The 56,107-nt window shown below is 70.7% G+C and carries 50 protein-coding genes (1 of these 50 only partly in view); 22 read left to right on the top strand and 28 right to left on the bottom strand.

Annotated features, from left to right (window positions below):
* Window positions 1-163: 163 nt before the first annotated feature.
* The 3 genes from JIG36_RS14655 to JIG36_RS14645 form a co-directional block, all read right to left on the bottom strand.
* Entirely contained in the window at window positions 164-436 is a 273-nt protein-coding gene (locus JIG36_RS14655) for a hypothetical protein (protein ID WP_203376844.1), read from the bottom strand.
* Between the two features lie 3 nt (window positions 437-439).
* Entirely contained in the window at window positions 440-892 is a 453-nt protein-coding gene (locus JIG36_RS14650) for an excisionase family DNA-binding protein (protein ID WP_236047205.1), read from the bottom strand.
* Window positions 893-964: 72 nt separating this feature from the next.
* Window positions 965-1,843 (bottom strand): LLM class F420-dependent oxidoreductase, encoded by an 879-nt coding sequence (locus JIG36_RS14645; RefSeq protein WP_203376842.1) that lies wholly within the window; start codon window positions 1,841-1,843, stop codon window positions 965-967.
* Window positions 1,844-1,876: 33 nt separating this feature from the next.
* On the opposite strand from JIG36_RS14645, the gene JIG36_RS14640 reads away from it, so the two are divergent.
* Window positions 1,877-2,152: a YciI family protein gene (locus JIG36_RS14640; RefSeq protein ID WP_203377398.1), complete on the top strand. Its 276-nt coding sequence runs from the start codon at window positions 1,877-1,879 to the stop codon at window positions 2,150-2,152.
* Here JIG36_RS14640 and JIG36_RS14635 read toward each other — a convergent pair whose 3' ends face one another.
* Window positions 2,153-2,689, bottom strand: coding sequence for a phosphoribosyltransferase (locus JIG36_RS14635; RefSeq protein ID WP_203376841.1), 537 nt, complete (start codon window positions 2,687-2,689; stop codon window positions 2,153-2,155).
* 100 nt (window positions 2,690-2,789) lie between these two features.
* Between JIG36_RS14635 and JIG36_RS14630 the strand changes: the two genes are divergently transcribed.
* On the top strand, window positions 2,790-3,917 hold the full coding sequence (locus tag JIG36_RS14630; protein ID WP_203376840.1) for a PP2C family protein-serine/threonine phosphatase: 1,128 nt from the start codon (window positions 2,790-2,792) through the stop codon (window positions 3,915-3,917).
* On the opposite strand, the gene JIG36_RS14625 is transcribed toward JIG36_RS14630, so the two are convergent.
* Window positions 3,914-4,117 (bottom strand): hypothetical protein, encoded by a 204-nt coding sequence (locus tag JIG36_RS14625; protein ID WP_203376839.1) that lies wholly within the window; start codon window positions 4,115-4,117, stop codon window positions 3,914-3,916. The two genes, JIG36_RS14630 and JIG36_RS14625, sit on opposite strands and share 4 nt — an antisense overlap.
* A 297-nt stretch (window positions 4,118-4,414) precedes the next feature.
* On the opposite strand from JIG36_RS14625, the gene JIG36_RS14620 reads away from it, so the two are divergent.
* Window positions 4,415-6,271 (top strand): acyl-CoA dehydrogenase, encoded by a 1,857-nt coding sequence (locus JIG36_RS14620; RefSeq protein WP_203376838.1) that lies wholly within the window; start codon window positions 4,415-4,417, stop codon window positions 6,269-6,271.
* A 110-nt stretch (window positions 6,272-6,381) separates the two neighbouring features.
* On the opposite strand, the gene JIG36_RS14615 is transcribed toward JIG36_RS14620, so the two are convergent.
* A complete protein-coding gene (locus JIG36_RS14615) occupies window positions 6,382-6,900 on the bottom strand; it encodes a SixA phosphatase family protein (protein ID WP_203376837.1) in 519 nt (172 codons plus the stop codon).
* Between the two features lie 89 nt (window positions 6,901-6,989).
* Between JIG36_RS14615 and JIG36_RS14610 the strand changes: the two genes are divergently transcribed.
* On the top strand, window positions 6,990-7,289 hold the full coding sequence (locus tag JIG36_RS14610; RefSeq protein WP_203376836.1) for a DUF6458 family protein: 300 nt from the start codon (window positions 6,990-6,992) through the stop codon (window positions 7,287-7,289).
* Between the two features lie 69 nt (window positions 7,290-7,358).
* On the opposite strand, the gene JIG36_RS14605 is transcribed toward JIG36_RS14610, so the two are convergent.
* Window positions 7,359-8,198 (bottom strand): NAD(P)H-binding protein, encoded by an 840-nt coding sequence (locus tag JIG36_RS14605; protein ID WP_203376835.1) that lies wholly within the window; start codon window positions 8,196-8,198, stop codon window positions 7,359-7,361.
* Window positions 8,199-8,318: 120 nt separating this feature from the next.
* On the opposite strand from JIG36_RS14605, the gene JIG36_RS14600 reads away from it, so the two are divergent.
* Entirely contained in the window at window positions 8,319-8,690 is a 372-nt protein-coding gene (locus tag JIG36_RS14600; RefSeq protein ID WP_307872716.1) for a winged helix-turn-helix transcriptional regulator, read from the top strand.
* Here the strand turns inward: JIG36_RS14600 and trhA are convergent.
* Window positions 8,681-9,358, bottom strand: coding sequence for a PAQR family membrane homeostasis protein TrhA (gene trhA, locus JIG36_RS14595; protein ID WP_203376833.1), 678 nt, complete (start codon window positions 9,356-9,358; stop codon window positions 8,681-8,683). The two genes, JIG36_RS14600 and trhA, sit on opposite strands and share 10 nt — an antisense overlap.
* Window positions 9,359-9,436: 78 nt before the next feature.
* Here trhA and JIG36_RS14590 point away from each other — a divergent pair, with 78 nt between their 5' ends.
* Genes JIG36_RS14590 through JIG36_RS14580 form a run of 3 tightly spaced genes read left to right on the top strand, consistent with a single transcriptional unit; the run spans window position 9,437 to window position 11,653 of the window.
* Window positions 9,437-10,048 carry a 5-oxoprolinase subunit B family protein gene (locus JIG36_RS14590; RefSeq protein WP_203376832.1) on the top strand — a complete coding sequence of 204 codons (612 nt, stop codon included), beginning with the start codon at window positions 9,437-9,439 and terminating at the stop codon, window positions 10,046-10,048.
* Window positions 10,045-10,899, top strand: coding sequence for a 5-oxoprolinase subunit C family protein (locus JIG36_RS14585; RefSeq protein ID WP_203376831.1), 855 nt, complete (start codon window positions 10,045-10,047; stop codon window positions 10,897-10,899). The genes JIG36_RS14590 and JIG36_RS14585 overlap by 4 nt, the downstream gene beginning before the upstream one ends.
* Window positions 10,895-11,653, top strand: a complete 759-nt coding sequence (locus JIG36_RS14580; protein ID WP_203377397.1) for a LamB/YcsF family protein — start codon at window positions 10,895-10,897, stop codon at window positions 11,651-11,653. The genes JIG36_RS14585 and JIG36_RS14580 overlap by 5 nt, the downstream gene beginning before the upstream one ends.
* Window positions 11,654-11,964: 311 nt before the next feature.
* On the opposite strand, the gene JIG36_RS14575 is transcribed toward JIG36_RS14580, so the two are convergent.
* From JIG36_RS14575 to pdhA, 6 genes are all read right to left on the bottom strand, one after another.
* A complete protein-coding gene (locus tag JIG36_RS14575; protein ID WP_203376830.1) occupies window positions 11,965-13,755 on the bottom strand; it encodes an NHL domain-containing thioredoxin family protein in 1,791 nt (596 codons plus the stop codon).
* A 150-nt stretch (window positions 13,756-13,905) separates the two neighbouring features.
* Window positions 13,906-18,057, bottom strand: a complete 4,152-nt coding sequence (locus tag JIG36_RS14570) for an LppU/SCO3897 family protein (protein ID WP_203376829.1) — start codon at window positions 18,055-18,057, stop codon at window positions 13,906-13,908.
* A 297-nt stretch (window positions 18,058-18,354) separates the two neighbouring features.
* Complete coding sequence (locus JIG36_RS14565; protein WP_203376828.1) at window positions 18,355-18,492, bottom strand: hypothetical protein; 138 nt, start codon at window positions 18,490-18,492, stop codon at window positions 18,355-18,357.
* A gap of 176 nt (window positions 18,493-18,668) precedes the next feature.
* Window positions 18,669-20,147 (bottom strand): dihydrolipoamide acetyltransferase family protein, encoded by a 1,479-nt coding sequence (locus JIG36_RS14560; RefSeq protein ID WP_203376827.1) that lies wholly within the window; start codon window positions 20,145-20,147, stop codon window positions 18,669-18,671.
* A 5-nt stretch (window positions 20,148-20,152) separates the two neighbouring features.
* Complete coding sequence (locus JIG36_RS14555) at window positions 20,153-21,142, bottom strand: alpha-ketoacid dehydrogenase subunit beta (protein ID WP_203377396.1); 990 nt, start codon at window positions 21,140-21,142, stop codon at window positions 20,153-20,155.
* A complete protein-coding gene (pdhA, locus tag JIG36_RS14550) occupies window positions 21,139-22,278 on the bottom strand; it encodes a pyruvate dehydrogenase (acetyl-transferring) E1 component subunit alpha (protein ID WP_203376826.1) in 1,140 nt (379 codons plus the stop codon). The genes JIG36_RS14555 and pdhA overlap by 4 nt, the downstream gene beginning before the upstream one ends.
* A gap of 422 nt (window positions 22,279-22,700) precedes the next feature.
* Here pdhA and JIG36_RS14540 point away from each other — a divergent pair, with 422 nt between their 5' ends.
* Window positions 22,701-24,080 carry a hypothetical protein gene (locus JIG36_RS14540; protein WP_203376825.1) on the top strand — a complete coding sequence of 460 codons (1,380 nt, stop codon included), beginning with the start codon at window positions 22,701-22,703 and terminating at the stop codon, window positions 24,078-24,080.
* A gap of 22 nt (window positions 24,081-24,102) precedes the next feature.
* On the opposite strand, the gene JIG36_RS14535 is transcribed toward JIG36_RS14540, so the two are convergent.
* From JIG36_RS14535 to JIG36_RS14525, 3 genes are read right to left on the bottom strand one after another with little or no spacing between them, the layout of a single operon-like run.
* Window positions 24,103-25,314, bottom strand: a complete 1,212-nt coding sequence (locus tag JIG36_RS14535; RefSeq protein ID WP_203376824.1) for a hypothetical protein — start codon at window positions 25,312-25,314, stop codon at window positions 24,103-24,105.
* Window positions 25,315-25,351: 37 nt separating this feature from the next.
* Window positions 25,352-27,040: a GTPase gene (locus JIG36_RS14530; RefSeq protein ID WP_203376823.1), complete on the bottom strand. Its 1,689-nt coding sequence runs from the start codon at window positions 27,038-27,040 to the stop codon at window positions 25,352-25,354.
* Complete coding sequence (locus tag JIG36_RS14525; RefSeq protein WP_438870725.1) at window positions 27,037-28,923, bottom strand: GTPase domain-containing protein; 1,887 nt, start codon at window positions 28,921-28,923, stop codon at window positions 27,037-27,039. The genes JIG36_RS14530 and JIG36_RS14525 overlap by 4 nt, the downstream gene beginning before the upstream one ends.
* A gap of 376 nt (window positions 28,924-29,299) precedes the next feature.
* Here JIG36_RS14525 and dnaK point away from each other — a divergent pair, with 376 nt between their 5' ends.
* The 4 genes from dnaK (at window position 29,300) to JIG36_RS14505 (ending at window position 33,563) form a co-directional block, all read left to right on the top strand.
* Window positions 29,300-31,210 carry a molecular chaperone DnaK gene (gene dnaK / locus JIG36_RS14520; RefSeq protein WP_203376822.1) on the top strand — a complete coding sequence of 637 codons (1,911 nt, stop codon included), beginning with the start codon at window positions 29,300-29,302 and terminating at the stop codon, window positions 31,208-31,210.
* Window positions 31,207-31,842: a nucleotide exchange factor GrpE gene (grpE, locus tag JIG36_RS14515; RefSeq protein ID WP_203376821.1), complete on the top strand. Its 636-nt coding sequence runs from the start codon at window positions 31,207-31,209 to the stop codon at window positions 31,840-31,842. The genes dnaK and grpE overlap by 4 nt, the downstream gene beginning before the upstream one ends.
* A gap of 67 nt (window positions 31,843-31,909) precedes the next feature.
* Complete coding sequence (gene dnaJ / locus JIG36_RS14510) at window positions 31,910-33,109, top strand: molecular chaperone DnaJ (protein ID WP_203376820.1); 1,200 nt, start codon at window positions 31,910-31,912, stop codon at window positions 33,107-33,109.
* Window positions 33,110-33,131: 22 nt separating this feature from the next.
* Window positions 33,132-33,563, top strand: a complete 432-nt coding sequence (locus JIG36_RS14505; protein WP_203376819.1) for a heat shock protein transcriptional repressor HspR — start codon at window positions 33,132-33,134, stop codon at window positions 33,561-33,563.
* Between the two features lie 51 nt (window positions 33,564-33,614).
* On the opposite strand, the gene JIG36_RS14500 is transcribed toward JIG36_RS14505, so the two are convergent.
* The 4 genes from JIG36_RS14500 to JIG36_RS14485 form a co-directional block, all read right to left on the bottom strand.
* Entirely contained in the window at window positions 33,615-34,061 is a 447-nt protein-coding gene (locus JIG36_RS14500; protein ID WP_203376818.1) for a hypothetical protein, read from the bottom strand.
* Between the two features lie 128 nt (window positions 34,062-34,189).
* Complete coding sequence (locus JIG36_RS14495; protein ID WP_203376817.1) at window positions 34,190-35,398, bottom strand: cation:proton antiporter; 1,209 nt, start codon at window positions 35,396-35,398, stop codon at window positions 34,190-34,192.
* A 1-nt stretch (window position 35,399) separates the two neighbouring features.
* On the bottom strand, window positions 35,400-35,897 hold the full coding sequence (locus tag JIG36_RS14490) for a cation:proton antiporter regulatory subunit (RefSeq protein ID WP_203376816.1): 498 nt from the start codon (window positions 35,895-35,897) through the stop codon (window positions 35,400-35,402).
* An 85-nt stretch (window positions 35,898-35,982) separates the two neighbouring features.
* On the bottom strand, window positions 35,983-37,209 hold the full coding sequence (locus JIG36_RS14485) for a sugar efflux transporter (protein WP_203376815.1): 1,227 nt from the start codon (window positions 37,207-37,209) through the stop codon (window positions 35,983-35,985).
* Between the two features lie 145 nt (window positions 37,210-37,354).
* Between JIG36_RS14485 and clpB the strand changes: the two genes are divergently transcribed.
* A complete protein-coding gene (gene clpB, locus JIG36_RS14480; protein ID WP_203376814.1) occupies window positions 37,355-39,940 on the top strand; it encodes an ATP-dependent chaperone ClpB in 2,586 nt (861 codons plus the stop codon).
* A gap of 123 nt (window positions 39,941-40,063) precedes the next feature.
* Here the strand turns inward: clpB and JIG36_RS14475 are convergent, their stop codons facing one another.
* Window positions 40,064-40,240: a hypothetical protein gene (locus JIG36_RS14475; RefSeq protein ID WP_203376813.1), complete on the bottom strand. Its 177-nt coding sequence runs from the start codon at window positions 40,238-40,240 to the stop codon at window positions 40,064-40,066.
* 408 nt (window positions 40,241-40,648) lie between these two features.
* On the opposite strand from JIG36_RS14475, the gene JIG36_RS14470 reads away from it, so the two are divergent.
* From JIG36_RS14470 to JIG36_RS14450, 5 genes are all read left to right on the top strand, one after another.
* A complete protein-coding gene (locus JIG36_RS14470) occupies window positions 40,649-41,545 on the top strand; it encodes a hypothetical protein (RefSeq protein ID WP_203376812.1) in 897 nt (298 codons plus the stop codon).
* Window positions 41,546-41,617: 72 nt separating this feature from the next.
* On the top strand, window positions 41,618-43,108 hold the full coding sequence (locus tag JIG36_RS14465; RefSeq protein ID WP_203376811.1) for a hypothetical protein: 1,491 nt from the start codon (window positions 41,618-41,620) through the stop codon (window positions 43,106-43,108).
* Window positions 43,109-43,655: 547 nt separating this feature from the next.
* Window positions 43,656-44,051, top strand: coding sequence for a hypothetical protein (locus tag JIG36_RS14460; RefSeq protein WP_203376810.1), 396 nt, complete (start codon window positions 43,656-43,658; stop codon window positions 44,049-44,051).
* A 57-nt stretch (window positions 44,052-44,108) separates the two neighbouring features.
* Complete coding sequence (locus tag JIG36_RS14455) at window positions 44,109-44,486, top strand: ArsR/SmtB family transcription factor (protein ID WP_014440216.1); 378 nt, start codon at window positions 44,109-44,111, stop codon at window positions 44,484-44,486.
* 109 nt (window positions 44,487-44,595) lie between these two features.
* Entirely contained in the window at window positions 44,596-45,270 is a 675-nt protein-coding gene (locus JIG36_RS14450) for a class II aldolase/adducin family protein (RefSeq protein WP_203376809.1), read from the top strand.
* A gap of 375 nt (window positions 45,271-45,645) precedes the next feature.
* Here the strand turns inward: JIG36_RS14450 and JIG36_RS14445 are convergent, their stop codons facing one another.
* The 5 genes from JIG36_RS14445 to JIG36_RS14425 form a co-directional block, all read right to left on the bottom strand.
* Complete coding sequence (locus JIG36_RS14445) at window positions 45,646-46,461, bottom strand: DedA family protein (protein WP_307872715.1); 816 nt, start codon at window positions 46,459-46,461, stop codon at window positions 45,646-45,648.
* Between the two features lie 163 nt (window positions 46,462-46,624).
* Entirely contained in the window at window positions 46,625-49,114 is a 2,490-nt protein-coding gene (locus tag JIG36_RS14440) for a polynucleotide kinase-phosphatase (protein ID WP_203376808.1), read from the bottom strand.
* Complete coding sequence (locus tag JIG36_RS14435; RefSeq protein WP_203376807.1) at window positions 49,111-50,478, bottom strand: 3' terminal RNA ribose 2'-O-methyltransferase Hen1; 1,368 nt, start codon at window positions 50,476-50,478, stop codon at window positions 49,111-49,113. Before JIG36_RS14435 ends, JIG36_RS14440 begins: the two co-directional genes overlap by 4 nt.
* 113 nt (window positions 50,479-50,591) lie before the next feature.
* Complete coding sequence (locus JIG36_RS14430) at window positions 50,592-50,774, bottom strand: hypothetical protein (RefSeq protein WP_203376806.1); 183 nt, start codon at window positions 50,772-50,774, stop codon at window positions 50,592-50,594.
* A 54-nt stretch (window positions 50,775-50,828) separates the two neighbouring features.
* Window positions 50,829-52,337, bottom strand: a complete 1,509-nt coding sequence (locus JIG36_RS14425; protein ID WP_203376805.1) for an LPXTG cell wall anchor domain-containing protein — start codon at window positions 52,335-52,337, stop codon at window positions 50,829-50,831.
* A 161-nt stretch (window positions 52,338-52,498) separates the two neighbouring features.
* Between JIG36_RS14425 and fbaA the strand changes: the two genes are divergently transcribed.
* Together fbaA and JIG36_RS14415 are read left to right on the top strand one after the other, a co-directional pair.
* Entirely contained in the window at window positions 52,499-53,524 is a 1,026-nt protein-coding gene (gene fbaA / locus JIG36_RS14420; protein WP_203376804.1) for a class II fructose-bisphosphate aldolase, read from the top strand.
* 167 nt (window positions 53,525-53,691) lie between these two features.
* On the top strand, window positions 53,692-54,207 hold the full coding sequence (locus JIG36_RS14415; protein ID WP_203376803.1) for a hypothetical protein: 516 nt from the start codon (window positions 53,692-53,694) through the stop codon (window positions 54,205-54,207).
* Here JIG36_RS14415 and JIG36_RS14410 read toward each other — a convergent pair.
* Complete coding sequence (locus JIG36_RS14410) at window positions 54,169-55,404, bottom strand: LOG family protein (RefSeq protein WP_203376802.1); 1,236 nt, start codon at window positions 55,402-55,404, stop codon at window positions 54,169-54,171. The genes JIG36_RS14415 and JIG36_RS14410 overlap by 39 nt on opposite strands.
* Window positions 55,405-55,422: 18 nt before the next feature.
* On the opposite strand from JIG36_RS14410, the gene JIG36_RS14405 reads away from it, so the two are divergent.
* On the top strand, window positions 55,423-56,107 hold the 5' portion of the coding sequence (locus JIG36_RS14405; RefSeq protein WP_203376801.1) for an ADP-ribosylglycohydrolase family protein. The gene runs 317 nt beyond the window's last position; the window shows 685 of its 1,002 coding nt (coding positions 1-685); its start codon is at window positions 55,423-55,425; its stop codon lies beyond the right edge, outside the window.

Raw genomic sequence — 56,107 nt, 5'->3', positions numbered from 1 at the left:
GGGAGTGGGGGGTGAGGGCCTTGTGCTGGCGCGCTGACCTGGGCGGAGGGCTGGGCCTGTCGGCTGGATCTGAGCCGAGCCTGATGAGTGGGGCTATAGGTGGGCTCGTAGTTCTGCGACGCTTACTGCCAAGCCGCAGCGTTCCAGGCGGTCCAGGACGTCTTCAAAAGTTCCTGGGCAGCTTGAGGGCGTCGATGAGGTCTGCGTAGCCGGTGACCTTCCAATCGCGTACGGCAGTGCCCATCAGCTGGCGGGTGCGGTCAAGCTTTGCCGGGTCGAGATCGGGGCGTTGCCGGCGTAGCGCCGCGAACATCTCGTTGAGGATGTCGTCGGTCCACTTGGCCTGCACCAGGCCGGACTGGGCGATCCGGAGGAGCAGATCTCGCAGCGTGCTGGGGAACAGGACGCTGGCGTCGTAGACGACGACGAAGGTCATGGGTCAGCTCAGATCCATGTCCTGCGTCAACTGAGCCAGCTCGTCTGCGGCGCCGCGGCGTCTGAGGTCGTCGCGATGCTTGTACTCCATCAGTGAGCCGGCCATCACGCGTCGATGAGTGCCGACCTTGCGAAACTCGATCTCGCCGGACTCCAGTAGGCCGATCAAATAGGGCCGTGACACGTTCAGCAGCTCGGCGGCCTGTTGAGTAGTGAGTTCGGCGTGTTCGGGAACGACCGAGACGCCGTGACCGTTCGCCATGTGCGCCAAGATGCGGGCGAGAAGCTCGACGGCTCCGCGCGGGACGACCAACGCGTCGCCGTCGCCGTCATCGACGACCCGCACCACCGCCGGGCCGTTCGGGTGAGTGCGGAGGTAGTTCTGCACGCGCGGCAGTGCCTCGGCCGCAACGGCGATCGCCTCGGCATCCGGTTTGACCTGGCTCGTTACCGACATCTCCACCCCCGAACAGTAAACGAATTATCCGCAACGAACGCAATAATCGCAACCGAGCCCGGATCCGAGCACTCAGCGTCGGGTGGGGCTCAGGTTCAAGGCCCGGGCCAGGGCTTGCCACTCGGGGCGGGGGAGGTGGGGGTCGGGGTTGGTGGAGAGGACCTGTAAGGCGACGTGGTTGGCGCCTGCGGTCAGGTGGGCTTCTACGCGGGCGCGGACCGACTCGGGGGTGCCCCAGGCCACGGCCCAGTCGACCAAGCGGTCGCTGCCCTCGCCGGCCAGGTCGGTGTCGGTGAAGCCGTGTGGGCGCCAAGCGTTGGTGTAGTTCGGCAAGGACAAGTAGGTCTTCAGGCGGCGGCGGGCCACCGTGCGGGCCTCGGCGGGGTCTGTGCCCAGGAAGACCTTCTGCTCGGGGATCAGCAAACGGTCGGGGCCCAGGATCTCGCGGGCGGTGGCGGTGTGCTCGGGTGGCATCAGGTAGGGCAGGGCGCCCGCGGTGAGGTCTCGGGCCGTGGCCAAGGCCTTGGGGCCCAGGGCGGCGATCATGCGTTCGGAGGACGGGACCCGGGCCAGCTTGTCGTTGAGGAAACTGCGCAGCTGGGTCAGCGGCCTGGTGTAGGACTGGCCCACCGAAGCGGCCGTGGGGGCGTGGCCGGAGCCGACGCCCAGGTAGAAGCGGCCGGGGAACTGGGCCGACAAGCGGCTGTGGCTGGCCGCCAGGGTCTCGCCGTGGCTGTGCCAGATGTCGACGATGCTGGTGCCGACCACCAAGGTTGACGTTGCCGAGAGCAGGGCCTCGGGCAGCGCAAGGTCGTCGGGTGGGCTGGCGCCGATCCAGATCGAGCCGTAGCCCAGCGCCTCCAACTCCTGGGCCGCGGAGGCGATCGCGTTGGCGTCGTGCGGCCAGTCGTGACGGGAGATCCAGATTCCGTACCGCCCGAGTTCGTTCACGGTTTCGATCGTACGATCGGGGTCGTGTATCTGATGATTTCGAAGTACGTTGTGCCGCTCACTCAGGTCGACGAGGTACGCGACGCCCATCTGGCCTTTCTGGAGGGTCTGGAGGCGCGGAACCTGGTCGTTACGGCCGGCCGGCAGGACCCGCCGAACGGTGGGGTCGTGGTGCTCAACGTCGACGAGGAAGCGCGCGCCCTCGAGCTCATCGCCCAGGACCCGTACGTGCTGCGCGGTGTTGCCGAATACACGGCGACCGGCTGGATCCCGACCCGGGGCGCGCTGAAGGACTATCCGAAGCCGTGACTAGGGCTCGATGTCGTCGCCCGTGAGCAGGCCCCGCAGGGTGAGCTCGCGGGCCACCTCGGGCGCGCACTCGTCGACGATCACCGCGGTGCCGATGTAGGTGCGGCCGAACAGCGAGCGCAGTGCCCGGGCCTGCGCGCCCGTGGCCGCCCAGTCGTCCACCACGAGCACCCGGTCGTTCTCGGTCACCAACTGACTGCGTACGCCCAATTGCTGCTTCTTGCCGCGGTGATCGGCGGGCACCTCGGCCCAGATCATCGGCTCGGCGATCGGCAGCCGGGCGCCGGCGCGGTAAGCCTCGACGAAACCGACCCCGAGGGCGCGCGCAACGAGCGGACCGACCAGGAAACCGGTGACCTCGGGAGAGACCACGACCGTGGGCCGCTCGGCGCGGAAGAGATCGGCCAGGCCGTCGCCCAGCCCGGCCAGGATCGCCGGGGAACGCCACCATCCGGAGCGGTCGCTGACGAGGTAACCCTCGCCGGGATCCGTCCAGCGGAACTCCGCCCTCAGATGATCACGCAGATCGGTTGTCACGCGGACATCCTGTCACTGCACGACGGTTCCGCTCGGCCGCCCGGTCAGAACCCGCTCAGACTACGGGTCAAGTTAGTGCAGTCGGTCGCCTCGATCAGGCATGCTGTTCCGCGTAGCCATGCCTAATCTGCCGCCGGGCCGCCGCCCGCTGAGTTCAGGATCCCGCGCCGGACTCGGCGCGGCCATTGTGCTGCTCGTCGTCGTGTCCGCCGTGGAGCTCGCGGACGGCCGCGACGCCGACTTCGTGGGGCTGTTCGCCGCCGTCCCGTTCCTGGCCGCGGTCTTCGCCTTCTGGCAGACGGTGATCGTGGTCGGCGTGGTGGCCACGATCGTCGGCATGGTCTTCGTCGGCGCGGCCACCGAACTCACCGTGGCCGGCACGGTCAACATCCTCGGCATCCTGCTCGCGACCGGCATCGCCGCGGCCGTGGCGACGATCCGGCAACGCCAGGCCGACAAGATCGCCGAGTTGCAACGGCTGGCCGCGGTCGCCCAGCAGGCGGTGCTGCGTCCGGTCGGTCCGCAGGTGGGGGCGCTCGCGGTCGCGGGCCGCTACATCTCGGCGACGGCCGCCGCCGACATCGGCGGTGATCTCTACGAAGCGCTCGACACCCCGTACGGCGTCCGGATCATCATCGGTGACGTCCGCGGCAAGGGACTGGACGCCGTCCGGCTGGCGAGCATCGTGCTGGGCTCCTACCGGCACGTCGCCTATGAGCGGGCCGACCTCAAGGCGATGGTGGCCGACCTGGACCGGGCCGTGGCCCGCAGCGTCGGCGACGAAGACTTCGTGACCGCCGCCCTGGTCGAGGAGCGCGGCGGCACGCTGACCATCGTCAACTGTGGACATCCGGCGCCGCTGCTGCTGCGCCGGGGTCAGGTCATTCCGCTGGAACCGCCGGCGCCCGCGCCCCCGCTGGGCTTCATGCCCGAGGTGAAGCCGCGCGTCGAACGGCTCGAACCGGGCGACCGGCTGCTGCTGTTCACCGACGGCCTGGGCGAGGCCAGGCGCGAGGGTGAGTTCTTTCCGACCGCCGACCGGGCCTGGCGGCTGCTCGGCCACGGCACGGTGGGTGACGGGCTGGCCTCGCTCGAGACCGCCCTCGTCGACTGGGTGCACGGCCGCCTCGAGGACGACATCGCGCTGGTGCTGCTGGAATACGCCGGCCCGGATGACGGCGCGACAGTACCGATTCCGAGCTGGGAAGTCGGCGCCGCCGGAAGCTAGGCGGCGATCTCCTTCGTCTTCTCTTCCGGCGCGGAGGCCGGCACCGGCGACGTTTCGCCCGGTTCGGTCGGTGCGGTGACGATCGGAGCAGGCGAGACCGGGGCCGGCACCGGTTCGGGCCGGCGATGGCGCCCGATGTAGTGGCGTGGCTGGTCCGCCTGGCGGGGCTCCGGAATGAGGCTCTTGATCGTGGCGAACATGGCGCGCCCCCTTTGGCGGCTGGCGAAGACGAAAGCTTCGTTCTATCCGGAGCAACGAGCCGCATGGCGCGCCGATACGTGAGGGGCGCATGGGAGTCGGCAAATAGCCGAACGGCCATCCTGCTAGCCACCCGATCGGAGGCGTTTGATGTGCGAACCGGCGGACACACCCCCGCAACAGGGTGGTTGGTCACGAAACAACTCGCGGCTTGTCGGCCCCTACCGATCGGTAATACAGTGGGTGTTACTGACGGGTAACTCCAGACCGGTGGCGTTCGGAGAGCGGGGCCAAGCACCATGACTCACTACAAGAGCAACCTTCGGGACCTCCAGTTCAATCTGTTCGAGGTCTTCGGGGCTGACAAGGCGTTCGGTCAGGCGCCGTACTCCGACATTGATGCGGACACCGCACGCGATGTGCTGACCGAGGTCAACCGCCTCGCCACCGAGGATCTGGCCGCCAGTTATGTCGAGGCCGACCGCAATCCGCCGGTCTTCGACCCCGCGACTCACACCGCTCCGCTGCCGGAGTCGTTCAAGAAGTCGTTCGAGCAGTGGATGGCCAGCGAGTTCTGGCGCCTCGACCTGCCGGCCTCGCTCGGCGGCACGCTCGCCCCGCGCGCGTTCTGGTGGGGTCTGGCCGAGAACGTGCTCGGCGCCAACGCTCCCGTCTGGATGTACTCCTCCGGCCCCTCGTTCGCGTCCGTCGTCGACGCCGAGGGCACCGAGGAGCAGAAGAAGTGGGCCAAGCTCTTCGTCGAGAAGCTGTGGGGCTCCACGATGGTGCTGACCGAGCCGGACGCCGGTTCCGACGTCGGCGCCGGCCGCGCCCGCGCGATCCCGCAGCCCGACGGCTCGTGGCACATCGAGGGCGTCAAGCGCTTCATCACCTCGGGTGAGCACGACCTGACCGACAACATCATCCACTACGTCCTCGCGCGCCCGGTCGGCGTCGAGGGCGTGGGCGGCCCCGGCACCAAGGGCCTGTCGCTGTTCATCGTGCCGAAGTACCACTTCGACGCCGAGACCGGCGAGCTCGGCGAGCGCAACGGCGTCTACGCCACCAACATCGAGCACAAGATGGGCCTCAAGGTCTCGAACACCTGCGAGCTGACCTTCGGCGAGCACGGCACGCCGGCCAAGGGGTGGCTGCTCGGCGACAAGCACCAGGGCATCCGCCAGATGTTCATGATCATTGAGTACGCCCGCATGATGGTCGGCACGAAGGCGATCGCGACCCTGTCGACGGGTTACCTCAACGCCCTCGAGTACGCCAAGAACCGCGTGCAGGGCGCCGACCTCGTGCAGAACGACGACAAGGCCGCCCCGCGCGTCACGATCAGCCACCACCCCGACGTACGCCGTTCTCTGATGCTCCAGAAGGCGTACTCGGAGGCCCTGCGCGCCCTGGTCATCTACACGGCGACCTGGCAGGACAAGGTCGCGATCGCCCAGGCGGCCGGGGACGCCGAGGCCGCCAAGGCCGCCAGCAAGGTCAACGACCTGCTGCTCCCGCTGGTCAAGGGCGTGGGCTCCGAGCGGGCGTACGAACTGCTCGGTCACGAGTCGCTGCAGACCTTCGGTGGATCCGGCTTCCTGCAGGACTACCCGCTCGAGCAGTACGTGCGCGACGCGAAGATCGACACCCTGTACGAGGGCACGACCGCGATCCAGAGCCTCGACCTGATCTTCCGCAAGATCGTCAAGGACCAGGGCGTCGCGCTGGCCACGCTGGCCACCGAGATGCAGGCGTTCGTCGAGAGCGAGGCCGGCAACGGTCAGCTCAAGGTCGAGCGGCTCGGGCTGGGCAAGGCGCTGGGCGAGATGCAGCAGATCCTCGGCGCGGCCATGGGCTGGCTCGGCGCGGTGCAGGGCGGCGAGACCCGCGAGCTGTACAAGGTGGGCCTGAGCTCGCGGCGCGTGCTGCTCGCACTCGGCGACGTGGTGCTCGCCTGGCTGCTGCTGCGTCAGGCCGAGGTCGCCCTCAAGGCGCTCGGCGGCGACCTCTCGCCGGCCGACAAGAACTTCTATGAGGGCAAGGTCGCGGCGGCCCGCTTCTTCGTCCGCGAGGTTCTGCCCCGGGTCGGTTCCGACCGCCGCATCATCGAGAACACCACGCTCGACCTCATGGACATCTCCGAGGACGCCTTCTAAAGATCTCGGCGCGGCGGTCGCCCCACTTCCGCGCCGTTACCGGGCATTGCCCACTCTCCTGAAAACGGCAGAGGCCGGCGGACAATGATGTCCGCCGGCCTTCGTCGTTCTCAGCCGCGGGCCGTGTGCCTCTCCAGCAGCCGCATCGACCGCGGCTCGGTGCCCGACCAGGAACCCTCGGCCCGGTGCACGGCGAGACCCGACGTCTTCATGACCACGTCGATGCCGTCGTACTGGTCGTCGGGAATGAGCAGAGTGGACACCTCGGACACCGTCGGGTTGTGGCCGACCACCAGGACCGTACGAACGGTGTCGGGCACCTTGCGCATCAGGTCGAAGACCTCCGTCGGCCCGCCGTAGTAGAGGCCCTTCTCGTAGCGCACCTCGGGCGCGGCGCTGCCCGGCCGGACCTGGGCCAGCGCGATCGAGACGCCCTGCCAGGTCTGGCGGGTGCGTGCCGCCGCCGAGCAGAGCACCAGGTCGGGATAGAGCCGCTCGTCGGCGAGCCAGGCGCCGGCCGCGTCCGCGTCGGTTTCCCCCCGGGTGGTCAGCCGGCGGTCGAAATCGGGGCTCTCATCGGGGGTTTCGGCCTTGGCGTGGCGGAGGATCACGAGCGTCCTGACGGTCATGTGTCCAGCTTGCCTGATTGAGGACGAGAGCGGGTGGGTAAACCCCTCAGCGACGCATTGACCACGGTGAGGATCAAGGGAGGCCCGCGATGGGCATCGGCGGAAGCATCTTCCTGCTGGCGTTGGGCGCGATCCTGGCGTTCGCCGTCAACGCGAACGTCAGTGGAATCGACATCAACATCATCGGGTGGATCCTGATGGCGGCCGGCCTCGTCGGCCTGATCATCACGCTCTGGTACTGGAACAGCCGCCGCCGCACCGTCGTGACGCGGCAGACGGCCACGCCGGTCGCGGGCGAGCAGGTCTACCCGAACCAGCAGGTGCGCAGCGAATACCGGGAGACCCGCCGCGAGGACGTTCCGCCGCCCCCGCCGCCGTCCTACCAGTAATCCGCACAAGAACTCGCGACGCCGGTAGCCGCTCATCCCCCTGGCGGCCGCCGGCGTCGCGCGCGTTTTTCAAGACTTGAGAGCGGTTCCCACGTACGTCGTCAGGGACGTCGCCGGGCGGCCGAGGAGCGACTCGAGGTCGTCGGCCGGTACGAAGAGCTGGCCGGCGGCGGCACCTCGGTCGGAGTCGGCCAGGATCGCCGCGAACCCCTCGGGCAGCCCCACGCCGACCAGCATCTCGCGGTACTTGTCCTCACCGAGGTCGGTGTAGGTGACCGGCTTGCCCGACTGCTTCGCGACCTCGGCGGCGAACTCGTCCATGGTGAACCCCGGACCGCCCAGCTCGTAGACCCTGCCGGCCTGGTTGTCGGAGGTGAGCACCGCGGCCGCCGCCTCGGCGAAGTCGGCCCGGGTGGCGGCGCTGATCCGGCCCTCGCCCGAGGCGCCGACGAACCCGTGCTCTAGGCCCTGCGCCACGTTGTAGTTCTCGAGGTACCAGCTGTTGCGCAGGAAGACGTACGGCAGGCCGGACTCGGTGATCAGCTTCTCGGTGGCCAGGTGCTCCTCGGCCAGCTTGAGGTCGGACGTGTCGGCCTTCGCGATGCTGGTGTAGACGAGCAGGCCCACCTGGGCAGCCTGGGCGGCGGCGACCACGTTGGTGTGCTGGGCGAGCCGGGCGCCGGCCTCGCTGCCGGAGATGAACAGGACCTTGTCGGCGCCCTCGAACGCGGCCCGCAGCGACTCCGGATCCTCGTACGAGACCTGCTTCACGGTGATGCCCAGGTCGGCGATCTTGTCGACCTGGCGGCCCAGCCCGACGATCTCGGCGGCCGGGACGCCCTTGGCGAGAAGCGACTGGATGGCGAGTCGGCCGAGGTGTCCGGTGGCGCCCGTCACGACGATGCTCATTGCGGTCCTCCTGGTAGTTGATGCTTGAACCAAATGGGCCAACGCCGCTGGTCAGAGATCACTTCCCAATCGATAGAAGGCACCTTGAAGTGCAGTACTTACCCGAGGGATAGTAGCCAGGTGGAAGTCAGTGCGTACGCGAAAGATTGCCCCAGCCGGCAGATCCTCGACCGGATCGGCGACACGTGGAGCGTCCTGGTCGTGGTGATGCTCGCCGACGGGCCCCAGCGCTACACGGCCCTGCAACGCAAGATCGAAGGGGTCAGCCCCAAGATGCTCACCCAGACCCTGCGCGGCCTGGAGCGGGACGGGCTGTTGTTCCGTACGGTGCATGCCGAGGTGCCGCCCCGGGTCGACTACACGCTCACCGAGCTCGGCCGCAGCCTGCTCGACCTGGTGGGCGCGCTCGAGAAGTGGGCCGAGCTGCACATCGACGACGTGCAGGCGGCCCGTTCGGCGTACGACAACCCCGGGGTTGTCGTTCAGGCGTAGAGCGCGAAGTAGATGGCGATGTGGTGGCAGATCGCCGCCACCAGCGTGCAGGCGTGGAAGAACTCGTGGTGGCCGAACACCTCGGGCCACGGGTTCGGCCGGCGCAGCGCGTAGAAGACGGCGCCGACGCTGTAGATCACGCCGCCCACCGCCAGCAGCACCAGGGTGGTGACGCCACCGCGGTGCAGCACGTCGGGCAGGATCGCGACCGCGCCCCAGCCCAGCGCCAGATAGAGGGGAGCACCGGCCCAGCGGGGCAGGTGCGGCCAGATCGTCTTGAGCGCCACGCCGCCGAGCGCGCCGCCCCAGATCAGGCTCAGCATCAGCGTCGCCTTGCCCGGCGACAACAGCTCGATGCAGAACGGGGTGTAGGTGCCGGCGATGAAGATGAAGATCATCGAGTGATCCGCCCGGCGCATGATCTGGTAGCCACGTTCGCTCCAGACCCGGCGGTGGTAGAGCGCACTGATGCCGAACAGCCCGCACACGGTGAAGCTGTAGATCAGGACGCTCAGGAAGGGCTCGATACCCGGCCGGCTGAGGGCGATCGAGCAGAGCACGATGCCGCAGACCAGCGCAACGAAGAACGCGTACTGATGAAGCCGGCCACGCAGCCGCGGCTTGCCGAGGTCGGTCGGCTTCATCCGGAACGGGGCGGAGGTCGTCACGAGATTCAGGTTACGGTATCGTAAGTTACCCGTCAGTATTTCCCGGGTGGTGACCTGCGGCACTGGCAGGATGGCGCCATGAGGCTGAGACGAGCCGGCGCCTCGGCGCTGCTGATCGAGTGTCGCGACGGCGACGAGGTCGAAGCCTGGCGCGATGAGATGTCCCGGCGTCGCGAGGCCGGTGACCTGCGCGTGATCGACATCGTTCCCGGCGCTCGAACTCTGCTGCTCGACGGCGTGGAGCCGGGCACGGCGGCGTTGATCGAGTCCTGGCCGGCTCCGATGAGGACTGTCGACGGGCATCGAGAGGGGTCGCTCGTCGAGATTCCGACTGTGTTCGACGGCGACGATCTCAATGACGTGGCCGAGCGATGGAACATGACCCCGGAGCGGGCGGTGGAGCGGCTCGCCGAGACAAATTTCACCGTCGCGTTCTGTGGGTTCGCGCCCGGTTTCGCCTACATGCGCGGCCTTGGCGAGGATGCCGCTGTGCCCCGGCTCGACGCTCCCCGGGCCCGCGTGCCGGCCGGTTCGGTGGGCCTCGCGGGCGAATATTGCGGCATCTATCCCACGGCCTCGCCGGGCGGGTGGCGGCTGGTGGGTCGCACGGCGGAGACCCTTTTCGACGTACGGCGTGAGCCCCCGGCCCGCCTCACCCCCGGCACCCGGGTCCGCCTGGTGGTCGCGTGATCACCGTGGTTCGGGCCGGTCCCCTGACGACTATCCAAGATCAAGGGCGTCCCGCGTACGCGCATCTCGGCGTGCCCCGATCGGGTGCTCTCGACGCGCGGGCCCTGCGTCGCGCGAACACCCTGGTCGGGAACCCGGTCGGCGCGGCCGGTCTCGAGACCACGCTGATGGGGTGTGCGCTGCGCTTCGAGGTGGCGGCCCGGGTCGCCGTGACCGGGGCGAGTGCGGTGGTGAAGGTCGACAAGAGGCCTGTTGCTCCGGGTTCCCCGGCTTCTCCGGCTTCTCCGGCCTCTCCGGTCGTGATCGACTTGCCGGCTGGATCGGTTCTCGACATTGGGCGAGCTACCCGCGGCGTTCGGTCCTATGTGGCTGTTTCGGGCGGTATCGACGTATTGCCCGTGTTGGGTAGCCGGTCTACTGACACGTTGTCCGGGTTGGGGCCGGCGAAGCTGGTGGACGGGATGAGGTTGGCTGTGGGGGATGAAACGGGCGATTCGCCGTCCGATCCTGGCCTGTCCGATCTGCTGGAGCTCGGTGTGTGGCTTGGGCCGCGTGACGACTGGTTCTCGGGGAACGAGCTGTTCGAGAACCCGTACCAGGTCAGCCCGATGAGCAACCGGGTCGGCTGCCGGCTTCGCGGGCCGGGTCTTCGCCGTGCCGTTCCCGGCGAACTGCCGTCCGAGGGCGTGGTGCTGGGCGCGATCCAGGTGCCGGCCGACGGGCAGCCGCTGATCTTCCTGGCCGACCATCCGACCACCGGCGGATACCCCGTGATCGGGGTGGTCGACGACGTCGCGCCGCTCGCGCAGGCTCGGCCCGGAAGTACGGTGCGGTTCCGTGCCCTCCATTGACCTGAACGCCGACCTCGGCGAAGGCTTCGGCCGCTGGCCCCTCGGCGACGACGAGGCCCTGCTCGGCATCGTGACCTCGGCCAACGTGGCTTGCGGCTTCCACGCCGGCGACCCCTCCACGATGCACCGGATCTGCGGCGCCGCGGTCGAGCGGTCGGTCGCCATCGGCGCCCAGGTGGGCTACCGCGACCTGGCCGGCTTCGGGCGGCGGCGGATCGACTACGACCCTGACGAGCTGCGCGACGACATTCTGTACCAGATCGGGGCGCTCGAGGCGTTCTGCCGAGTCGCCCGAGGCCGGGTCGGTTACGTGAAGCCGCACGGCGCTCTCTACAACACCGCCGCCGTCGACGAGGTGCAGGCCGGGGCGGTGGTGGCGGCCGTACGGTCGTACGACGCGGCTTTGCCCCTGCTGTGTCAGCCCGGCTCAACTTTGGCCCGGCTCGCCGCCGCGGCCGGGCTGACCGTGGTCGGGGAGGGGTTCGCCGATCGGGGCTACCGGGCCGACGGCACGCTGATGCCGCGATCGTTGCCCGGGGCCGTGCTGCACGATCCGGACGAGGTGGTCGCCCGGGCCGTGCGGATGGCGGTCGACGGTGAGGTGGTCACGGACGGCGGCGAGGTCGTTGCGGTGCCGGTGGCTTCGATCTGCGTACACGGGGATACGCCGGGGGCGGTCGAGTTGGCCTCACGCGTGCGGGACGGGCTGGCTGAGGCCGGTTTGGCTCTCGGGCCGTTCACGCCGACGGGCTGACTTCGGCATTCGGCGGCCTGACTGATCGCGGCCTGGCTGATTCCTGCCTGGCTGATCGTTTGCCGGTTGATTTTGCCGGCTGATCGTTCGCCGGTTGACGCTGCTGGTTGATCTTTGCTGTTGAACGCTCCTACACGTTGACAGGAGCACTTACCCGCCCTGCCAGGGGGCCTCCACCCAACACCCATCCTGGCGGAAAATGGTGATCATTGCGGGGCGGCCTGTGGACAGCCGGGAATTGTGGATAACTCGGATGATCTTCCAGAACCGAGCAGAATCCGTCCATGGCACGCATCGTCAGCGACAGTCGTTCAGGCCTCGTCCATGCCCCGCAGGATCAGCGGGAGCCGGGACGGGCCGTCCGCCGTCACCACGACCGGCACTCCCCAGTCCTGCCGGGTCAGGTGGCAGGCGGCGAACTCGACGTCGACGTCGCACGTCGCGGCCTGGGCCACCACCTGCAACACGCCCTTGGGCACGTCAGGATTGATCACCAGGGGCCGCGACAGATCGGTCGTCACGCCTGCGCCCGAGAGCAGCAGCTCGGGCGGCGAGGCCGAGACCTCCAGGCGGGTGGACGGGCCGAACTGCGTGTCGAGCTTCTGGCCGGGCGCCGGCGTGAACACCACGTCGAGGGTCACCTCACCCGCCGCAACTGGGGAGGCCGGGCGCTCGGTGCGGTGTCGTTCGCCGCTGACCGTACGCACCGCGCCCGGCGCCAGCCTGGTCAAACGGTGGGCAGCCGACTCGACGACCAGCACGTCACCGGCGGCGGTCACCAGCACGTCGCTCGGCTCGGCCAGCCCGCTGTCGACCGTGGACACCTCGTCGGAGCTCGGGTCGTAGCGGCGGATCGCTCCGTTGTACGTGTCCGCGATCAGCACCGAGCCGTCATCCAGTGCGGCCACGCCCAGCGGGTGCTGCAGAAGTGCCTCCTTGGCCGGGCCGTCGACGTGACCGAAGTCGAAGAGGCCCTGACCGACGGCGGTGTGCAGCACACCCTTCTCCACGTAGCGAAGCGCCGAAGTCTCGCTGTCGGCGATCCACAACCGGTCGCCGCCCACCGAGAGCCCGGACGGCTGAGCCATCCACACGTCGGGGATCGGGCCGTCCCGCAGCGACTCGACGGTCGTGCCGGCGTAGACACCGACCGTGCGCTTGATCGGGTCGAACCACCACAGCTGGTGGATGCCGGCCATCGCGATGATCACGCGGTCGTCGAACCAGGCCAGATCCCATGGGGAGGACAGGTCGGAGGCGAGGGCGTCGTGCGGGTGGTCGTCGACCGCGGAACGCCAGGGCCGGCCGGAACCCGCCACCAGCGTGATCTCGCCGTCCGCCAGGCGCAGGCCACGGAGCTGGTGGTTGACCGTGTCGGCGACCACGACGTCGTAGCCGACCGTGGACGCGACCTCGGCCGGAAGCAGCAGCAGGCCCTGCGGCTCGCTGAACGGGTCGTTGCGCTCGCCCGAGCCGAAACGGCGTACGAGGGTCTCGCCGTCGGCCTCGACCTCGACGACCGAGTGGCGGGCGGAATCGCTGACCAGCAGATGGCCGTCGGGCAGCTCGATCGCCTTGCCGGGGAAGCGGAACACCGTGTCGGCGGCGGGCGGAGGAACGTACGGGCCGTCGCCTCGATGCAGTGTGCCGTCGGCGGTGTGCTTGGTGATCAGCTCGTCGATCAGCCGGGACAGGCCCTCGGCGTGACCCTCGCCGGCCATCGAGGCGACCAGGTATCCCGTCGGGTCGATCACCGCGAGGGTGGGCCAGGCCTTGGCCGCGTACTGCTGCCAGAGGTGCATGTCACCGTCGTCGACGACCGGGTGGTGAACGCCGTAACGCTCGACCGCGGCGGCCAGGGCCTTCGGGTCGCGTTCGTGCTCGAACTTCGGGGAGTGCACGCCGATCACCACGAGGGCGTCGCCGTACTTCTCCTCCAGCGGGCGCAGCTCGTCGAGGACGTGCAGGCAGTTGATGCAGCAGAACGTCCAGAAGTCGAGCAGGACGACCCTGCCGCGCAGGTCGGCGAGGGTCAGATCCTTGCCACCGGTGTTCAACCAGCCACGGCCCCGGAGTTCCGGCGCCCGCACACGTCCCGTCATCGCACCATCGTGCCGCACCGGGGGTTCCGGCACGGCACGAAGGTGGTCAGGATGACAGCGCCGGGCGCCCGGCCTCGACGCGTGCGGCGGTCAGGGGGCCAGCCGCGACGCGTACGGTCGTCAGGTGCTCGGTCGGCTGGCGTTCGGCTGTCAGGCGTTCGGCTTGAGGCAGAGCACCTGAGTCTTGCCGTCCGAGGTCTGGTTGATCACGTGCGGCTGACCCGGGTCGGCGCACTTCGCCTTGTCGTCCACGATAGACGCCACCTGGAACGAACCGGACTCCGAGCACTCGGCCTTGACCGCGGACTCGCCCTCACGCTTCACGCACTCGCCCTGGATCACCGACAGCGACTTGTCGCTGCCACCGGCCACCAGATAGACGACGCCGAACACGATGCCGAGCAGCAGCAGCGCGCCGACGACGACCGCGGCCAGAATCGGCAGCACGCGGACGTGCGGCGTCTCGGGCTTGGCGGGCTTCTCCTCGGCCTTGAAGCTGTCGAAGCGACCCTGGTCGGCCTCGACACCCGGCCAGCTGGTCGTGTCCTCGGGCGTCGGCGGGGTCACCGTGGCCCGGCTGGCCGGGCTCGGGAACGGGTCGCCGCCGGGGCCGAACTGCTGCCCGGGCGGGCCGAAGCCGTTGGACCGCGGCTGGGTGGCCGGGTCGAAGCCGTTGAGGCCCGGAGGCATCGGCGGCAGGGCCGGGGCGGGCACGAAGGGCTGGTTCTCGCGGCCCGCGATGTCGGTGGTGAGCTCGCTGTAGGGCTCGCCGGGACGGCTCGGAGGACCACCGGGACGGTCGGCATAGGGCGAGCCGGGCGGGGCCGGCTCGAGCGCCGCGCCCGGAGGCAGGGCGGGGGGAGCCGAAGTCATGCCGGTGGGCGGGTTGCCCGGGCCGCCGGGGCCGGGCGGGGCCACGCGGGCGCTCGCCGAGGCACGGGCACTGGCGCGCGCCGGCGACTGCGGCGCGACACCGGGCACACCGGGCTCGCTGCCGGGTGCGTTCGGGTCGTTCGAGCGGTTTCCGTACGCGGCGGGGGAGCCGAACACGCCGGGCGGTGTCGCCGGACGGTCGTCGCCCGGCCGCGCCCCGAACGGCGAGTCGTCACCGGGACGGGCTCCGAACGGCGAGTCTTCACCAGGGCGGGCTCCGAACGGCGAGTCTTCACCAGGGCGGGCTCCGAACGGCGAGTCCTCACCGGGGCGCGGACCGAACGGGGAGTTGTCGCCGGGGCGGGCTCCGAACGGGGGGTTCTCGCCCTGACGTGCGCCGAACGGGGAGTCGTCGCCCGGGCGGGCGCCGAACGGCGACTCGTCACCGGGCTGGGCGCCGAACGGCGGGCGGGCGCCGAACGGGGAAGCGGGGGCGAAGGCCGACTCGTCCGCGTTCTGGTCCTGGCCTGCGTCGTGGTGCTCGGCGGGTGTTTCTTCCTCCGCGGGCTCGGCCGGCGCGGGCCGACCGTAGACGCGAGCCTGCGGGGCGGCCGCCGGCGGCGGCAGCTCGGTCGCCTCGACCGGGGCCGTGCGGCTGGCCGTGGGCACCGAGGCGCTGGCCGTGACCGGGCGGGCCGAACCGGAGGCGGGCTTCTCCGACGGGTCGCGCGGCGCCGGGACGGCACCGTTGCGGTTGTCGATCGCCGCGGGCGAGCCGAGCGCGGCACCGGGCACCCGCTGCGGGTAACCGTTCGGGCTGTCCTCCGAGGAGGCGGGCTCGGGACGCCGGTACGGCGCGTGGGCGTCTTCGGCGGGCTGGTCTTCGCCGGGGCCGAACGCCGCGCGGGCCGCGCCGTAGGCGGCGCCGGGCTCGCGCACCAGGCCGAACGGCGAGGACGGCTGATCGGATTCGCCGTCGGGGCGACCGCCGAAGGGCTCGCCGGACTGGCCACCGAACGGCGACGCCGGACGGGCCGAGCCTTGGGCCTCTCCGAACGGCGAGTCCGAGCGCGCCGAGCCGAAGGCGCCGGAGTCGCCCTCGGGCTGGCCGAAGGGGCTGGCCGGGCGGGCGGAGCCGCTGGCGGGCGACGTTGGGCGGGCTGTGCCGAACGCGTTGGAGTCGCCCTCGGGCTGGCCGAAGGGGCTGGCCGGGCGGGCGGAGCCGCTGGCCGGCGAGGTCGGGCGGGCCGTTCCGAACGCGTTCGCGTCGGGGCCGGGCTGGCCGTAGGGGCCACCGGCGGAGGAAGCGGACTCGGCCTCGGACTGGCCGTAGGGCGAGCCGGGGCGGGCGGAGCCGAACGCGCCCGAGTCGGGCTCGGACTGGCCGAACGGAGCCGGCGGCCGGGCGGAGCCGAAGTCGCCCTCGGACTGGCCGTAGGGCGAGCCGGGGCGGGCGGAACCGAACGCGCCGGACTCGGGCTCGGACTGGCCGAAGGGAGCCGGCGGCCGGGCGGAACCGAACGCGCCGGAGTCGGGCTCGGACTGGCCGAACTGGGCTCCCGGGCGGGCCGAGCCGAACGCGGGGGACGACGGGCGGCTGCCGGATGCGTCGTCTGCGGCCGAGCCGAACTGGGACGACGGCCGGGCGTTGCCATAGGGCGAACCCGCCGGCGGCTGCTGGTCGGCCGGCTCGGCGGTGCCGCGGCCGAACGGGTCGGGCAGGCCACCGCGCGACGGGTCACCGGGCGAGGCGGAGTGGGGGGTCGAGCCGTCGGGCGTGCGGCCGAACGGGTCGGCGAAGGGCTCGGGGCGACCGTACGGGTGAGGAGCGTCCTCGGCCGAGGGCGAACCCGAAGACGACGAGCTCAGCGACGAAGACGAACCGAACGAGGACGAGCCCAGGGACGAGGACGAACCCGAGGACGACGAATCCGAGGACGCCGAACCCGAGGACGAGGGCGAGCCTGGGCCCGAGGCGCCGGGACCGGCCTGGGACGAACCGAACGCGCTGAAGTCGCTCGTGGCGGGTGGCACCTGGGCGGCGCCCGTGGGGGGCTGGCCCGGGAAGCCCTGCGGCGTGCCGAACGGCGCCTGCTGGCTGCGGACCGGGAGCTCGCCGGACGGCGCGGCTGTGGCGGGCGCGGTCGGCGCGCCGGCCTGCTGCGGCGCGGGCGGCGGGAAGGACGACGAGCCGGCCTGCTGCGACGGGAACGAGGACGATCCGGCCTGCTGCGACGGGAACGAGGACGAGCCGGCCTGCGGGGGCGGGAAGGACGACGATCCGGGCTGCTGCGGCGCGGGCGGCGGGAACGAGGACGAACCTGCCTGCGGCGGCGGGAAGGAGGACGGCGGGAGGCTGGGCTGTTCGGACTCGCCGGGGGCGTTGCGCAGCGGGAAACCGCCGCTGTCGCCGCGGCGGGTAGGGAACGCGGAGCCGTTGCCGCTGGCGCCGCGCAGCGGGAAACCGCCGCTGTCGGATGAGCGGGGAGGCGGCGGGGCGTCGGGCAGGCCGGTCAGGGTGGCGCCGGGCACACGGACGCGCTGATCGCCGAAGGCGGAGACGCCGGGCGGGCGGCCGGTGGCCGGGTCGACCGACGGGTCGGCCGGCTCGGACGAACCGCGCGTGGCGGCCGCGGCGAAGCCGTTGAAGCCTTCGACGCTGTCGCCGGGGGCGCCCTGGCCGGCGTTGCGCTGCGGCAGCGGGGCGCCGGGGCGCTGGATGAAGTTCTGCTCGGGCGGCGTGCGGGCCGGGGGCGCGGGCGGCGGAGCCCAGGACGACGAAGCTTCCTGCGCAGGGTTCGACGGCGCCTCGGAGGGCGGGGCCCCGAAAACGGAGGACGGGCCTCCGGTCTGAGCGGGGCCGAACGGCGACGGGGCCGGCGACCCGTATCCGCCGGAGCTCCCGGGCGAGACCGACCCGTACGGCGAGGCCGCGCCGCGCTGGGGAAGACCGTTGCCATCAGAAGAAGGGCCGCCGCGCTGGGGAAGCCCTTCAGGAGCGGAAGCGCCGCGCTGGGGAAGCCCTTCAGGAGCGGAGGCGCCGCGCTGAGGGAGCCCGTCAGGAGCGATAGCGGAGCCGCCACGCTGCGGAAGCCCCTCAGAGGAGGAACCGCCGCGCTGAGGCAGACCGCTGCCCTCGTCGGGCGCGGGCACGCGGGCCGAACCGTAGGACGTGCCGGTCGCCGGGCGGGGCGCGTCGGGGCCCTGGCCGAACGTGGGCACGGCGGGAACCACGAACGGCGACCCGCCGTTCGGTGTGGCCTGTGGCGGCGGGCCGTAAGAACTGGGAAAACCGTCGGCGGGCGGCTGGGCCGAAGCCCGGGCCGAGACCCGCTGACCGTCGGTGTCAGGCGGGAAGCCGTCCGACGTCGGTCCGCCCGACGTGGCCTCGGCCGGTTGCGTACCGGCGTAGTGCCCCTCGGACGTCATGAGCGCCTCCTCATTCCATGCGGCCGTGCCAGCTTTGCACTGACGCCGGACACACTCCGGCGTCGTGCCCAGCTCTGAGGCCAGGCCGTGCGAGGCACCGAAGCTTAGGCGGAGCCCCGGCCCCGTGCCGACCGGCCGAGCCGGCTCGATGACCGTGCCCAACCGTACCGGGCGAGAGCGGCCGGAGGAATCCCGGTGTACGCCACGAAGGGGACGACAAAGAGATCTTTACGGGTGGCCCGGGAAAGCGAACGGCCCGTCCGGTGGGGGTCCGGGCGGGCCGTGGCGCAGGTCCTGTCAGAAGGTCTTGCGCTGGGCGAAGATCGCAATTTCGTCGCGCATCGACTGGGTGGGCGCGGTCATCCAGGCCCGGTCGATGGCGCGGTTCTGGCGGTTGATCAACCGACGACGGCGGACGCGGTCGACGATGCTCATGTGCTCTGTCACTTCCTTCGAGCCGGGGTGGCCGGCTCATCGTGGTGCTCGTCCCGTGGTACGTCCATTGTGCGCCTTCACGGGACGAGCTGCCAACGATTTAGGGGGTGACGCGCGGCACCTGCCTAACGATCGTAGGTCACGAAAATCGGTGGCCTAACAACCGTCGGATGTGCCTACGCCCAGGAGAGCAGTGTTCCTTCCGGGTCGGTGAGGAAGTCGCCGATGTCGCGGAGGAACTTCGAGCCGAGTTCGCCGTCGATGATCCGGTGGTCGAACGACAGCCCCAGGGTCGTGACCTGGCGAACCTTGATCTTTTCCTTGTGCACCCACGGCATCGGCCGGATCGCGCCGAAGGCCAGAATGGCCGATTCGCCCGGCGGCAGGATCGGGGTTCCGGTGTCCACACCGAATACTCCGACATTCGTGATGGAAAGGGTGCCACCGGCCATATCGGACGGCGGTGTCTTCCCGGACTTCGCCACCTGGACAAGTGTGTTCAGCGCCTCGGCCAGTTCGCGCAACGTGAGACGCCCGGCGTCCTTGACGTTGGGGACGATCAGGCCGCGCTCGGTCGCCGCGGCGATGCCGAGATTCACGTACTCCTTGACGACGATCTCGTTGGTCGCCGCCGACCAGGTCGAGTTGACCATCGGGTGACGCTTCACCGCGAGCAGCACGGCCTTGGCCACCAGCAGCAACGGCGAGATCCGCACGTCGCGGAACTCACGCCGCTCCTTCAGCTTCTCGATCGCCTTCATGGTGCGGGTCACGTCGACCGTGAGGAACTCGGTGACGTGCGGCGCCGTGAACGCCGAGGCGACCATGTTCTCGGCCGTGAGCTTGCGGACACCCTTGACCGGGATCCGCTGCTCACGACTGGTGTCGAAGACGGCCGCGGCCGCGGGGGTGGTCACGGCGGGTGCCGCGGCCTCCGCTTGCGACGCGCCTGCGGCGGCCTGGTGTACGTCGTCCCGGGTCACCGACCCCAGGGGCCCGGTTCCGGTGATCGTCGCCAGGTCGACGCCGAGATCACGGGCGAGCTTGCGGACCGGCGGCTTGGCGAGCACGGGCCCGCTCGTCCGCGCGACCGGAGCCGGCGCCGCGACCGGAGCGGGCGGCGGCGGAGGCGGCGGTGCAGCCACAACAGGTGCAGCCACAACAGGAGCAGCGACTGCCGGGGCGGCGGCGGCAGGCGGAGCAACAGAAGCCGTACCGACGCGGGGTCGCCTTTTGGCCGTTGTGCTCTTGGGCCCGTAACCGACGAGCACGGCCGTGCGGCCACCCGGCGCCGGACCGCCGATCAGACCCGGCTCGACCGCACCCTCGGCCGGCGCGATCTCGACCGCCGCCAGCGACTCGGCGGACGGTGTGGGACCGGGCTGATCGGTGGGGAGCGGACCGGCCGACGGGTCGGTGTCGATCGCCACGATGGGCGCACCGACCTCGACCGTCGTGCCGGCCTCGACGAAGATGCGCGACACGACGCCGCCCCACTTGGCGGGGATCTCGACGGCCGCCTTCGCCGTCTCGACCTCGACGATCGGCTGGTTCAGCTCGATCGTGTCGCCGACCTTGACCAGCCAGGCCAGGATCTCGCCCTCGGTCAGACCCTCACCGAGGTCGGGCAGGTTGAACTCCTTGATCCGCGACATCGGCGTCACCAGCCGAACGAACGGTCGACGGCGTCCAGCACCCGGTCGAGGTCGGGCAAATATTCCTCCTCGACCCGGGCCGCCGGGTAGGGGATGTCGTATCCCGTCACCCGCAGCACCGGAGCCTCGAGCGAGTAGAAGCACTGCTCGGTGATGCGCGCGGCCAGCTCGGCGCCGAGGCCGATGTTGCCGGGCGCCTCGTGCACGACGACCGCGCGGCCGGTCTTGCGGACCGAGGCGTAGATCGTCTCGTAGTCGACCGGGGAGAGCGAGCGCAGGTCGATGACCTCGAGGTTGCGTCCGTCCTCGGCGGCCGCGGTGGCCGCGTCGAGGGCGGTGCGGACCATCGGCCCGTACGAGAGAAGGGTCACGTCCGTGCCTTCGCGCGCCACCCGGGCCTGGTGCAGCGGGTCGGCGCCGGACAGGTCGGCGTCGAGGGCGACCTCGCCCTTCTCCCAGTAGCGCCGCTTGGGCTCGAAGAAGACGATCGGGTCGTCCGAGCGGATCGCCTGCTGGATCATCCAGTACGCGTCCGACGGGTTCGAGCAGGTCACGACCTTGAGGCCGGGGGTGTGCGAGAAGTACGCCTCGGGCGACTCGGAGTGGTGCTCGACCGCGCCGATGCCCCCGCCGAACGGGATGCGGATCACGATCGGCAGCCGCACGTTGCCCTTGGAGCGGTAGAACATCTTTGCGACCTGGGCCACGATCTGGTTGTAGGCCGGGAAGACGAACCCGTCGAACTGGATCTCGCAGACCGGCCGGTAGCCACGGATGGCCAGGCCGACCGCGGTGCCGACGATGCCGGCCTCGGCCAGCGGGGTGTCGATGACCCGGTCCTCGCCGAAGTCTTTCTGCAGGCCGTCGGTGATGCGGAAGACGCCGCCGAGCTTGCCGACGTCCTCACCCATGATGACGACCTTGGAGTCTTCCTCCAGGGAGCGGCGCAGACCGTGGTTGAGGGCCTTGCCGATGGTGATCGTCTCGGCCATCAGTGGTCACTCCCCTCGAACGAGGCGTGGTACTCGGCGAACTGGGCGCGCTGGGCGTCGAGCTCCGGCGAGCCGTTCGGATAGACGTGGTCGAACATCGAGACCGGCTGTGGGTCGGGCATCGACAGCACCCGCTCGCGCAGGTCGAGCGCGAGCGTCTTGGCGGCCTCGTCGACCTCGTCGAAGAAGCCGTCGTCGGCCAGCTGCTGCTTGCTCAGGAACGCCCGGAGCCGTGAGATCGGGTCTTTGGCCTTCCACGACTCGACCTCGCTGGCGATGCGGTAGCGGGTCGGGTCGTCCGAGCTGGTGTGGGCGCCCATGCGATAGGTGTAGGCCTCGATCAGCGTCGGGCCCTGGCCGTTGCGCGCGTTGTCGAGCGCCGCCCGGGTGACCGCGAAGCTGGCCAGCACGTCGTTGCCGTCGATCCGCACGCCGGGGAAGCCGTAGCCGGCGGCGCGGCGGTAGAGCGGGATGCGGGTCTGACGCTCGAGCGGTTCCGAGATCGCGTACTGGTTGTTCTGGCAGAAGAAGACCATCGGGGCGTTGAAGACCCCGGCCCAGACGAACGCCTCGTTGACCTCGCCCTGGCTGGTCGCGCCGTCGCCGAAGTAGGCGATGACCGCCTCGCCGTCGGGGGTGCCGGTCTTGCCGTCCATGGTCACGCCCATCGCGTACCCGGTCGCGTGCAGCGTCTGCGAGCCGATCACGATGGTGTAGCCGTTGAAGCGGTGCTCGTTCGCGTCCCAGCCGCCCTGGTCGACGCCGCGGAACAGGCCGAACGGCATGATCGGGTCGATGCCGCGGGTGTAGAGGACGCCGTGCTCGCGATACGTCGGGAAGGCCATGTCCTGCGGCCGCATCGCCCGCCCGGAACCGACCTGCGCCGCCTCCTGGCCGAGCAGACTGGCCCAGATGCCCAGCTCGCCCTGCCGCTGCAGGGCGGTCGCCTCGGCGTCGAGCCGCCGGACCGTCACCAGGTCGCGGTAGAGCTCGCGGTACTCGTCGTCGGTGAAGTCGACCGAGTACGTCGTGCCGTCAGCGGTCGTGACGCTGTCGACACGTTCACCGTCGGGCGTGAGAAGTTGGACGAAACCGCCTGCGGGGGCATCAGACCCCGCTGTGCTTTCGCCGTTCGCCATCCGAGTCTCCCTGTTTCATCTCTGCGCCCGCGACGGGTGTTGCCCGTCCGCGCGGCGGACCGCTGGTCGCCGCGCCTGGCCCGGGTGAGGTTGCCGCGCGACGTATCGGCACGGGCCTGGACCCCGCCGGGGAGTGACGGCCCCCACCACGCCCCGCTGGGTCGGCGAAGCGACGGCGGCGGTGCCGTCGTCCCCATCCTGACAGAGAACGTGAGCCCGGTTACATGTCGGGCCGATCACAGTCGCGAAATTCCCCCGTCATATCGGTGCCCTTATTTGTCCGAATAAGCGGCTTTCGTACGGTCACTACCGTACGAACGGCTGTTTTCCACCGCTGCCGATATGCCCAAGCGTCGTTCACCCCGGTAACTGCGGCAATCAATGTTGATCATTGCCGACGACGCAGAGGGGGAACCCGGGCCGTGCCGGACCAGCGCGACGACGACCACCTCGTGCCGCCGATGAAGGTGATGCGCAAGCGGCTCAACGGGGTGTACCGGGCCGACACCGGCTTCTCCGGACCCACCCGGCGGTACGTGCTGATCGTGGCGATGCTGGTGGGGCTGGCCTCGGTGCCGACCCTCGCGGCGATCACGGCGGGCTCGCGCGAGCTGTCCGGCGGCCGGACGGACACGATGGACATTCCGTTCCTGCCGCCGCCCTCGTCGGGACCCGTCCGTTCCCAGCCGACCCAGGCGCCTCCGTCGTCCCAACCCGGTTCGGTGAGCGGTGCGGCCCAAGGGGCGTCGAAGGGCGCCGATGCGGCCGTACGGGCTGGGAAGCTGCTCGGTCAGGCCGGGAAACGCGAGCCGGCGACCTCGGGCAGCGACGATTCCCGCGATTCCCGTCCGGACGGCCCGACCGGCAGCGGCTCGCGTCGCGACGGCGGGAGCCCCAACGGCGGATCGCCGTCCGGCGGCGGGCCCAGCGGCGACGGCCGGCGGGGCGGCGGCTCGTCCGACGGGAGCGGGACCAGGGGCGGCGGCTCGTCCGACGGGGGCGGAACCAGGGGCGGCGGCTCGTCCGGTGGCGGCCGAACCAGCGGCGACGGCTCGCGTGGTGACGGGTCGTCCAACGGGGGCGGGAGCAGCGACAACGGCCGGCGCGATGGCGGTTCACCCGATGGGGGCGCGCCTGGAGACGTACGGGATGGGGGTGATGTCCCCCGTGACGGCGACAAACCCGACACGGGGCGTGACGACCCCGCCCACTGGGGAAGAAAGCCCACCGTGCCTGATCTGCCACCGGTGCCCGACGAGTCGGCCGACCGGCCGGATCCCGGCGACGACGGCGGTGACGACGCCGAACCGACCGCGCCCGAGGAACCGGAGATGCCGCAGAAGCCCGAGCCCGACGACGGGGACCGCCCCGAGCGTCCGAGCGTCCCCGGGCTCCCCGAGGTTCCGGACGACCCCGAGCTCTCCGACCGGCCCCGCCACCACCCGTGCGAGGAGACCGAGCGCCGCAAGCACCACAAGCAGAGCCACCGTTCCGATACCCGTCACCGGTCACGCGACCGGTCCGAACACAGCCGGAGGTCAGCTGTGGCCGAACGATCGAACAACATCCGCCCGTCGAGCATCCTCGAGCGCAGCTACGCCAACGGCGGCACCGGATATCACGGCCGGCTCATCCCCGAGGCCCGCTCGGAGGAGAACCAGATCGCGAACCGCTCCTACCGCGGCAGCCACCGGGCCGGCAGCATGCACCACGCCGACGACCAGACCGCCGAGCAGCAGCGCAGCTCGCGGGTGGGCCGGCACCACGCCGAACCCAGTGAGGACCTGACCGGCCGCTGGTGAAGCGCCGCCGGGCGACCCCGGGTCAGGCCTCGTCGAGACGGTGGCGGTTGGCCTCGATCCAGGCGTCGATCGCCTCGGTGTCGTTGGGGTCGACGCCCTCGGAGATCAGTTGCGCCACCGCCGCCGTCGCCGGGCTGCGCTTCTCGCCCGTCGCATAGAGCCGCGCGAACTCCGGGATCATCTCTTCGAGCACGTGGTCGGTCTGCTCGGCGGCGGCCTCGGGCAGGTCGCGCCGCCGGGTCGCATAGGCCGACCAGGCCCGCGTCACCCGGGGCAGCATGGCCGCGTCGTCCATGTCGAGGACCGCGCGCCGGTGCACCCAGTCGAGCAGGAACAACCCGGCCACGGCCGGACTCCACCGCATCGGGTCGGGGTCGGGCAGGCTCGACGCGTGGTCGAGGATCAGGCTCAGGCAGAAGTGCAGCGACGCCAGTTCTTCGTCGGCGTGCACCCGGTCGAGCCCGAAGCGGGCCGCCTCGGGTGAGGCCATGAACTCGCGCACCAGCTCGCTGCTGTTCACCGGCGGCGGCTCGCTCAGCGGCGGCGTGGTCGCCGCCGGCAGCAGGGCCAGCCGGGCGCCGGCCAGAGCCCGGTCGGTGGCCAGCGAGCCCTCACCCGGCAGGTCGCCCAGCCCGTCGGTGATCTCGAGGTGGCGGTCGATCTCGCCCCGCAGCCGGCCCGGGTCTTCCTCGCGGAACCAGGTCAGGTTGTCGTCGGCGCACATCTGGCGGACCTGCTCGAGGATGCGCTCGGCCGAGGAACCGACGTAGATGTCCTTGGTGATGCCGATGTTGTGGTCGACGAGCGCGACGAGCGCGTGTTCGGGCCCGCCCTCCTCGGCGTCGTCATAGGCGAAGGTGGCCAGATAGGAGGTCTGGTCGCCGAAGACGTCACCGTACGCATAACAGCCGGTGGGACGGACCCGGCCGAGCTGGCCCACCCACGGCGGCGCCTGCGTGCCCCGCTTGACCGCGGCCGCGCCCTCGGCGTCGGGCACGAGGGTGGCGAAGACCTCGCGGATCGTGGTGGCCGAGGCGGTGCGCCGGCGGCTGGTCGCGGCCAGGAACTCGCCGACGAACGCCCGGACGGCGGCGGCACGGTCGGATCGGGCTACCGAATAGACACTGCCGAGCAGGGCGGTGCCCAGCATCTCGGCGTCCAGCGCGCAGTCGAGCTTCGACACGTCGCGGGCCGCGTGCAGGACCGCCTCGTACGGAGTCTGTGGTGCGGGCATGCCGCGAGCCTACCCGCCACAGTGCGTGCTGGGACTACTACGAACGCACGGCGGTCAGAGCTTCACGCGCCTGTGCGTAGGCGTTCAGCACCTCGCGTACGGGGGCGACGACGTATTCGCGTCCGACCTCGGTCACCGAGGCCCGCAGCCGCTGTTCGGCCCGCCGCCGGGCCCGCCGCGCACCCCACTGGACGGCCGGGCGCAGCACCAGCCAGAGCAGCACGCCGAGCAGCAGGCCGCCGAGCAGCAGCACCGTGGGCAGCGGGACGACCCCGATCTTCGGATCGTCCATTTCGGGCAGACCCAGCAGTCGCAGGACATATCCGAAGATCAGCCAGCCCAGGCCGAACACGGCGCACGTCAGGAAGAGCCAGTGCAGGGCGCCGACGGCCCGCCACCACAGCGGCGCCTTGGCCATGCCCAGGTCGGTCGTGCCGATCGCGCGGTCGAGCGCGTCGGAGAGGTCGGCCGCCCGGGAGCGGGCCGCGTTGGTCAGCGCCGGCTTCCACACCTCGGGCAGCGGCGCCGCGGCCCGGCTGGAGACCGATCGCACGGCCAGGCTGACCGCCGACCGCTGGGCCGCGTCGGCCTCGGGCAGTGACGTCCGCGGCACCAGCTCGGTGGACGGGACGCGCGGCTCGGCGTCGCCGGCCGGCTTCTCCTCGGCCGACTCGGTCAGGTGCAGGCGGCGCAGCGGGTCGGGCCGCAGCCGGCGCAGACCCCGGGTGAGCGGCCAGCCGGTGGCGGCCGCGGCCCGGTGCCGATAGGCGGCCGCCGTGGCGTCGGCCACCGCGCCCACGCCGGCCGAGACGGCCAGGGCGTCGGTGAGCTGGCGGACCGTCGCGCGGTCGACCTCGTCCTCGGCCGCGGGCGGGCCGATCATGGCGGTCAGGGGCTCGCTCACGGTCTCGAGGTCACCGGCGACGCGGCGCAGCACCGCCTGCCGCTCGGCGACCGTGGACTCGAGCGAACCGCGCAGGTCGGCCAGCATGCCGGGCTGCTTGGCCGAGGTGGCCAGCACCGGGGCCTCGCCCAGGCCGTCGTCGGTCAACAGGCGCTTGAGATCGCCCAGAACCAGTTCGGTGTCCTGCGTGGACAGCCGGTCGGCCTGGTTGAGCACCACGACGGTGACCGCGGCGTGCGAGCGGAACTGGGACAGATAGGCCTGGTGCAGGATGCGGTCGCCGTACTTCTGCGGGTCGACCACCCAGACGATCAGGTCGACCAGGCCGAGCAGGCGGTCGACCTCGAGCCGGTGTCCACGCTCGACCGAGTCGAAGTCGGGCAGGTCGAGCAGCACGAGACCGCGCAGCGAGGCCTCGTCGTCGCCGTCGAGAGCGCTCTCCCGGATGAACCGGTGACGTGGCAGCACCCCGACCCAGTCGAGCAGGCGGTTCGCCGGTTCGAGCGGCCCCCAGACGCAGGCGTGCGCGACCCCGGTCGTCGGCCGCCGCACCCCGACCGGCGACAGCTTGAGCCGGGCCAGCGCGTTGAACAGGCTGGACTTGCCGCTGCCGGTGCTGCCGGCGAGCGCGACGACGGTGTGGTCACGCGAGAGCGACAGGCGGTTGCCGGCCCGCTCGACCAGCGTGTGAGCGGCCACCAGGTCGCTGTCCGGCAGGTGCGGGTCGACCAGGCGCAGGAACCGGCTCAGGGCTTCGAGCCGCTGCACCAGCCGCTCGGAGTCGACCCGCTCGTCTCCGCGTACCTTCTCCACAAGGCTCATGCGCTCCCCGTCAACGCGAGTTCGGTACGGGCAGTCTCCACGTCGGCTGCGGCCTGGCGCAGGCGGGCCCCCGGTTCCGCGTCGATGCCGGCCGAGGCGAGCCGGTCGGTGAACCGCGCGGCCTCCTCGTCGAGCAGCTTGCCCGCGCGGAGCAGCAGTTCCTCGCGGGCCTGGGTGGCGAGCGTCCGGATGGCCTGGTCGCCGAAGATCGCCTCGAGCACCTTCTGGGCGGCGACCGCGCTGCCGGCGCCGGCCGCCACCTCGAGCCCGGTCGGGATGAACGCGGTCGAGGTGAACACGGCGATCATCACGGCCAGGCCGGCGCCGTTCACCGCATAGGCGGCTCCGCGCGCGACCACCCGCTTCTCGGCGCCCTCGGCGCGCACCAGGCCGAGCACCCACTGCTGCCAGTCGCGCACCAGCCGGTTGGCCCGTTCGGGCAGGTCGGTCGCCGGGCGCTGAAGCCCGGGATCGAGCAGGGCCGCGCCCGCCGGGTGGGCCTGCCAGGCCGTGTACGCCTGTTCGGCCGCGTCCGCCGCTATCCCGCGCAGCAGCGTGACCAGCTGGGACTCGAGCGCCACCTGCAGGTTGCGCCCGGGCGCGGGGCGGCCGGTCAGGGCCGCCACGAACCGGTCGCGCATCTGGCCGACCTTGTTCTCGAGCGTCTTGAGGAACTCGCCGGTGCCGACGAACTCCTGCCAGCGGGCCAGCACCTCGCCGCGCAGCAGCCGGCCGTCGCGCAGCCCGTCGGCCATCGTCTGGCGGCCGGTGCGGTAGGCGGCGGTGACCCGGTCGCCCAGCGCCGCGGCGGCCCGCGCCTGCTCGTCGGCGGCGTCGGCCAGGCCGGCGACGGCCGGGGTCAGCGACATGAGCGCGCCGTCCAGCGTCTGGCGCACGACGGCCGCGCGGGCGGTGGAGTCGGCGGCCAGCTGGCCGAACCAGTCGTGCAGCGGGCCGATGACCTCTTCGCTGATCAGGCCCTGGCCGTCGAGCCTGGTCTCGGGCAGCACGAACAGCGGCGCGGCCCCGAGGTCGCGGACGCTCAGCATGTCTTGCAGGTGGGTGGCGATCTCGGCCGCGGCCTCGCCCGGCACCCGGTCGAGCACCAGCGCGATCACCGTGCCGCGCAGCCGGGCGGTGGTCAGCAGTTCCCAGGGCACCGCGTCGGCGTAGCGCGCGGCCGTGGTGACGAACAACCACAGGTCGGCGGCGGCCAGCAGCTGGGCCGCGAGCTTGCGGTTGCGGTCGACCACCGAGTCGATGTCGGGCGCGTCGAGGAACGCCAGGCCGGCGCCGAGGGCGGGGGCCGAGACGAGCTGGAGCGCGCCCGCGTCGTTGCTGGGCTCACGGGTGCGGGTCAGGCCGGGCAGCAGCTGCCCCTGCTGGAACCAGGGCAGGTCGGCCGGGTTGCTGACCAGCACCGGCGACCTGGTCGTCGGGCGCAGCACGCCGGCCGTGCTGACCGGCGCCCGCACGAGGCTGTTGACCAGCGTCGACTTGCCCGCGCCGGTGGAGCCGCCAACGACGACCAGCAGCGGGGCGTCGAGCCGGGCCAGGCGGGGCAGCAGGTAGTCGTCGAGCTGGGTGACCAGGGCCGTGCCGATCCGCTGGGCCTCCTCGGCCGACGGCATGACCAGCGGGTATGCCGTGCCGCCGATCGCGGCCCGCAGGGCGCTGAGCGCTTCGGCGAGCCGGGTGACCGCGGGCGGAGCGTCGGCGGGCACGGCGGCCTTCGCGTCGGCGGCTGGGGCCGGCTCTCCGGCGGCGGGCGTGACCGGCTTCAGCGCATCGGCTTCGCCCAGGTCGGAGGGCCGGTCGGCCGCCGTGGGCGGCTCGTCGCCGGGCGATTCCGCGGGCTCCGCCGCATGTGGCTGACGGGGCATGGCGGGAACCGTAGGATCAGAGTGGTCCGCGGCATCGGCAGTCATCGCGCTGACCTGCGCATTCTTGTCACCAGAGCCGGCCTCGGCCGCCTTGGCGGGCTCTCGCGTGGCGGCTGGTGCGGCGGACAGGGCCGACGGACCGACCGCGTCACCGTGCGTCGTCACGGGTAAAGAGTGCCCGATCTATGCATGCGGGACAACAGCGGCCGGTATGCCGTGACCGGACAGGTATCTACCGAACTGTTGGCGAGCTGTGAGGTCGCTGGCAGTTGCGCCGGGGTGACTCAACTTCAACTTGACGTTGTGCATGCCCGTGGCATCATTGAGTCGGTTCCACTCAACCTTGTCTGAGAAACCCCGAAGCGAGGAACACACCATGGCACGTGCGGTCGGCATCGACCTCGGCACCACGAACTCCTGCGTCAGCGTTCTGGAAGGAGGCGAGCCCACCGTAATCGCCAACGCGGAGGGCTCCCGGACGACCCCGTCCATCGTCGCCTTCGCTCGCAACGGCGAGGTACTCGTGGGTGAAGTCGCGAAGCGTCAGGCGGTGACCAACCCCGACCGGACGATTCGATCGGTCAAGCGTGAGGTCGGCACCAACTGGTCGATCGACATCGACGGCAAGAAGTACACCCCGCAGGAGATCTCGGCGCGGGTCCTGATGAAGCTGAAGCGCGACTCCGAGGCCTACCTCGGTGAGACGGTCACCGACGCGGTCATCACCGTCCCGGCCTACTTCAACGACGCGCAGCGCCAGGCCACCAAGGAGGCGGGCGAGATCGCCGGCCTCAACGTCCTGCGGATCGTCAACGAGCCCACCGCGGCCGCCCTGGCCTACGGGCTCGACAAGGGCTCCAAGGAGCAGACCGTCCTGGTCTTCGACCTCGGCGGCGGCACCTTCGACGTCTCCCTGCTCGAGCTGGGCGACGGCGTCATCGAGGTCAAGTCGACCTCGGGTGACAACCACCTCGGCGGCGACGACTGGGACCAGCGGGTCATCGACCACCTTGTCAAGACGTTCCGCGGCGAGCACGGCATCGACCTCGGCGCCGACAAGATGGCCCTGCAGCGTCTGCGCGAGGCCGCCGAGAAGGCGAAGATCGAGCTGTCGGCCGCGACGACCACCAGCATCAACCTGCCCTACATCACGGCCGGCCCCGACGGCCCGCTGCACCTCGACATGTCGCTGACCCGCGCCGAGTTCCAGCGCATGACGCAGGACCTGCTCGACCGCTGCAAGGGCCCGTTCGAGTCGGCCATCAAGGACGCCGACGTCAAGCTGGCCGATGTCGACCACGTCATCCTGGTCGGCGGCTCGACCCGCATGCCGGCCGTGGCCGACCTGGTCAAGAGCATGATCGGCCGCGAGCCCAACAAGGGCGTCAACCCCGACGAGGTCGTCGCCGTCGGTGCCGCGCTGCAGGCCGGCGTGCTCAAGGGCGAGGTCAAGGACGTTCTGCTCCTCGACGTCACCCCGCTGTCCCTGGGCATCGAGACCAAGGGCGGCATCATGCACAAGCTGGTCGAGCGCAACACGACCATCCCGGCGCACCGCTCCGAGGTCTACACGACCGCCGAGGACAACCAGCCCTCCGTGCTCATCCAGGTCTTCCAGGGCGAGCGCGAGATGGCCGCGTACAACAAGAAGCTCGGCACCTTCGAGCTCAGCGGCATCGCTCCGGCTCCCCGCGGCGTCCCGCAGATCGAGGTCTCCTTCGACATCGACGCGAACGGCATCGTGCACGTGTCCGCCAAGGACCTGGGCACGGGCAAGGAGCAGAAGATGACGATCACCGGTGGTTCCGCGCTGCCGAAGGAAGACATCGAGCGCATGATGCGCGACGCCCAGGACCACGCGGACGAGGACAAGAAGCGCCGCGACGACGCGGAGACCCGCAACCTGGCCGAGCAGCTGCAGTGGCAGACCGAGAAGTTCCTGGCCGAGAGCGGCGACAAGCTGCCCGAAGACAGCAAGAACAAGATCGGCGAGGCCCTGGGCGAGCTCCGCGGCGCGCTGGGCGGCTCGGACATCGAGAAGATCAAGTCCGCGCACGAGCGTCTGTCGCAGGTTTCGCAGGAGGCCGGTTCGCTGCTGTACTCGCAGGGTGACAGCGCACAGGCGACCCCGGGGGCCGACGGTCCGCAGGGTGCGCCCGGCGGTGCTGCCGGTGCGGCGGGTGCCGCGGGCGCGACCGGTGCCCCCGGCGCCTCCAACGCCGGCCCGGCCTCGGGTGGCGCCGACGACGTCGTCGACGCCGAGATCGTGGAGGACGACAAGAAGTGACAGCCACGGACGACGAGAACGACGGTCAGGCGACCGAGCGGGTCGTCATCCGGGACCGCCGCAAGATCGACCAGAAGTCCGAGTCCAAGGCCCCCACGGCCAAGGGCAAGGCGTCGGTCGGTGCTCACCGGGCCGCCGAGCCCGAGGAGGAGGCTCCGGTGGCCGAGCCCGAAGCCGAAGAGCCGAAGCCCGCGCTGGGCGCCGAACTCGAGGCGCTGCGGACCGAGCTCGAGGAGCGGACGCACGACCTGCAACGGGTCACCGCCGAGTACGCCAACTACCGCAAGCGGGTCGACCGCGACCGGGGTGCGGCGGCCGAGCAGACCACCGGTGCGGTCCTGACCGCGCTGCTGCCGGTGCTCGACGACATCGACCGGGCGCGCGAGCACGGCGATCTGGTCGGCCCGTTCGCCTCGGTGGCCGAGTCGCTGACCGCGCTCACCGGCAAGCTCGGCCTCACGGCCTTCGGCGAGAAGGGCGACGCGTTCGACCCCAACCGCCACGAGGCGGTCGCTCACCAGACGTCCGGCGATGTCACCGAGCCGACCTGCGTCGAGGTCATGCGCCGCGGTTACACGCTGGGCGAGCGGCTGCTGCGACCGGCCATGGTCGCGGTCGCCGACCCGGAGTGATCTCACACGTTCGTCCCGCCTGCCGCATCGCGGCAGGCGGGACCTACCGCAGGAGGGGGGAGGCGGGATGAGCTCGAAGGACTGGCTCGAGAAGGACTTCTATGCCGTTCTCGGCGTGCCCAAGTCCGCTCCGACCGACGAGATCAAGAAGGCGTACCGGAAGCTCGCCCGCGATCTGCACCCGGACCGCAACCCCGGTAACAAGGAGGCGGAGGAGAAGTTCAAGGCCGCCTCCGAGGCCTACGACGTGCTCTCGGACGACAAGAAGCGCAAAGAGTACGACGAGATGCGCTCGCTGTTCGGCTCGGGCGCGTTCCGGCGCGGCGCCCGCACCGGCGGCGGCACCCAGTTCGACCCGTCCGACCTGTTCGGCGGGTTCAGCGGGGCCGGCGCGGCGGGTGGCGCGGGCGGTGACCGCCGGTTCGGTGGCGCCGGCTTCTCCGACATATTCAGCTCGATATTTTCGGGCGGCGGCCCTGGGGGCGGCGCCGCACGCCGCGGCGGTCCCCGTCGCGGCCGGGATGTCGAGACCGAGGTGACGCTCGACTTCGCGCAGGCCGTGAAGGGCACGACGCTGCCGCTCACGCTGCGGTCGGCGGGCGAGTGCGAGACCTGCCACGGCAACGGCGCAAAGCCTGGCACGGCGCCGCGGACCTGTCCGCAGTGTCAGGGCAGCGGCCTGATCTCGCGCAATCAGGGGTCGTTCAGCTTCTCGGAGCCGTGCCGCGACTGTCAGGGCGCCGGGACGATCGTCGACCAGAAGTGCCCGGAGTGCCGGGGCACGGGCGGGGTCACCAAGAACCGCACTATCAACGTCCGGTTCCCGGCCGGTGTCGCCGACGGTCAGCGCATCCGGCTCAGCGGCCGGGGCGAGCCGGGCGACCGGGGCGGGCCCGCCGGTGACCTGTTCGTGCAGGTCATGGTCCGTCCGGACGAGCTGTTCGGCCGTACCGGCGATGATCTGACCCTGGTTGTTCCGGTCACCATCGCGGAGGCGGTTCTCGGCACCGATCTGCGGGTGCCGACGCTGGACGGCCCGGTCACCCTGCGGGTGCCCCCGGGCACGCCGAGCGGTCGCAAACTGCGGGCGCGCGGCAAGGGAGTGACACGCAAGGACGGACCACCCGGAGACCTGATCGTCACGGTCGACGTTCAGATGCCGGGCGGTGTCACGGGGGAAGCCCGGGACGCACTGGAGAGGTTCGCCAAGCTCACCCCGCCCGCCGGGCGGGAGCGGCTCGAGGCTCGGGTGCGCCGGAACACCTGACACGGGGATCGGGAGGTGGCACATGCATGAGGAGATCAGCATCTCGGTCGAGCAGACCTCCGATGCGAAGGTCCTGATCATCTCGGTCGCGGCTCGACTCGCCGGGATGCACCCGCAGACCCTCCGGCAGTACGACCGGCTCGGGCTCGTGCAGCCCGGCCGGGCCGGCGGTGGCGGGCGCCGTTACAGCGAGCGAGACGTCGCCCTGTTGCGTGAAGTGCAGAAGCTCAGCCAGGAGGAAGGCGTCAACCTGGCCGGGATCAAGCGCATCATCGGCCTCGAGCAGCTGGTGGGCGACCTCCAGCAGCGGCTGGCCGAACTCGAGCACGAGCTGGCCGAGGCCTACAGCCGCATCGCCCAGCTCGAGAGCCCGTACGGCAGCCGGGGTGACCTGGTGCGGCAGGAGCGGCCGTCCACCGCTCTGGTCGTGTGGCGGCCCCGGAGAGCACCGTAACCACGAAAAACGGCCCCGCGATGGCGGGGCCGTTCTCGTTCTGCCGATCGGTCAGCGCCGGTTGAACAGCCCCAGCCGCCGCGGGTGGCGCACCAGGCCGCCCTCGATCCAGTCGGAGTAGTCGAAGATCTCCGGGCGGCTCATCAGCACACGGCAGTTGTGCGCCCAGATCGACATCGGCTCGTCGCCGACCTCTTCGGCGCGCTCGACGAACTTCTTGAGCCGGCGTTTGCGCAGGCTCGACGCGTTCTGCCGGACGCCGTCGGCGGCGTAGATATGCATGCAATGTTGCGCGAACCGGCGGGCTGGACACTGACGGTCCATGGCCAGCTCGAACAAGGTGGGCGCCAGGACATCGCCGGAGATCAGCAGATCCCAGTCAGGGGGCATGCTGCTCAGCGGTACCGCCTCTGGGTGGTACGCCCACGCCTGAAGTTCCTCCGGCCGAGGATCGACCGGATTTGCGAACCCGTAGAAAGTCGACTCACGCACTGCCACGTCGCCGCCCGAGAAAATCCGATAACAGTCAGTTGTCGGGAGGGAACGGTAGCGCGAAGTTGATGTCCCGCGAAAGTGTCAAGGGCTCACAATTGGATACTTGCTAGTAACTTAGTGCTGCCTGAGAGTTAATCCTCGGTGGCAAGGGGTCGTACGGGAGGCGGCGACGGCTGCCGCCACCTGCGGATAAAGGTCTTGAACCACTCGTAATCGGGCAGCCTCGCGAGCATCGGACCCGACACCACGGTGATCAACACGTACGCCGTCGCAAGCGGAGCGAGCCGGGGCTCGACCCCCGACGAGACGGCCAGTCCGGCGATGACGATCGAGAACTCTCCGCGTGGCATGAGGGCCAGCCCGGCGCGCAGCCGGCCGGGCAGGGCGATGCCCACCCGCTTGGCCGCCAGATAGCCGGTCAGCACCTTGGCCAGCATCGTGATCACGGCCAGACCCAGCGCCGGGAGCAGGACGGGCGGCATGTCGGCCGGGTTCGTGGAGAGCCCGAAGAAGACGAAGAAGACCGCGGCGAACAGGTCGCGCAGCGGCGACAGCATCTCGGTCGCGTGGTGCGCCACCGGTCCCGAGATCGCGATGCCGACCAGGAACGCGCCGACCGCGGCCGAGACGTTGAGCTCCTCGGCGACCCCGGCCACGAACAGGGTCAGGCCGAAGACCCCGAGCAGCAGCGCCTCGGCATCGCGGGCCGAGATCAGGGCGCTGATCTGCCGGCCGTAGCGGATCGCCACCACCAGTACCGCGAGAACGGTGACCACCGCGACGCCCAGCGCCTTGAGCCCGCCGATCAGGCCCACCCCGGCCAGCACGGCGGTGACCAGGGGCAGGTAGAACGCCATCGCCAGGTCCTCGATGACCAGCACCGAGAGGATCACCGGTGTCTCGCGGTTGCCCAGCCGGCCCAGGTCGCCGAGCACCTTGGCGATCACGCCGGAGGACGAGACCCAGGTGATGCCGGCCAGCACCAGCGCGGCCCGCCAGTCCCAGCCCATCAGGAACGCGAAGCCGGCGCCGGGCAGCGCGTTGAACAGCGCGTCCATCACCCCGGCGGGGGCGGCCGCACGCAGGTTGCCGACCAGCTCGCTGGCCGAATATTCCAGGCCGAGCATGACCAGCAGCAGGATGACGCCGATGGAGGCGCCGATCTCGATGAACTCCTCGCTGGCCGACAGCGGCACGAAGCCGCCGTGCCCGAAGGCGAGACCGGCCAGCAGATAGAGCGGGATGGGCGAGAGCCCGATCCGGCGGCCGAGACGTCCGAGCATGCCGAGCGCGAAGAGCAGCGCGCCGACCTCGATGAGGAGGATCGTCGTGCCGTGCACCTCAGTCGTCGGTGTCGCCGGCCAGGATGGCGGTGACGCCGTCCAGGCCGGAGCGGGTGCCGACCGCGACCACCACGTCGTTCGCCTCGAAGACGAAGTCGGGGCCGGGGGAGGCGACGACCTCGCGGTCGCGCATCACGGCCACGATCGAGGCGCCGGTGCGGGTGCGCGTGCGGGTGTCGCCCAGTTTGCGCCGCACGAACGGCGAGCCGGCGGGCAGCGCGATCTGCTCGGTCAGCAGGCCGGACGCCTGCTGCCGCAGACCGGCGAGCTGGCCCAGCATGAGCGAGGCGCCGAGAACGTCGGCCAGGGCCTCGGCCTCGTCGTCGGTCAGCGGGATCGACGCGAGGCAGGCGTCGGGGTCGTCCACGTCGTAAAGCACCAGGTCACGGCGGCCGTTGCGGTGTGAGACGACGCCGACCGTGCGACCCGAGGAGGTCACCAGGTCGTGGCGGACGCCGATACCCGGCAGCGGAGTCTGTTCCACCCGTACACGCACGATCACCACGGTAGCCCAGCGAGCTACCCGCTTCGGGGCACTAGGGTCTGTTTCGCAGCGGGGGCGGGGCTGCGTCGAGGCCCAGCTACGAAACAGACCCTAGTGCTTCCGACGGCAGATCGGGGACGATCCGGCGGCGGGCCCGGGCGGCCAGGATCAGGGCCAGGCCGAGCACGCAGAGGGCGAGATTGACGCCGTACGCGAGCCGGAAGCCGAACTGCTGAGCCAGGCCGAACGCCGGGGCCGCGAGGATCTGGCCGATCGGGAACGTGTTCGTGATCATCGTGGTCGCCCGTCCCGGGTGGGCCGGCATCAGGTCCTGCATGTAGGTGATGCTCAGCCCGCCGACGGCCGCGATGAAGGCGGCGTTGGGCAGCTGGGCCGCGGCCAGCACCCAGACCGAGCCCGCCGTGGCCGCGATCACCTGGTACGCGATCGCGCAGACCACGCCGAAGACGATCAGGCCACGCAGCGGCAGCCGGGTCGAGAGCGCGCCGAAGCCGAGCATCAGCGGGATCTCGAGCGCGGCGCAGAGCCCGAGGATCAGCCCGGCGTCGCGTACCGAACCGTTCAGTTCCTCGCTCACGAACAGCGGCATCGCCTGCACGCCCAGCACCATCGTGGTCTGGACGGCGGTGAAACCGGCGACGAGCAGCACGATCGTCCAGCGGCCGATCTCGGGTGCGTCCGGCTCGACGTGCTCGGCGTGACCGGCGGGACGGCCGGCCTCGGGCAGGGCCCGGAGCACGATGAGCGCGACGACCGCGTACATGATCGCGGCCAAGCCGTACGTGTAGGCGAAGCCTCGCTCGGCCAGCACCAGCGCGGCCAGCGGCGGGCCGGCCACCCACGCGACCGAGAAGAGGGTGCGCAACGAGCTGATGCCCATGGCTGCCCGCTTGGGGTCGCCGTGTTGGAGCACCTGACGGGCGTACGCGAAGGTCTGGGGAAAGAGGGTCCCGGCGAGCGCGGTCAGGGTGACCGTGAGCGCGAGCAGCACCCAGTAGTCGCGGACGAAAGCGGTGGCCGCCATGCCCCCGACACCGGCCAGCGCGGCGATGATCAGCAGTTTGCGGCGGATCGGCCGGCGGTCCGAGACGCGGCCGACCAGCCACGACACGAGGACGCCGGAGAGCGGCGCGACGATCAGGAAAGCCGTGGTCCTGACCGGACCGGCGTGGATCGCGTCGCTGAGGAACAGGGCCAGGTAGGGCCCGACGAACGATGTCGAGATGCCGACCGCGACGAAGATCAGGGCGAGCGGGAGCAGGCGTCTCGACATGCGGTCGGACGCCGCAGGTGGAGCGGCCATGATTCGCTACGTTACGGGGCTCGCCGGGGTCACCGGGCCGTCCGTGGCGACCGTCACGGACGCATCCCTCCCGCGCGTTGTCGCTATGGCGCTGCGGGCATAGAGTTGAGTTGAGTACGCTCAAGTCTTCCGACCAGGGGAGCAGATGAACGCCGAACGCTTGACCACCAAGAGCCGCGACGTGATCACGGGGGCGGTCGCCGACGCCGGTCGGCGCGGTCACGCCACCGTCGAGCCGTGGCACATGTTGCTTTCGTTGCTGGACACCGGCGGTTCCACGGCGCCGGCGCTGCTGCGGGCGGTGGGGGCCAACCCCGCCGACGTACGCCGGGTCGCGCTGCGCTCGGTCGAACAGATCCCGTCCGCGCGGGGCTCCAGCACCGCCGAGCCCAGCCTGTCGCGCGAGTTCGTGAACGCGATCGGCGAGGCCGAACTCATCGCGCAGCCACTCGCCGACGAATACATCTCGACCGAGCACCTGCTGGCCGGCCTGGCCCGGGTCGGCGGGGCCGTCGGCCGGGCCCTCAAAGACGTCGGTGCCACCGAGGAGGCTCTGGTCGCCGCGTTCCCGCAGGTGCGCGGGGGCGAGCGCCGGGTCACCAACGCCGACCCCGAACAGACGTACAAGGCGCTCGAGAAATACAGCGTCGACCTCACCGCGCTGGCCCGGGACGGCAAGATCGACCCGGTCATCGGCCGCGACGCCGAGATTCGCCGGGTCGTGCAGGTGCTCTCCCGCCGTACGAAGAACAACCCGGTGCTGATCGGTGAGCCGGGCGTCGGCAAGACCGCCATCGTCGAGGGCCTGGCCCAGCGGATCGTGGCCGGTGACGTGCCCGAGACCCTGCGCGACAAGAAGCTGGTCTCGCTCGACCTGGGCGCGATGGTGGCCGGCGCGCAATACCGCGGCCAGTTCGAGGAGCGGCTCAAGAGCGTCCTCGAGGAGATCCGCAACTCCAACGGCCAGGTCGTCACGTTCCTCGACGAGCTGCACACGGTCGTCGGCGCCGGCAAGGGCGAGGGCTCGATGGACGCCGGCAACATGCTCAAGCCGATGCTGGCCCGTGGCGAGCTGCGCATGGTCGGCGCGACCACCCTCGACGAATACCGCGAGCACATCGAGAAGGACCCGGCCCTCGAGCGGCGCTTCCAGCCGGTCGTGGTCGGCGAGCCCACCGTCGAGGACACGATCGGCATCCTGCGCGGACTCAAGGGCCGTTACGAGGCCCACCACCGTGTGCAGATCACCGACGCCGCCCTGGTCGCGGCCGCCTCGCTGTCCGACCGTTACATCAGCGACCGGTTCCTGCCCGACAAGGCGATCGACCTCATCGACGAGGCCGCGTCCCGCCTCCGCATGGAGATCGACTCCCGGCCGGTCGAGCTCGACCAGCTGCAGCGCCAGGTCGACCGGATGCGCGTCGAGAAGCTGGCGCTCGAGAAGGAGACCGACCCGGCGTCGGTGGCCCGCCTCGACCGCCTCAACCGCGACCTGATCGACCGCGACCGTGAGCTCGGCATGATGAACGCGCGGTGGGAGCGCGAGCGCGGCGGGCTCAACCGGGTCGGCGAGCTGAAGAAGCAGCTCGACGAGACCCGGGCCGAGCTCGAGCGGGCCCAGCGCGACACCGAGTGGGAGAAGGCGTCCCGCCTGCAATACCAGGTGATCCCGGCGCTCGAACGCGAGATCGAGACCGCGGCCGAGGCGGAGGAGGAGAAGACCGAGCCGCCGATGGTCAAGGAGGAGGTCGGGGCCGACGACATCGCCGAGGTGATCTCGTCGTGGACCGGCATCCCGGCCGGCCGGATGATGGAGGGCGAGACCGCCAAGCTGCTGCGTATGGAGGAGTCCCTGCGCGAGAAGGTGGTCGGCCAGGCCGAGGCGGTGGCCGCGGTGGCCGGAGCCGTGCGGCGGGCCCGGGCCGGCATCGCCGACCCCGACCGCCCGACCGGCAGCTTCCTGTTCCTCGGCCCCACCGGCGTCGGCAAGACCGAGCTGGCCAAGGCCCTGGCCGGGTTCCTCTTCGACGACGAGCGGGCCATGGTCCGCATCGACATGAGCGAGTACGGCGAGAAGCACTCGGTCGCGCGGCTGGTCGGGGCGCCTCCCGGCTACGTCGGCTATGAGGAGGGCGGGCAGCTCACCGAGGCGGTGCGGCGCCGTCCGTACAGCGTGGTGCTGCTCGACGAGGTCGAGAAGGCCCACCCGGACGTCTTCGACGTGCTGCTCCAGGTGCTCGACGACGGGCGGCTGACCGACGGGCAGGGCCGCACGGTCGACTTCCGCAACGCGATCCTGGTGCTTACCTCGAACCTGGGCTCGCAGGTGGCCGACATCACGATGGGCGACGAGGAACGGCGCGACGAGGTGCTGGCCGTGGTCCGGGGGCACTTCAAGCCCGAGTTCCTCAACCGGCTCGACGACATCGTGGTGTTCCACGCGCTGACCCGGGGCGACCTGGCGGCGATCGTCGACATTCAGCTCGGGCGTCTGCGGCACCGGCTGGCCGAGCGGCGGCTCACGCTCGAGGTGAGCCCGGCGGCGATCGACTGGCTGGGCGAGCACGGGTACGACCCGATCTATGGCGCCCGGCCGTTGCGGCGGCTGGTGCAGTCGACGATCGGGGACGCGCTGGCCAAGGCGTTGCTGGCGGGCGAGATCGCCGACGGCGACACGGTCGTGGTCGAACTGGGCGACGGCAAGGACGGTCTGGTGGTGTCGCGGGGCTGATCGCCTCGTCTTCGGCCGCGCGGCCGCCCTGGGGGTTGTCGCGCGGCCTGACCCCGTACGGGAAAAGGCCCCGGGTTTGATCTTTTGATCGCCCGGGGCCCCTCGCGTCTTCAGTTGTGTGGATTAATTTGTGGCCGGCCTCTGCCGGTAGGCCTGGGTCATCAGGACGTCGGTGACGACCTGCTCCCCCTCGTCGGACCAGATGCGGATGCCGTCGCGGTGGAGCTGATATCGGACGTCTTTGAATCGGGTCCTCGTGTCGTCATGGTGAACGACGGTCAGAGTGTCGGCGTGGGGCATGGGACTCACCGGTCCTTAACAGGTCTGGGGCCGCCGCGGAGTGGTCACGCGGCCGGCGTAACGGGTCTTTTGCCCGATGCGAACGGTCTGCCTCGGCCCTGGCTGTCTTCGAGCGGGGCGGGCGACTCGTGCGGGCAGGCGGCATCGCGGGAGAACTCAGCTGCCGCGTCGGTGCCACGGATGGAAGTGTAGGGACCGCCATCGAGCCGTGTCGCCCCCTGAACGAGCGACCTATTTACGGATATTTCGGGCATCGTCGTCCGATGCTGCCACAAAGCTCGCGCCTTCGCGGCTCGGTCGCGGAGATGGCGGCCGCCCGATACCGTGAATGGATCAACATTTGGGGGCATTGTGAGCTTTCCGAGCTACCCACCGGATGCGGCCCGGTCGCGTCCGACTGTCGTGACTGTGGCGGCCTACCTTCTCTACGGTGTGGCCGCGATCCAAGTGATCAACGCGATTCTGACCCTCTCCATCTCCAGCAGCCTGACCGACGCCGTCCGCGACGCGTACGCCGGCACCGAGGCTGAGGGAGCCGAAGCGTTCGTGAGCGTCGCCTTCATCGGCGGTGCGGTGATCAACCTGCTGCTGGGTGTCGGGTTCGCCGTGCTGGGCTATTTCGACTCGCGCGGCCGCAACGCGTCCCGGATCGTCACGTGGGTGATCGGCGGAATCTCGCTCTGCTGCCTCGGGGCCAGCCTCGGCAGCACGGCGCTGGTGGGCTCGGTGAACAGCGGCAGCACCACGAGCGGCCCGTCGCAGGACGAGGTGCAGCGGCGGCTCGAAGACGCGATGCCGTCCTGGTACACGCCCGCCACCACGACGCTGGCGGTCGTCGGGCTGCTCGCGATCCTGGTTGTGGTGATCCTGCTGGCGCTTCCGGCGGCCAACGACTTCTTCCGGAAGCCGGCCGCGGCGGCCTGGGATCCTTCGGTGCCCTATCCGTCGTATCCCGGGCAGCCTCCCTACCCGGGTCAGCAGCCTCCTCCCTATCCCGGGCAGCAGCCTCCTTATCCGGGTGCGGGGTACGGACCTGGTCCCGGTGGGCCTGGTCCCGGTGGGCCTGGAGCTGGTGGGCCGGGGGCTGGTTATGGGCCTGGGCTGCAGGGTCAGCCCGGGCAGCCGGCGCCGGGGTTGCCGCCCTATCCGGGGTCGCCGGCCGCGCCGCCGCCGGCTTCGGATCCGTTCGCGCCGCCGCCGTCCTCCACGCCGCCTCCCTCCACGCCGCCGCCCGCCACGCCGCCTCCTTCGGCTCCTCCAGCCTCGGGGGAACAGCCTCCGCGGCCGCCGGCCGACCCGGCCTGACCGGGTTCGCGCCCCGCTTCCCGTTGCGTCCGGGTAGGTTCGGGCGCAACGGATCACCGCGGGGAGTCGTCGATGTCGTACCCAGTTCCACCGTCGCCGGTTGCGGCCGCGCCTTCGCCTTCACCGTCCGGCCGGCCGCCGGCGGTGACGTTCGCCGCCGGCCTGCTCTGGCTGATGGCCGGCGTCGGGTTGATCTATGCCATCGCGACCCTGGCGATCGTGCCCGGCACGATCAGCCGCTTCCGCGACGTCACCGGCAACACCCAGGCGTTCCAGCGTTTCACCGGTGACTCCGACCCGGAGTACTACGTGGCCGTGGTCTGGCTCGGCGCGGCGATCGCCCTGGCCCTCGCGGTGATCGCGTTCGCGCTGTTCGTGGTGGTCGGCCTGTCCCTGCGCCGCGGCAGCAACGCGGCTCGCGTCACCACGCTGGTGGTCTGCGTCCTGGGGATCCTGGGCGGCGCGGCCAGCATCCTGACCGTCGCGGCCCAGCGCAGCGGTGAGACGGCTCCCTGGTCCCTGGGCGCCCAGCTGTCCGACGCCTATCCCGGCGGCTGGGTCAGCACGAACGCCGGTCTGTCGGTGGCCCAGATGCTCGGTTACGCCCTGGTCGGCATCCTGGTGCTGACGGCGCCGCGCGCGTTCTTCCGCCGCCCGGCCGCCCCTTCGGCGCCGCAGCCGGCTTACGCCGCGCCTTATCCCTATGCCGCCGGCCCCACGTCCGCGGTCCCCGCCGGTTACCCCACCTCAGGCGCCGCGCCCTATCCCGTCTCGGGCGCCGCCGGCTACCCGACCTCGGGCGCCGCCGGCTACCCGACCTCGGGCGCCGCCGGCTACCCGACCTCGGGCACCGCCGGTTATTCCGCCGCGGGTTACCCGACCGGCCCCGTGTCGATGGGGCAGCCGGGCGCTCCCGGGTATCCGCCCGCTCCGGGCTACCCCGGCGGTCCCGGATATCCCGCCGCGCCGGGTCAGGCGCCCTATCCCGCCCCCGGTGGCTACGGCCCCGGCGGTTACGCCCCGGCTCCGGGCGCCGGTTATCCGCCCGCCGCTCCCGCGCCGGCTCAGCCCGCGGAAGTGTCGCCTTACGCCCGGCCCGCCGGGCATGCGCCTGACGCCGCCTTCGCGCCCCCGAGCCCGGTGCCCGCGTCCACCCCGGCCACCGCGCCCCCGGACCCCAACTCGCCTTACGCCCGCCCGGCCGAAGCGAGCCCTCAGCAGCCTTCCGCCCCGGAGCCCGATCCTGCCTCGCCCGCCGCCTTGGATTCGGCCGCCGGCTCGGACTCGCCCTACGCCCGTCCGTCCGAGTCGGTCGCGGCCTCGCCCGTCGGCGCGTCCGCTCTGGTGGGAATGCCGTCCCAGCCCGAAGCTCCCGCGCCGTCCCGGCCCGAAACCTTCGAGCCGGCGCGGTCCGGCGCCTCCGAGCCGGTTGAGGCAGCGTCCGAGGTTCCCGCGAGCGGATCGGGAACCACTGACCCCGACCGCGCCGGTGCGACCGACTCCCCGGCCGCCGCGCCGCGGTCCACCGACGACGACGCGACCAAGCCGCCGCCAGTTTCCTGAGCGGGACTCAACTGCGCCTTGGTGCCCCGCCCCGCCGGACGGTGGGTGCCTGCGCACGGTGATCCCGGGCGGCCTACGATCGGGGCTGGAAGGCGGGTTCCGACGGCCGATGATGAGTTCCGGTCACGTCAGCCTCCGGTTGTTACCGACCGGTTACCCCCTCATATTGATGGAGTGACCCCTCATATTGATGGGTATGGGTCACCCGAACGGGTAACTTTCCCATCCACCGATGTCCCCCTATCGGCTGTCCGGATAGCGCGCCGGTAGCCGGTCGGAGGGGGTTTTTCGCTGGATGGGTAAACGTCGCATCGCACGATTCACAGCACCTTCTCAGCACCCCGAGCGGGTGATCTGTCGTCCAGTGGGCATGTGACCCGCGACATAGGAGCTTTGAGCTGCATCGATGTTCCCGGCAACGGGCGAAAGGGACCGCCGAATCTGTAAGGTTTCTTTTTAGATTGACCCAATGCTGTGCGTCAATAGTTACGTTCCGCACCGCCGGGGCGAAAGGTTCCAGTTTCGTTCCAGCCAGTACGCTCGATACATGCAAGCACGCCACGACCTGCGTAAATTCATCACTGAATTGTCCGTCGCGCAGCGTGGCGCCGTGCTTTCATCGGGTCGTGAACTTCCGGTGCCGGGCCGCCTGGTCCGGGAGATCGCGCAGGGTGGCGAGATGACGACGCCAAGGCTGGTGCGGGCCTCGGGCGAAACGGATCAGCGACCCGAAATGGATCGAGGAATTGACAATGTGGGGCGTCTCACTCCCGGGGCGGGGAGGGAGACCTCGACACGGAAGGGCAGCACCCAGACGGCGGCTGAGGCGTTGCAGGAGGCAGAGACCGAAGTCGAGACGGCGGTATCGGTGGGTTCGAGGGCTCGGGTTGCCGGCCACTCCGGACCGACCGACCCGGTGATCGACGTCGGCCTTACGGCCTGAAAGTTAGCCGGTTCGTTCCTGCGCACATGCAGGAGAATCGATGCAGTTGGTGGAAGGATGGAGATCGTGGGAACTGCGTTGGCGGAAATGACAATGCCTCAGATCTCGCCGCTTGCCGGCGAGCCAATTGAACGTGCCGACGCCGAACGGCTGGCGGGTGTGCTGAAGGCACTCGCCGACCCGGCGCGGCTTCGGCTTCTCAGCCTCATTCAGTCCGCAACGGACGGCGAGGCCTGCGTCTGCGACCTGACGGCCCCTCTGGGCCTGTCGCAGCCGACGGTCAGCCACCACCTGCGGATCCTGACCGAGGCTGGTCTGCTCGAGCGGGAGAAGCGTGGTGTGTGGGCCTACTACCGCCTCGTTCCGACCGCCATCGCGACCATCGCGGACCTCCTGACCCCGCCTCGCAAGCGGGCTACCAAGAAGGCGCGCTGACCGCTCCGCAGGGAATCGCCTGGCGTCACCGGCATCACGTGGGGCGTGACGCCAGGCAGCAGACCCTCTCCGCCTCCCAGTCCACCCCCAGGACCTTCAGGAGTAACGGGTGAACTACGTCCACGGCGATCTGCGTGATCAGCTCGCATTCGTGGGTTTCGACGTGGTCCAGGCCGGCCTGGTCGCCGGGTCGGGCGGAAACCTCTCCGCCCGGATCCCCGACGAGGACGCCATCTGGGTCACGGGCAGCGGTTCATGGCTGGGCCGGCTCAGCCGGACAACCTTCGCCGCCGTACGGGTCTCCGACGGCTCGCCCGCGGTGGTCGGCAGTGTGCCGCCGCCCGCGATCGAGCCGACCAGTGAGCTCGCGCTGCACCTGGCGTTGTATCGGGCCCGCCCCGACGTCAACGCCGTCATCCACCTGCATCCGCAGACCGCACTCCTGCTCGATGCGCTGGGTGAGCACATCCGGATCGTCACGACCGACCACGCGTTCTATCTGCGCCGGGTCTCGACGGTTCCGTTCCGGCTTCCGGGCTCGACGGAACTGGCGTCGTTGACGGCCGCGATGGCAGCCGACGGCACCGACTGCCTCGTGCTGAGCCAGCACGGTTGTGTCGTCATGGGCGACACGATCGAGTTGGCCCACAAGCGCGCACGCAACCTCGAGGAAGCTGCGGAGATCACCTACCGGGCGCTCTCCGCGGGCCGTCTGGAGAACCTCCGCGACTGCCCCGAGGCGTTCCTCGACCGTCTGCACGGCTCCAGGGCCGTCAGCGTCTGACCGACCACCGCCCGGCCGCTCGACGCCCCGCCCCCGAACGGGCACGAGCGGCCCGGGGCTGGTCCGGGCCTGTCCCGGACCACCGAGCCATCCCCACCAACGGCCACCACAGGGCCCGCAAACACCGATGCCCGGCCGACCATCGAGGTCGGCCGGGCGTCGCGCGTCGTTCCGGGGCCGGCACCGACATGGATCAGCGCCGGCAAGGAAGCCAGGGCCAGCGCCGACCAGGATCAGCGCCGGCAAGGAGGCCAGGGCCGACACCGACAAGGATCAGCGCCGGCAAGGAGGCCAGGGCCGGCGCCGACAAGGATCAGCGCCGGCAAAAAGGCCAGGGCCGGCGCCGACCGGGATCAGCGCCGGCAAGAAGCAGGGTCAGTGGCGGCGGTGGGAACGCGGGGTGTGGTCGTCGTCATCGTCCTCGTGGCGGGCCGCCTCGACCAGGCCCGCGATGCTCGCGGCGGCCACGACGCCGATCGCGGCGGACGGCTCGGGCGGCGCGGCGGGACCGGCGTTCTTCTTGTGCCGGCGCTCGCGCAGCACCTCGATGATGATCGGCAGCAGCGAGATCAGGACGATCAGCGCGACCACGGGCAGGATGTAGCGGTCGATGTGGTCGCCGATGGCGTCGTAGATCTGCTGCGCCAGCGAGTGCCCGATGATGATGATGCCGTCGGTCCAGAGGATCGCGCCGACCACGTTCCACAGGAAGAACGTCTTGGCCGGCATGCCGAGCGTGCCCGCCACCGGGTTGAGGAACGTGCGCACGATCGGGATGAAGCGGGCCAGCACGACCGCCTTGGCCGGGCCGAACTTCTGGAAGTAGTACTCCGCCTTTTCGACGTACTCCTTCTTGAAGAGCTTCGACTCCGGCTTGTCGAACATGCGCGTGCCGTAGCGGGCGCCCAGGAAGTGGCCGAGCTGGGCGCCGACGATCGCGCAGATCGGGGCGCCGATGAGCAGGCCCACGTACGAGAGCTGGGTGCCCTCGCCGAAGATCGAGTCGGCCACCGGGGAGGCGGCGACGCCGGCGAGGAACAGCAACGAGTCGCCAGGGAAGAAGAACCCGACCAGCAGGCCCGTCTCGGCGAACATGATCACCAAGACCCCGATGAGGCCGAAGGTGTGCAGCAGATCCTTCGGATCCATGGGGTTGAAGGCGAGGCTCTCGCCGAGCGCGCGGATGTCCACGAGGAGTCAGAGTACTGCTAGTTTCCTACGCCTTTCGTGTCCAGTTGCTGTGCGGAATCTTTCTGGCTCGTGCGGCGGCCCAGGGCTGTCCGTTCGACCGGACAGCCCTGGACGAGAGGCCGAGCACGCGGCCCGGCAAAAGGCCGGACGGCTTGGCGGAGCGTCAGAGCCGGGGGTCGACCGGCTCCGACTCGGTGGCCAGGATGGCGAAGACCACCTCGTGGATCCGCCACAGCGGCGCCCCCTCGGCGAGCCGGTCGAGCGCGGCCAGCCCCATGCCGTGCTCGCGCAGCGCCATGTTCCGCTTACGCCCGAGGTTGCGCCGGCGCAGCCGGTCGAGCTGCTCGGGCCGCGTGTATTCGGGGCCGTAGATGATCCGCAGGTATTCGCGGCCCCGGCACTTCACCCCGGGCTGGACCAGCCGGCCCTTGGCGTCGGTGGCCTTGAGACCGGTCCACGGCTTGACCACCATGCCCTCGCCACCGGTCGCGGTCAGCTCTAGCCACCACTCGGTTGCGGCCGCCTCGGACGCCGGGTCACCCAGGTCGACGATCATGCGCCGGGTCGGGGTGAACAGCTCCGGGTCGGCCGCGACGAGCCGGTCGGCCAGCGCGAGGTGCCAGCCGTGGTCACGGTCGGCGTACGAGACGCCGGCCCCGGCCAGCACGGCGAACGGCGCCAGCGTGACCCCGTCGAGCCCGTCGGTCGGCTTCACGTAGGAGCGGTACGCCGCCGAGTAGCCGTCGATCTCGGCCGACCGCAGCGAGAGCCGGTCACGCAGCGCCGCCACGTCGAGCCCACGGGCCGCGGCCTGGTCGACCACGGCCAGCGCGGCCGGCAGCGCGGCCCGCCCGGCCGCGCCCACCCCGGCGTAGCGGTCGCGGATCAGCCCGGCCGCCTTGGCCGACCACGGCAGCAGCTCGGCGTCGATCAGCAGCCAGTCGGTCTCGAGCTCGTCGAACAGGCCCGAGCAGGCGGCGCGCACCCGGGCCAGCAACGGCTCGTCGAGCGCCGGTCCGAAGAACGGCCTTCCCGTACGGGTCCAGACCGCATCGCCCGCACCGTCGCGTGACACACGCACGACCGCCCGCGAGCCCATGTGCTTCTCTTCGCACACGACCCTGGTCACGCCCGCACCGCGCATGTCGTCGAACGCCGTCGCCGGGTGTTCGAGGTAGCCCTCGAGCGCCGACGTCGAGCACGGCGCCATCGTCGGCGGCAGCCAGACCAGCGTGGCCGGGTCGAGCGCGAACCGGCTCATCACCTCGAGCGCCGCGGCCGAGTTCTCCGCGGCGACCGTCACCCGGCCGTAGCCGTAGTCGAGGTGACGGCGGCCGGTGACGTCCGACATGTCCAGTCCGTCGTCGGGCCGGGTCAGCGACGCCAGCGGCCGCACCGGCGCGTAGTACTCCCGCTCGGCGGGCACCGACACCAGCTCACGGGTCGGCCAGCGCAGCGCGGTGAGCGCCCCGCCGAAGACACAACCGGTGTCGAGGCAGATCGTGTTGTTGATCCACTCCGGCTTGGGTGTCGGGACGTGGCCGTAGACGACCGCGGCCGAACCGCGGTAGTCACGGGCCCACGGGTAGCGCACCGGAAGCCCGTACTCGTCGGTCTCCCCGGTTGTCTCCCCGTAGAGCGCGAAGCTGCGCACCCGCCCCGAGGCCCGCCCCTGGTAGGCCTCTTTCAGCCCCGCGTGGGCCACCACGAGGTCGCCCCCGTCGAGCACGTAGTGGCTGACCAGCCCCTCGATGAACGTCTTGACCGAGTCGACGAACTCGGCGGGTTCCGTGGAGAGCTGTTCGAGCGTCTCGGGCAGCCCGTGGGTGAGCTGCACGTTGCGACCGTTGAGCTTGCGGGCCAGCTTCTGCTCGTGGTTGCCGGGCACGCACAGCGCGTTCCCGCCGGCCACCATGCCCATCACCAGGCGCAGCACGCCCGGCGAGTCGGGCCCGCGGTCGACCAGGTCGCCGACGAAGATCGCCCGTCGGCCCTCGGGGTGCACGGCGTCGACCGGGCGCGACGACGCGTCGCGGACGAGGGCGTAACCGAGCCGTTCGAGCAGGGTCTCGAGCTCGGCCCGGCAGCCGTGCACGTCGCCGATGATGTCGAACGGGCCGGTCACCTCACGCTTGTCGTTGAAGAGCTTCTCGTAGCGGATCTCGGTGGCCGCGATCGCCTCCGGCCCGCGCAGCACGTGCACCTTGCGGAAGCCCTCGCGGGTCAGCGAACCCAGAGATCGCCGCAGGTCTCGGCTCATGCGGGTGAGCACCGGGCGGCCGAACTCACGGTCGGGCCGGGCCTCGGTGCGTTCCCAGGCCAGGGCCTCGGGCACGTCGAGGACGATCGCGACCGGGAGCACGTCGTGTTCGCGGGCGACCCGGACCAGCGCGGCCCGGCCGTGCGGCTGCAGGTTGGTCGCGTCGACCACGGTCAGCCGGCCCGCGGCCAGGCGCTTGCCCGCGACGTAGTGCAGCGCCTCGAAGGCCTCGGCCGAGGCGGACTGGTCGTTCTCGTCGTCGGCGATGAGGCCGCGGAAGAAGTCGGACGACAGCACCTGGGTGGGGCGGAAATGCGTGCGGGCGAAGGTGGACTTGCCCGAGCCGGAGATGCCGACCAGGGCGACGAGCGCGAGCTCCGGGATCTCGATCATGTGGCGGACACCTCCGTCGTGAAGAGGGCGAGCTGGGTGGGCGAGCCGACCGGCGAATCCTCGCCGACCGGGTGGAACGACACCGCATAGCCGTACGTGGAAGCGACCTTGGCCGCCCAGGCCGCGAACTCGGCCCGGGTCCACTCGAAGCGGTGGTCGGAGTGGCGCAGGCCGGTCAGGCCCTCGTAGTTGACGTTGTATTCGACGTTCGGCGTGGTGACGACGACCGCGCCGGGATGCGCGTGGCCGAACACGGACGCCTCGAGCGCGGGCAGCCGCGGCGGGTCGACGTGCTCGATGACCTCCATGAGCACGGCCGCGTCGAACCCGCGCAGGCGGTCGTCGCGGTAGGTCAGCGCGGACTGCCACAGCTTCAGGCGGTCGCGCTGCCGCTCGGGCATGCGCTCGATCCGCAGCTTGCGGGCCGCGATCTCGAGCGCCCGGGCCGAGACGTCGGTGCCGACGATCTCGGTGTAGCGCCGGTCTTTGACCAGGGCAGCCAGCAACGCGCCGCCACCGCAGCCGAGGTCGAGAACCCGGGTCGCGCCGACCTCGGTGAGGGCCGCGAGCACGGCGTCGCGACGCTGCTCGGCGAGCGACCGACGGCGTACGACGGGGAGTTCCGCCTCTTCCTCGGCCGGCGGCTCCTCGGCCTCATCGCCCTCGAGCTGCTGCAGGGCCGTGGTGGTGAGGGCCCGCTTGTGTGCCAGGTAGCGACGGGCGATCAGCACCTTCTCGGGGTGGCCGGCGAGCCAGCCCGCACCCGAGCGCAGCAGTTTGTCGATCTCGTCGGGGGCCACCCAGTAGTGCTTGGCATCGTCGAGCACGGGCAGCAGGACGTACAGGTGGTTGAGGGCCGCGGAGAGCGTGACCTCGCCGCTCAGCTCGAGATCGACATAGCGGCTGTCTCCGCCCAGGGCCGGCTCGAGCGGGATCGGGGTGGCCGTGACGGTCCAGCCGAGCGGCTCGAACAGACGGGCCGCCAGCTCGTGGGAGCCGCGCAGCACCGGAACCCGGACCTGCAGGGGCAGGGGAGTCGACACCAGCTCGGGGCGGTCTTTGGAGGCGCCCCGCAACGCGCTGCGGAAGACCTTGGCCAGCGCGCCGGCCAGCAGGGAGGACGCGGCGTAGGGCCGGTCGTTGACGAACTGGCCCAGCTCGAACGCGTCATGACGGCCACGCAACCGCTGAGGATCGACGTCGAGCAGCAGCGCCGCCGTGCAGCGCTCGTCGGTCGCCTCGGGGTACATCACGTAGGCCGTGCCGGTGGGCACGTCGAACGAGTGCACCCGGTCGGGATGCTTGACCAGCAGGTAACCGAGGTCGGTGGCCGGCCGGCGCGTGGTCGTCAGAGTCAGAAGCACGCCCTCGATGATGGGCGCTCAGACCGATCTTGGTCGACCCATTTGCGGGCCTGTGGACAACTCCGGATCCGGCCCGACGGATCTGTGGACAACAAAATCGGCGAGAGGCGGACTCAGCGATACTCGTCGTCGCCGTGCACGACCTCGCTCCGGTCCTGCGCATCCCACTCCGGTGTCTCGACGCTCAGTTCGGGAGGGTTCTGTGCCTCGTCCTCGTAGTCCCGGAAGGCCTCGGTCGACTGCTCGACCGCGTCCTCCGTCGGCGTCTCCAGGTCAACGTTCTGGGGATACGTCATCGGGCTCGTCCCTCCTGTAGCGATCCCGGCCGGACTTGCCCCCTCAGCATGCGCTCAAACCGTCCGGCGGGTACGCCGTACGGCGAGCAGGATCCCGCCGGCGACCAGCGCGAGGCCCGCCAGCGCGGTCCAGGCGGCCCGGGAACCGGTGATCGGCAGCGCGACCGCGGCACACGTCGCCCCGGGAACGCTCACCGACAACGGGGAGACGGTCTTCTCCTCGGAACCTTCGGCGAGACGGGCGGGCACCTCGACCCGGCCCGCCTTCCCGCACTCCTCGGTGACCAGGACGGTGATCGGGAAGGTCGCCTTCTGTCCGGCGGCCAGCTCACGGTCCAGGCTGCAATAGCCGAACTCGCAGGCCGGGCTGCTGACCATCTCGACGTTGGCCGGCATCCGCACCTCGATGTCGAGCCCGTTGTTCGGGAACAGATCCGGGCGCAACGTCCCGGGCCCGAAGTTGGTCAGGCCCGGCGAGAGTACGACCTGATCGTCGACCGCCGCCGTGCGTTGCACCCCGACGGCAGCGAGGGCAGGTCGCCGCGAGCCGGTGACCGTGAACTTCGTGATGCTGAAGTTGTTCTCCTCGTTGACGTCGGCCTGGGGCGTGCCCTGCGCGGTCGCCACCGGTTCGAGGGTGAGCGGTGCGCCCGTGCCCGGTGTGCCGAAGTCGGTCCAGCCCGAGTCCGTCCACTCGGCGCTCGTCGTCCACCCGTGCACCACTCGCACCGCGCTGCCGGGGACGGTGTCGGCCGGCGACCGCAGGGTGAACGGCGTGGACAGGGCATAGCTGCGTCCGGGTTCCAGCTCGGCGTCGAAGGTGCAGATGACACCGTCGCCGTAGAGGCAGTTCTGGTAGGACGAGGCGCCGAGCAGCCGCGAGTCGGCGGCGACGACCATGGCGACGCCGTCGACGGCGATGGTGCCCGCGTTCCGTACGACCGGGTTGAACTTCGCACTTTTGCCCGGTCCGGCCTTGACGGCGGCTTCCGCGCCCGCCGCGAGGTCGACCCCCTCACCCACCTGGATCAGCGAGGTCGACGTGCCGGTCGGGCCGTCGCCGATCTGCGCGGTCACCGTGAGACCCGCGCTGTCCCCGGCCTTGGCCGACTTCCTGGGCGAGACGGAGAGCACGGCCGCGATCTCGAGCGACGGGCTGCTCGACACCTGAGTGGTCCACGAGCAGGAGATCATTTCCCCCGTACGGCGGCAGGGTTGAACCGCCGGCGCCGAAGGCGGAACCGACGGTGGCGACATCCTGACTTCGTCCTGCACGTCGGTCGCCGATTCGATGGTGATCGGCGACGAGTCGAGTTCGACGTCGGCGAACGAGGTGGCCCCGCCGAGGTCGACGGTCATCTCCAGGCGTACGTCGGCCCCGGGATCGACGTCTTTTGTGCGTACGTAGAGCGGGGTGTATCGCACCGGTCCCCCCGGTGCCAGAGTGACCTGTGTGAGGTGAGGTTCGGCCGTGGCGGTCGGAGCCGGTGCCGCCGCGGCGGGGCCGGTCGGCAGCAGGATCAGAAGCAGGGTGGCCGCCAGCGTCCGGCCGATCCATCGCATGGTCGCAGCGTAAATCGCCCTCTATGTCCCATGAGCCGGATTCCCCTGGAGAGTTACGGGGTCATTTCTCATCGCCGGAACGGCTACGGAATACTTGCCACCTGGAGGACAGCGCGGTCCTGCCCTCTGTCTTACGCAAACAAAGAGCAAGGAGCGCACCGATGCCCATCGCTTCTCCCGAGGTCTACGCCGAGATGCTGGACCGCGCCAAGGCCGGCGCGTTCGCCTACCCGGCGATCAACGTGACGTCCTCGCAGACCCTCAACGCGGCCCTCCAGGGCTTCGCCGAGGCCGGCAGCGACGGCATCGTCCAGATCTCCACCGGTGGCGCCGAGTACGCGTCCGGCCCGACGGTCAAGAACATGATCACCGGTGCCGTCGCGCTCGCCGAGTACGCCACCGAGGTCGCCAAGAACTACCCGGTCAACATCGCGCTGCACACCGACCACTGCCCCAAGAACAAGCTCGACGCCTACGTCCGCCCGCTGCTCGCGATCAGCAAGGAGCGCGTCGCCAACGGCAAGGCGCCGCTGTTCCAGTCGCACATGTGGGACGGCTCGGCCGTGCCGGTCGAGGAGAACCTGCAGATCGCCGAGGAGCTGCTGGCCCTGTCGGCGGCCGCCCACATCATCCTCGAGATCGAGGTCGGCGTGGTCGGCGGCGAGGAGGACGGCGTCTCGGCCGCGATCGACGACAAGCTCTACTCGACCGTCGAGGACGGCCTGGCCACCGCCGCCGCCCTGGGCCTGGGCGAGAAGGGCCGCTACATGACGGCCCTGACCTTCGGCAACGTGCACGGCGTCTACAAGCCGGGCAACGTCAAGCTGCGCCCCGAGATCCTCAAGGAGATCCAGGACGCGGTCGGCGCCAAGTACGGCAAGGAGAAGCCGTTCGACCTGGTCTTCCACGGTGGTTCGGGCTCGCTGCTGTCCGAGATCCACGGCGCCCTGGACTACGGCGTGGTCAAGATGAACATCGACACCGACACGCAGTACGCGTTCACCCGCCCGGTCGTCGACCACATCATGAAGAACTACGACGGCGTCCTGAAGATCGACGGCGAGGTCGGCAACAAGAAGGCGTACGACCCGCGCGCCTGGGGCAAGCTGGCCGAGGCCGGTCTGGCCCAGCGCGTCGTCGAGGCCTGCGAGCACCTGCGTTCGTCGGGCACCACCCTCTCGAAGTAGTCGAGACGTAGTCGAACGGTTACGCCCGGTTCCCCAGGAGGGGGACCGGGCCCGTCCAACCACCCCGCCCTCCACCCATAAGGGGACTGAAGGCTCTCCGTATTGTTGCCGGGTTACTGAGAGGTATGTATACGATCGATCCTCCCCTTGAGAGGAGGGACCCGATCGTGCTCGGCATCGAAGGTTATGAACCTGAGTGGCACCATGATGCCGATGCCCTCGCGGCCGTCCATCGCACGAGGTTCGTGCGGCTCATCGGGCGGAAGCTGCGATCGAGCTGGCTGATGTGGGACGTCGCCGAGCGCGGCTGGTTCGCCGACGGCCCGGTCATCCTCGACTTTGGAATAACGCACGTCGAGATTACCCACCGTAAGTTCGACGAATGCGCGATCACCTGGGACAAGATCGATCTCAACGTCCCGGTCGACTGGTACGAGCACTTCGACTGGCGCCCCGACCCGATCGCGGCCCTGCGTCACGCCCGCGGGGCCGTCCTGCGCGCGGTCAACATCATCGAGCTCGTCACGGTGGCCGAGTGGCGGCCACGGGTGCTGCACGCCGTCGAGTTCCTGTTCGACGGGGCCCGGCTCGCGATCTACAACGCGATGGACGAGAACGGCATCGCCGACGTCCCCGAGACCGAACTACCCGTGACCAACTGGCGGCGTGTGCACGTCGCCTGACCCGGCGTCCAAGGCGGCCATCGCCTCGTCCAGCGAGTCGGTGACCACGACCAGGTTCGACTGATCGCCGTACGGGCTCCGGGCCAGCAACGGACGCAGCAGCTCCTCGACCGGCAGCTCACGCCAATGATCGACACCGAGGAAGACGAACGCGCCCGAGGGCCCGTCGGTGCGGTAGAACGTCTTCGTGGCGGCCTGGAAGATCTCCTGCACCGTGCCGGCCCACCCGGGTGCGAACACGATGCCGCCCCGCGAGAGGCGAAGGATCGAATCCTCCCGTACGGCGTTGGAGAAGTATTTGCCGATCTGACCGGCGAACAGGTTGGCCGGCTCGTGACCGTAGAGCCAGGTGGGCAGGGCGAGACCGCCGTGCAGCAGCCGGCCCGTGACGTCGGAGACAGCCGACGGCGCCGGGAAGGAACTGCGGACGGCAATAGCGGCGGCCGTGTACGGCTCGTGGTCGGCGAAGTGCGGCGCGACCGACAGCATCCGGATCGCCTCGGTGAGCTCGGCCTCCGAACGGGTCGAGAAGTAGGCCCCCAGGTTCGCCGCCTCCATCACGCCCGGGCCGCCGCCGGTCACCACCAGCCGCCCGGCCCCGGCCAGTCGCCAGGCCAGGGTGGCCGCCATGCGGTAGGCCGCCGAGCCCCGCGCCGCCGCGTGCCCGCCCATGATGCCCACCGCCCCGGCCCGGCCGCGCGCCTCGACCCAGGCCGCGAGCGCCTTGCCCAGTGCGTTGTCGATGCCCGCGTCGTGAAGCCGCTGGGCGATCGCCTCGCGGATGTCGGGGGTCGCGCCGCCGTGCGCCACGAAGTGGTCGTAGACCGTGGTGTCGAACATGCCGGTGAAACCCTCGGCCGCGAACCCGTACGACAGGTCCTCCGGCGTGTAGAGCGTCGCCGGGTGGGTCGGGTAGGGCCGCGCGTCGAACGGCGGGATCACGTGCGCCCCGCGCCGGATCAGGTCGATCTCGACGTCGTCGCTCGCCAGCCGGCAGCCCACGAACAGCGCGCCGGTCACCTCCACGTCGGTCAGATCCGGCGGGTCGAGGTCGAGCCGCAGGCCCAGGATCACCAGGTCGGCCAGGGACTTGTCGGCCAGATGGTGGTCGAGTTCGGCCCGCGATTCGATCTCGGAGGCGGTGGCGTCGAACGGGACGGGGCCGCCGAGTACGGGCTGCAAGGGGTCGCCGGACATGACCGTAGGGTAGCCAGGATGCAAAACGTTGCGGGATCGCTCTACGGACTGGCCTACGGGGACGCGCTCGGCAAGCCGACCGAGTTCCAGGACTACGCGTCGATCGTCGCCCGCTACGGTCCCGAGGGGCCGCGCGAGCTGACCGGCCGCCCGGCCCTGGTCACCGACGACACCCAGATGGCGCTGGCGGTCGGCGAGGCGATGCTGGCCGCGCCCGCGATCACGCCCGCCGTGGTCGAGCCGCTGCTGCGGCAGGCGTTCCTCGACTGGGCGGTGAGCCCCGACAACAACCGCGCACCCGGAAACACCTGCCTGCAGGCCTGCGCGGCGCTGCACGACGGGCGGCCGTGGCAGCAGGCCACGGTGGCCGGTTCGAAGGGCTGCGGCGCCAACATGCGCGTCACCCCGGTCGGTCTGCACCCCGGCCTCGACGAGGACCAGCGTGCCGGCCTGGCCCAGCTGCAGGCCGGGCTGACGCACGGGCACCCCACCGGGCTGGCGGCGAGCGAGCTGACCGCGTACGCCTGCCGGTGGCTCGCGAGCGGGCTGGCCCCCGGCGACCTCCTCGAGGCGCTGCGCGAGCGGAGTGACAGCCAGCGCAAGATCTATCGCGAGGAGTGGTTGGGCGACCTGTGGCAGCGGCCCGGCGTCACCTCACCCGAGGAGTTCATCGCCCGCGGCTGGGACGAGACGGCGGCCGCAC

Origin of the sequence: Paractinoplanes ovalisporus (assembly GCF_016834655.1) — a bacterium.
In the GTDB taxonomy this organism is placed as follows: domain Bacteria; phylum Actinomycetota; class Actinomycetes; order Mycobacteriales; family Micromonosporaceae; genus Actinoplanes; species Actinoplanes ovalisporus.
This window is presented reverse-complemented; position numbering and strand designations above follow the sequence as displayed.

What these genes read in the sequence shown, in the direction of transcription:
- JIG36_RS14655 (WP_203376844.1), bottom strand. Translation starts at nt 436, where the DNA reads ATGACCTTCGTCGTCGTCTACGACGCCAGCGTCCTGTTCCCCAGCACG.
- JIG36_RS14650 (WP_236047205.1), bottom strand. Translation starts at nt 892, where the DNA reads ATGTCGGTAACGAGCCAGGTCAAACCGGATGCCGAGGCGATCGCCGTT.
- JIG36_RS14640 (WP_203377398.1), top strand. Translation starts at nt 1,877, where the DNA reads ATGATTTCGAAGTACGTTGTGCCGCTCACTCAGGTCGACGAGGTACGC.
- JIG36_RS14630 (WP_203376840.1), top strand. Translation starts at nt 2,790, where the DNA reads ATGCTGTTCCGCGTAGCCATGCCTAATCTGCCGCCGGGCCGCCGCCCG.
- JIG36_RS14625 (WP_203376839.1), bottom strand. Translation starts at nt 4,117, where the DNA reads ATGTTCGCCACGATCAAGAGCCTCATTCCGGAGCCCCGCCAGGCGGAC.
- JIG36_RS14620 (WP_203376838.1), top strand. Translation starts at nt 4,415, where the DNA reads ATGACTCACTACAAGAGCAACCTTCGGGACCTCCAGTTCAATCTGTTC.
- JIG36_RS14615 (WP_203376837.1), bottom strand. Translation starts at nt 6,900, where the DNA reads ATGACCGTCAGGACGCTCGTGATCCTCCGCCACGCCAAGGCCGAAACC.
- JIG36_RS14610 (WP_203376836.1), top strand. Translation starts at nt 6,990, where the DNA reads ATGGGCATCGGCGGAAGCATCTTCCTGCTGGCGTTGGGCGCGATCCTG.
- JIG36_RS14605 (WP_203376835.1), bottom strand. Translation starts at nt 8,198, where the DNA reads ATGAGCATCGTCGTGACGGGCGCCACCGGACACCTCGGCCGACTCGCC.
- JIG36_RS14590 (WP_203376832.1), top strand. Translation starts at nt 9,437, where the DNA reads ATGAGGCTGAGACGAGCCGGCGCCTCGGCGCTGCTGATCGAGTGTCGC.
- JIG36_RS14575 (WP_203376830.1), bottom strand. Translation starts at nt 13,755, where the DNA reads ATGACGGGACGTGTGCGGGCGCCGGAACTCCGGGGCCGTGGCTGGTTG.
- JIG36_RS14570 (WP_203376829.1), bottom strand. Translation starts at nt 18,057, where the DNA reads ATGACGTCCGAGGGGCACTACGCCGGTACGCAACCGGCCGAGGCCACG.
- JIG36_RS14565 (WP_203376828.1), bottom strand. Translation starts at nt 18,492, where the DNA reads ATGAGCATCGTCGACCGCGTCCGCCGTCGTCGGTTGATCAACCGCCAG.
- JIG36_RS14560 (WP_203376827.1), bottom strand. Translation starts at nt 20,147, where the DNA reads ATGTCGCGGATCAAGGAGTTCAACCTGCCCGACCTCGGTGAGGGTCTG.
- pdhA (WP_203376826.1), bottom strand. Translation starts at nt 22,278, where the DNA reads ATGGCGAACGGCGAAAGCACAGCGGGGTCTGATGCCCCCGCAGGCGGT.
- JIG36_RS14535 (WP_203376824.1), bottom strand. Translation starts at nt 25,314, where the DNA reads ATGCCCGCACCACAGACTCCGTACGAGGCGGTCCTGCACGCGGCCCGC.
- JIG36_RS14530 (WP_203376823.1), bottom strand. Translation starts at nt 27,040, where the DNA reads ATGAGCCTTGTGGAGAAGGTACGCGGAGACGAGCGGGTCGACTCCGAG.
- JIG36_RS14525 (WP_438870725.1), bottom strand. Translation starts at nt 28,923, where the DNA reads ATGCCCCGTCAGCCACATGCGGCGGAGCCCGCGGAATCGCCCGGCGAC.
- dnaK (WP_203376822.1), top strand. Translation starts at nt 29,300, where the DNA reads ATGGCACGTGCGGTCGGCATCGACCTCGGCACCACGAACTCCTGCGTC.
- dnaJ (WP_203376820.1), top strand. Translation starts at nt 31,910, where the DNA reads ATGAGCTCGAAGGACTGGCTCGAGAAGGACTTCTATGCCGTTCTCGGC.
- JIG36_RS14505 (WP_203376819.1), top strand. Translation starts at nt 33,132, where the DNA reads ATGCATGAGGAGATCAGCATCTCGGTCGAGCAGACCTCCGATGCGAAG.
- JIG36_RS14485 (WP_203376815.1), bottom strand. Translation starts at nt 37,209, where the DNA reads ATGGCCGCTCCACCTGCGGCGTCCGACCGCATGTCGAGACGCCTGCTC.
- clpB (WP_203376814.1), top strand. Translation starts at nt 37,355, where the DNA reads ATGAACGCCGAACGCTTGACCACCAAGAGCCGCGACGTGATCACGGGG.
- JIG36_RS14475 (WP_203376813.1), bottom strand. Translation starts at nt 40,240, where the DNA reads ATGCCCCACGCCGACACTCTGACCGTCGTTCACCATGACGACACGAGG.
- JIG36_RS14465 (WP_203376811.1), top strand. Translation starts at nt 41,618, where the DNA reads ATGTCGTACCCAGTTCCACCGTCGCCGGTTGCGGCCGCGCCTTCGCCT.
- JIG36_RS14460 (WP_203376810.1), top strand. Translation starts at nt 43,656, where the DNA reads ATGCAAGCACGCCACGACCTGCGTAAATTCATCACTGAATTGTCCGTC.
- JIG36_RS14455 (WP_014440216.1), top strand. Translation starts at nt 44,109, where the DNA reads ATGGAGATCGTGGGAACTGCGTTGGCGGAAATGACAATGCCTCAGATC.
- JIG36_RS14440 (WP_203376808.1), bottom strand. Translation starts at nt 49,114, where the DNA reads ATGATCGAGATCCCGGAGCTCGCGCTCGTCGCCCTGGTCGGCATCTCC.
- JIG36_RS14430 (WP_203376806.1), bottom strand. Translation starts at nt 50,774, where the DNA reads ATGACGTATCCCCAGAACGTTGACCTGGAGACGCCGACGGAGGACGCG.
- JIG36_RS14425 (WP_203376805.1), bottom strand. Translation starts at nt 52,337, where the DNA reads ATGCGATGGATCGGCCGGACGCTGGCGGCCACCCTGCTTCTGATCCTG.
- fbaA (WP_203376804.1), top strand. Translation starts at nt 52,499, where the DNA reads ATGCCCATCGCTTCTCCCGAGGTCTACGCCGAGATGCTGGACCGCGCC.
- JIG36_RS14410 (WP_203376802.1), bottom strand. Translation starts at nt 55,404, where the DNA reads ATGTCCGGCGACCCCTTGCAGCCCGTACTCGGCGGCCCCGTCCCGTTC.